General features: G+C 62.9%; 53 protein-coding genes (2 of these 53 cut by a window edge). 30 read left to right on the top strand and 23 right to left on the bottom strand.

All coding sequences use genetic code 11. The features are described from left to right. Both ACYHH6_RS00295 and ACYHH6_RS00290 read right to left on the bottom strand, forming a co-directional pair. Positions 1-465: the 5' portion of a DUF6680 family protein gene (locus ACYHH6_RS00295; RefSeq protein ID WP_352585456.1), read on the bottom strand. The gene continues 120 nt to the left of window position 1, outside the view; 465 of the gene's 585 nt are visible here — the first part of the coding sequence; the start codon lies at positions 463-465; its stop codon lies beyond the left edge, outside the window. Then, positions 465-827, bottom strand: a complete 363-nt coding sequence (locus ACYHH6_RS00290; protein WP_352585457.1) for a hypothetical protein — start codon at positions 825-827, stop codon at positions 465-467. The genes ACYHH6_RS00295 and ACYHH6_RS00290 overlap by 1 nt, the downstream gene beginning before the upstream one ends. Before the next feature lie 216 nt (positions 828-1,043). Here ACYHH6_RS00290 and ACYHH6_RS00285 point away from each other — a divergent pair, with 216 nt between their 5' ends. The 7 genes from ACYHH6_RS00285 to ACYHH6_RS00255 all read left to right on the top strand — a co-directional run bounded on the left by ACYHH6_RS00285 (position 1,044) and on the right by ACYHH6_RS00255 (position 8,313). Beyond that, a complete protein-coding gene (locus tag ACYHH6_RS00285) occupies positions 1,044-1,835 on the top strand; it encodes a hypothetical protein (protein WP_352585459.1) in 792 nt (263 codons plus the stop codon). 515 nt (positions 1,836-2,350) lie between these two features. Further along, the gene (locus ACYHH6_RS00280; RefSeq protein ID WP_352585461.1) at positions 2,351-2,908 is read left to right on the top strand and encodes a recombinase family protein; all 558 of its coding nucleotides are present in this window, start codon (positions 2,351-2,353) and stop codon (positions 2,906-2,908) included. A 330-nt stretch (positions 2,909-3,238) separates the two neighbouring features. Continuing rightward, on the top strand, positions 3,239-3,505 hold the full coding sequence (locus ACYHH6_RS00275; RefSeq protein WP_352585463.1) for a hypothetical protein: 267 nt from the start codon (positions 3,239-3,241) through the stop codon (positions 3,503-3,505). A 1,286-nt stretch (positions 3,506-4,791) separates the two neighbouring features. Beyond that, positions 4,792-5,133: a hypothetical protein gene (locus ACYHH6_RS00270; RefSeq protein ID WP_352585464.1), complete on the top strand. Its 342-nt coding sequence runs from the start codon at positions 4,792-4,794 to the stop codon at positions 5,131-5,133. After that, entirely contained in the window at positions 5,130-5,462 is a 333-nt protein-coding gene (locus tag ACYHH6_RS00265; protein ID WP_352585466.1) for a hypothetical protein, read from the top strand. The genes ACYHH6_RS00270 and ACYHH6_RS00265 overlap by 4 nt, the downstream gene beginning before the upstream one ends. Before the next feature lie 518 nt (positions 5,463-5,980). Beyond that, positions 5,981-6,883: a hypothetical protein gene (locus ACYHH6_RS00260; protein ID WP_352585467.1), complete on the top strand. Its 903-nt coding sequence runs from the start codon at positions 5,981-5,983 to the stop codon at positions 6,881-6,883. 554 nt (positions 6,884-7,437) lie between these two features. After that, complete coding sequence (locus ACYHH6_RS00255) at positions 7,438-8,313, top strand: ATP-dependent DNA ligase (RefSeq protein WP_352585468.1); 876 nt, start codon at positions 7,438-7,440, stop codon at positions 8,311-8,313. Between the two features lie 97 nt (positions 8,314-8,410). Here ACYHH6_RS00255 and ACYHH6_RS00250 read toward each other — a convergent pair whose 3' ends face one another. The 3 genes from ACYHH6_RS00250 to ACYHH6_RS00240 form a co-directional block, all read right to left on the bottom strand. Continuing rightward, the gene (locus ACYHH6_RS00250; RefSeq protein WP_352585470.1) at positions 8,411-9,781 is read right to left on the bottom strand and encodes a recombinase family protein; all 1,371 of its coding nucleotides are present in this window, start codon (positions 9,779-9,781) and stop codon (positions 8,411-8,413) included. A 148-nt stretch (positions 9,782-9,929) separates the two neighbouring features. Beyond that, positions 9,930-10,106, bottom strand: coding sequence for a hypothetical protein (locus tag ACYHH6_RS00245; RefSeq protein ID WP_352585472.1), 177 nt, complete (start codon positions 10,104-10,106; stop codon positions 9,930-9,932). A 445-nt stretch (positions 10,107-10,551) separates the two neighbouring features. Further along, on the bottom strand, positions 10,552-11,115 hold the full coding sequence (locus ACYHH6_RS00240; RefSeq protein ID WP_352585473.1) for a T4SS efffector SepA family protein: 564 nt from the start codon (positions 11,113-11,115) through the stop codon (positions 10,552-10,554). A gap of 840 nt (positions 11,116-11,955) precedes the next feature. On the opposite strand from ACYHH6_RS00240, the gene ACYHH6_RS00235 reads away from it, so the two are divergent. Continuing rightward, positions 11,956-13,701, top strand: coding sequence for an adenylate/guanylate cyclase domain-containing protein (locus tag ACYHH6_RS00235; protein ID WP_488500390.1), 1,746 nt, complete (start codon positions 11,956-11,958; stop codon positions 13,699-13,701). A gap of 165 nt (positions 13,702-13,866) precedes the next feature. Here the strand turns inward: ACYHH6_RS00235 and ACYHH6_RS00230 are convergent, their stop codons facing one another. The 6 genes from ACYHH6_RS00230 to ACYHH6_RS00205 all read right to left on the bottom strand — a co-directional run bounded on the left by ACYHH6_RS00230 (position 13,867) and on the right by ACYHH6_RS00205 (position 19,320). Further along, positions 13,867-15,024 (bottom strand): YncE family protein, encoded by a 1,158-nt coding sequence (locus ACYHH6_RS00230; RefSeq protein WP_352585477.1) that lies wholly within the window; start codon positions 15,022-15,024, stop codon positions 13,867-13,869. A gap of 107 nt (positions 15,025-15,131) precedes the next feature. Continuing rightward, positions 15,132-16,412, bottom strand: coding sequence for a GNAT family N-acetyltransferase (locus tag ACYHH6_RS00225; protein ID WP_352585478.1), 1,281 nt, complete (start codon positions 16,410-16,412; stop codon positions 15,132-15,134). Continuing rightward, a complete protein-coding gene (locus ACYHH6_RS00220) occupies positions 16,412-17,815 on the bottom strand; it encodes a lipopolysaccharide biosynthesis protein (protein ID WP_352585480.1) in 1,404 nt (467 codons plus the stop codon). The genes ACYHH6_RS00225 and ACYHH6_RS00220 overlap by 1 nt, the downstream gene beginning before the upstream one ends. A gap of 272 nt (positions 17,816-18,087) precedes the next feature. Next, positions 18,088-18,591 carry a hypothetical protein gene (locus tag ACYHH6_RS00215; protein WP_352585481.1) on the bottom strand — a complete coding sequence of 168 codons (504 nt, stop codon included), beginning with the start codon at positions 18,589-18,591 and terminating at the stop codon, positions 18,088-18,090. Positions 18,592-18,764: 173 nt separating this feature from the next. Further along, positions 18,765-19,070 (bottom strand): hypothetical protein, encoded by a 306-nt coding sequence (locus ACYHH6_RS00210; protein WP_352585483.1) that lies wholly within the window; start codon positions 19,068-19,070, stop codon positions 18,765-18,767. Beyond that, complete coding sequence (locus ACYHH6_RS00205) at positions 19,048-19,320, bottom strand: DUF4242 domain-containing protein (protein WP_192258254.1); 273 nt, start codon at positions 19,318-19,320, stop codon at positions 19,048-19,050. The genes ACYHH6_RS00210 and ACYHH6_RS00205 overlap by 23 nt, the downstream gene beginning before the upstream one ends. Before the next feature lie 240 nt (positions 19,321-19,560). Between ACYHH6_RS00205 and ACYHH6_RS00200 the strand changes: the two genes are divergently transcribed. Then, on the top strand, positions 19,561-22,149 hold the full coding sequence (locus ACYHH6_RS00200) for an ATP-binding protein (protein WP_352585484.1): 2,589 nt from the start codon (positions 19,561-19,563) through the stop codon (positions 22,147-22,149). A gap of 235 nt (positions 22,150-22,384) precedes the next feature. Here the strand turns inward: ACYHH6_RS00200 and secA are convergent, their stop codons facing one another. Then, a complete protein-coding gene (gene secA / locus ACYHH6_RS00195) occupies positions 22,385-25,117 on the bottom strand; it encodes a preprotein translocase subunit SecA (RefSeq protein WP_352585486.1) in 2,733 nt (910 codons plus the stop codon). Between the two features lie 243 nt (positions 25,118-25,360). Between secA and ACYHH6_RS00190 the strand changes: the two genes are divergently transcribed. Then, positions 25,361-26,278: a peptidylprolyl isomerase gene (locus ACYHH6_RS00190; RefSeq protein ID WP_112562277.1), complete on the top strand. Its 918-nt coding sequence runs from the start codon at positions 25,361-25,363 to the stop codon at positions 26,276-26,278. 73 nt (positions 26,279-26,351) lie between these two features. Here the strand turns inward: ACYHH6_RS00190 and ACYHH6_RS00185 are convergent, their stop codons facing one another. The 3 genes from ACYHH6_RS00185 to ACYHH6_RS00175 form a co-directional block, all read right to left on the bottom strand. Beyond that, complete coding sequence (locus ACYHH6_RS00185; RefSeq protein ID WP_352585488.1) at positions 26,352-27,296, bottom strand: glycosyltransferase; 945 nt, start codon at positions 27,294-27,296, stop codon at positions 26,352-26,354. An 18-nt stretch (positions 27,297-27,314) separates the two neighbouring features. After that, the gene (locus tag ACYHH6_RS00180; protein ID WP_352585831.1) at positions 27,315-27,905 is read right to left on the bottom strand and encodes a TetR/AcrR family transcriptional regulator; all 591 of its coding nucleotides are present in this window, start codon (positions 27,903-27,905) and stop codon (positions 27,315-27,317) included. 157 nt (positions 27,906-28,062) lie between these two features. Beyond that, positions 28,063-29,292 (bottom strand): caspase family protein, encoded by a 1,230-nt coding sequence (locus ACYHH6_RS00175; RefSeq protein WP_352585489.1) that lies wholly within the window; start codon positions 29,290-29,292, stop codon positions 28,063-28,065. A gap of 168 nt (positions 29,293-29,460) precedes the next feature. On the opposite strand from ACYHH6_RS00175, the gene argJ reads away from it, so the two are divergent. The 5 genes from argJ to ACYHH6_RS00150 all read left to right on the top strand — a co-directional run bounded on the left by argJ (position 29,461) and on the right by ACYHH6_RS00150 (position 32,620). Then, a complete protein-coding gene (argJ, locus tag ACYHH6_RS00170) occupies positions 29,461-30,702 on the top strand; it encodes a bifunctional glutamate N-acetyltransferase/amino-acid acetyltransferase ArgJ (RefSeq protein ID WP_112562280.1) in 1,242 nt (413 codons plus the stop codon). Positions 30,703-30,731: 29 nt separating this feature from the next. Further along, positions 30,732-31,481 (top strand): GNAT family N-acetyltransferase, encoded by a 750-nt coding sequence (locus ACYHH6_RS00165; RefSeq protein WP_488500507.1) that lies wholly within the window; start codon positions 30,732-30,734, stop codon positions 31,479-31,481. Continuing rightward, entirely contained in the window at positions 31,478-31,897 is a 420-nt protein-coding gene (gene mutT / locus ACYHH6_RS00160; protein ID WP_352585491.1) for an 8-oxo-dGTP diphosphatase MutT, read from the top strand. Before ACYHH6_RS00165 ends, mutT begins: the two co-directional genes overlap by 4 nt. Positions 31,898-31,995: 98 nt before the next feature. After that, a complete protein-coding gene (locus ACYHH6_RS00155; protein ID WP_352585493.1) occupies positions 31,996-32,310 on the top strand; it encodes a hypothetical protein in 315 nt (104 codons plus the stop codon). 127 nt (positions 32,311-32,437) lie between these two features. Then, positions 32,438-32,620, top strand: coding sequence for a Flp family type IVb pilin (locus ACYHH6_RS00150; RefSeq protein WP_352585495.1), 183 nt, complete (start codon positions 32,438-32,440; stop codon positions 32,618-32,620). 12 nt (positions 32,621-32,632) lie between these two features. Here the strand turns inward: ACYHH6_RS00150 and ACYHH6_RS00145 are convergent, their stop codons facing one another. Then, a complete protein-coding gene (locus tag ACYHH6_RS00145) occupies positions 32,633-33,505 on the bottom strand; it encodes a class I SAM-dependent methyltransferase (protein ID WP_352585497.1) in 873 nt (290 codons plus the stop codon). Positions 33,506-33,561: 56 nt separating this feature from the next. On the opposite strand from ACYHH6_RS00145, the gene ACYHH6_RS00140 reads away from it, so the two are divergent. The 4 genes from ACYHH6_RS00140 to ACYHH6_RS00125 are packed head-to-tail and all read left to right on the top strand — an operon-like array spanning position 33,562 to position 35,945. After that, entirely contained in the window at positions 33,562-34,347 is a 786-nt protein-coding gene (locus tag ACYHH6_RS00140) for a ComF family protein (protein WP_352585498.1), read from the top strand. Positions 34,348-34,375: 28 nt separating this feature from the next. Then, positions 34,376-34,654 carry a glutaredoxin 3 gene (gene grxC / locus ACYHH6_RS00135; protein WP_352585499.1) on the top strand — a complete coding sequence of 93 codons (279 nt, stop codon included), beginning with the start codon at positions 34,376-34,378 and terminating at the stop codon, positions 34,652-34,654. Between the two features lie 2 nt (positions 34,655-34,656). Then, positions 34,657-35,523, top strand: coding sequence for a carbon-nitrogen hydrolase family protein (locus ACYHH6_RS00130; protein WP_352585833.1), 867 nt, complete (start codon positions 34,657-34,659; stop codon positions 35,521-35,523). Further along, positions 35,520-35,945, top strand: a complete 426-nt coding sequence (locus ACYHH6_RS00125; RefSeq protein ID WP_352585501.1) for a DUF1178 family protein — start codon at positions 35,520-35,522, stop codon at positions 35,943-35,945. The genes ACYHH6_RS00130 and ACYHH6_RS00125 overlap by 4 nt, the downstream gene beginning before the upstream one ends. Before the next feature lie 126 nt (positions 35,946-36,071). Here ACYHH6_RS00125 and ACYHH6_RS00120 read toward each other — a convergent pair whose 3' ends face one another. Continuing rightward, positions 36,072-36,575 carry a MarR family winged helix-turn-helix transcriptional regulator gene (locus tag ACYHH6_RS00120; RefSeq protein ID WP_352585502.1) on the bottom strand — a complete coding sequence of 168 codons (504 nt, stop codon included), beginning with the start codon at positions 36,573-36,575 and terminating at the stop codon, positions 36,072-36,074. Positions 36,576-36,692: 117 nt separating this feature from the next. Here ACYHH6_RS00120 and ACYHH6_RS00115 point away from each other — a divergent pair, with 117 nt between their 5' ends. Continuing rightward, positions 36,693-37,583: a DMT family transporter gene (locus ACYHH6_RS00115; protein ID WP_352585503.1), complete on the top strand. Its 891-nt coding sequence runs from the start codon at positions 36,693-36,695 to the stop codon at positions 37,581-37,583. A 5-nt stretch (positions 37,584-37,588) separates the two neighbouring features. Here the strand turns inward: ACYHH6_RS00115 and ACYHH6_RS00110 are convergent, their stop codons facing one another. Beyond that, positions 37,589-37,930 (bottom strand): MmcQ/YjbR family DNA-binding protein, encoded by a 342-nt coding sequence (locus ACYHH6_RS00110; RefSeq protein WP_352585505.1) that lies wholly within the window; start codon positions 37,928-37,930, stop codon positions 37,589-37,591. 23 nt (positions 37,931-37,953) lie between these two features. Beyond that, the gene (gene ubiG / locus ACYHH6_RS00105; RefSeq protein WP_352585506.1) at positions 37,954-38,703 is read right to left on the bottom strand and encodes a bifunctional 2-polyprenyl-6-hydroxyphenol methylase/3-demethylubiquinol 3-O-methyltransferase UbiG; all 750 of its coding nucleotides are present in this window, start codon (positions 38,701-38,703) and stop codon (positions 37,954-37,956) included. 187 nt (positions 38,704-38,890) lie between these two features. Here ubiG and ACYHH6_RS00100 point away from each other — a divergent pair, with 187 nt between their 5' ends. Next, positions 38,891-39,523 carry a putative glycolipid-binding domain-containing protein gene (locus tag ACYHH6_RS00100; RefSeq protein ID WP_352585508.1) on the top strand — a complete coding sequence of 211 codons (633 nt, stop codon included), beginning with the start codon at positions 38,891-38,893 and terminating at the stop codon, positions 39,521-39,523. Positions 39,524-39,554: 31 nt separating this feature from the next. Here the strand turns inward: ACYHH6_RS00100 and ACYHH6_RS00095 are convergent, their stop codons facing one another. Both ACYHH6_RS00095 and ACYHH6_RS00090 read right to left on the bottom strand, forming a co-directional pair. Beyond that, the gene (locus ACYHH6_RS00095) at positions 39,555-39,851 is read right to left on the bottom strand and encodes an antibiotic biosynthesis monooxygenase family protein (protein ID WP_352585510.1); all 297 of its coding nucleotides are present in this window, start codon (positions 39,849-39,851) and stop codon (positions 39,555-39,557) included. After that, a complete protein-coding gene (locus ACYHH6_RS00090; protein ID WP_435053287.1) occupies positions 39,848-41,686 on the bottom strand; it encodes a CHASE3 domain-containing protein in 1,839 nt (612 codons plus the stop codon). Before ACYHH6_RS00090 ends, ACYHH6_RS00095 begins: the two co-directional genes overlap by 4 nt. Before the next feature lie 246 nt (positions 41,687-41,932). On the opposite strand from ACYHH6_RS00090, the gene ACYHH6_RS00085 reads away from it, so the two are divergent. From ACYHH6_RS00085 to ACYHH6_RS00050, 8 genes are all read left to right on the top strand, one after another. Continuing rightward, positions 41,933-43,186, top strand: coding sequence for an aspartate kinase (locus tag ACYHH6_RS00085; RefSeq protein ID WP_352585514.1), 1,254 nt, complete (start codon positions 41,933-41,935; stop codon positions 43,184-43,186). Between the two features lie 83 nt (positions 43,187-43,269). Further along, positions 43,270-45,540 (top strand): phosphoenolpyruvate--protein phosphotransferase, encoded by a 2,271-nt coding sequence (gene ptsP, locus ACYHH6_RS00080; protein ID WP_112562292.1) that lies wholly within the window; start codon positions 43,270-43,272, stop codon positions 45,538-45,540. Between the two features lie 8 nt (positions 45,541-45,548). Further along, entirely contained in the window at positions 45,549-46,628 is a 1,080-nt protein-coding gene (gene prfA / locus ACYHH6_RS00075) for a peptide chain release factor 1 (RefSeq protein ID WP_352585516.1), read from the top strand. Further along, positions 46,621-47,499: a peptide chain release factor N(5)-glutamine methyltransferase gene (prmC, locus tag ACYHH6_RS00070; RefSeq protein WP_352585518.1), complete on the top strand. Its 879-nt coding sequence runs from the start codon at positions 46,621-46,623 to the stop codon at positions 47,497-47,499. The genes prfA and prmC overlap by 8 nt, the downstream gene beginning before the upstream one ends. Before the next feature lie 303 nt (positions 47,500-47,802). Then, positions 47,803-48,768: a DUF4167 domain-containing protein gene (locus ACYHH6_RS00065; RefSeq protein WP_352585520.1), complete on the top strand. Its 966-nt coding sequence runs from the start codon at positions 47,803-47,805 to the stop codon at positions 48,766-48,768. A gap of 209 nt (positions 48,769-48,977) precedes the next feature. Further along, on the top strand, positions 48,978-51,584 hold the full coding sequence (gene clpB, locus ACYHH6_RS00060) for an ATP-dependent chaperone ClpB (protein WP_352585522.1): 2,607 nt from the start codon (positions 48,978-48,980) through the stop codon (positions 51,582-51,584). 63 nt (positions 51,585-51,647) lie between these two features. Further along, positions 51,648-52,004, top strand: coding sequence for an MmcQ/YjbR family DNA-binding protein (locus tag ACYHH6_RS00055; RefSeq protein ID WP_112562297.1), 357 nt, complete (start codon positions 51,648-51,650; stop codon positions 52,002-52,004). 190 nt (positions 52,005-52,194) lie between these two features. Further along, the gene (locus tag ACYHH6_RS00050; protein ID WP_352585524.1) at positions 52,195-53,730 is read left to right on the top strand and encodes a L,D-transpeptidase family protein; all 1,536 of its coding nucleotides are present in this window, start codon (positions 52,195-52,197) and stop codon (positions 53,728-53,730) included. On the opposite strand, the gene ACYHH6_RS00045 is transcribed toward ACYHH6_RS00050, so the two are convergent. After that, positions 53,704-54,336, bottom strand: a complete 633-nt coding sequence (locus ACYHH6_RS00045) for a TMEM175 family protein (protein WP_352585526.1) — start codon at positions 54,334-54,336, stop codon at positions 53,704-53,706. The genes ACYHH6_RS00050 and ACYHH6_RS00045 overlap by 27 nt on opposite strands. A 166-nt stretch (positions 54,337-54,502) precedes the next feature. On the opposite strand from ACYHH6_RS00045, the gene ACYHH6_RS00040 reads away from it, so the two are divergent. After that, a complete protein-coding gene (locus ACYHH6_RS00040; protein ID WP_352585528.1) occupies positions 54,503-56,062 on the top strand; it encodes an MFS transporter in 1,560 nt (519 codons plus the stop codon). 47 nt (positions 56,063-56,109) lie between these two features. On the opposite strand, the gene ACYHH6_RS00035 is transcribed toward ACYHH6_RS00040, so the two are convergent. After that, on the bottom strand, positions 56,110-57,015 hold the final stretch of the coding sequence (locus ACYHH6_RS00035) for a M23 family metallopeptidase (RefSeq protein WP_488500389.1). The gene runs 1,065 nt beyond the window's last position; 906 of the gene's 1,971 nt are visible here — the last part of the coding sequence; its start codon lies beyond the right edge, outside the window — the gene reads right to left on this strand; its stop codon occupies positions 56,110-56,112.

Below are 57,015 nucleotides of genomic sequence, written 5' to 3'. Positions count from 1 at the left end.
GAGTGTCATGTTCTGACGTTGCATGTTCTGGTCGTTGTTCCAGCCACTGGGCCCGTATGCCCATTTTTCGAGGTCGTGTTTGTCGAATTTGTAGCCAAGCTCCCGGCCGATCGCGTGGAGGAGGACGACAAAAAGATCGTTCCGTTGATCGAAAAACCTGTCTTGAGCTTCCGGCATCGGCATGGGCAGGTAGAGGTTATCCATGTACACCCGAAAGGGCGCCATAACCCTTTCCACCCCATAGAACTCTAGGTCAATTAGGTTGAGTGCGCCGACGTGAATGGGATCAAGCCTAGCCTTGCGTGTCCCCATTAGATCGCGAAAAATCTTCAGTCGACGCTGTTTTCGGTCGGTCCACCGCTGCTGAAAGCGGTCGACTGCTACCGCCAGAATTGGCCCCAGGACGATTGCTGAAATTGTCGCAATGTCGATCCACCGCAATCCGAGGAAGATAACCGCGTCCACTATGCGCCCCTCATCTTGTCAAATTTTGCGTTGATGGGTCCAAGCGGGGTCTCGATGCGGTGAACGTCGTTTCTGTTGAACTCAATGGGAAGCCGAAGCGGGACCTCGATGCTTATGGGTTCGGCTTCAGCCGACATGCCCGTTATAGATTGATTGCCTACCGGGAGTGTGAAGCGGATTTTGGCCTCGACGTGAGTTCCGTCCGCCGTCAAGGCGAATTCGCCATCGTAGCGTCCGCCGCCTACATCAGCGCCCACAACCACGCCTTCCTTAAATACGAACATGCCAAATGACGTTCCGGCCACCCCCGAAAAGTAGGCAGTATAGAACCCGTCAACGGGGGTGTGTTTCGAGCTGTCCATTTTTAACCCTCAAGTCTACGCAGGAACGAAGTAGGAACACTCTTAGCAAACTTTCAATAGGGTGCGGTCGATTTACCCAAGAAAGTTTTAGGTGCGTACGGGGAGGAAGTCGTCCAGTGGAACGGGCGGGCCTGTAAACCCAAGGGCGGAACTGCTATTTCAATACCGTAAGAGGTCCCTTCTGGTATAAAATCGCGGAAAGGAGATAGCCGTACCATGTCGCTTTTTTCTTTCCTGTTTCGATCCAAGGCACAGAAGGCAGTAGACGAACTTCAGGACGGATTGAACCGTCGTCTGTCGGCGATCCAAGCTGGCCTAGAGCTGTTCGAAAGGACGACTAAGGTATTCGCAGTGTCTGGCATCGAGGAGGGTTCATCGGAGGCCGCGTCGTTCAAACTTGCTCAAGGAAAGCACGGCTACTTCACAAGTGCGCTTATTGATGACCTCACAGATGCAGAGAAACTCATTAAGACGATGCACCGCGCACTTGACTTCAGCAATGGGCGGCCAAGTCCCGGCTTCGAGAAAGAGGTGATCGAGGCCGAGCAGGCCCTTGAACGCAGTGATGCCAATTTTGACCGGCTAGCGGGCGTATGCCAGCAATTGCTCGATGTCGTAGGCGATATTTCCCCAGGAACGGAGAAAGACCGCGCTAGTCTCAAAATGCTCCTCGACCACGCCAAGGCCCGCAAAGATGAACTCGATGTCACGCTATCCGAAATGTACAAATCTTCGGAGGACATGATTGCTCAATTAGACGCGGGCACGTTCTCCGACATCGAGCTGGCGAAGAAGGCGTCATCCTTTATGAAAGCGGGGACGGCACTTTCATTGGCAGAGGGCGAGTGGATCGACTTCCTCCAGAGGGCCATGAAAGCCCCTTCGCTTGATCCGTACCGAGCAGAGTTGCCACGTAAAAAGGAGTGGTTGGAAGAACGTTTCAAAGTATATGAAGACGCCAGGGCAGCGTTGGGGGCTATCACCGTAGAGGGGGGCGGCGCGGCATAGCGACAATTCAGCGACCGTGTGTGATCGAGACCTCCCTCCCGCGTGGGATCTCGTGCAGGCTCACATCCGAGGCTCACCCTCGGCCACCAATAGGCCACCGTTCGTGCAGCGGGAGTGGCTGGAGCGGCTTCGAAGGGTCGGCTGGTGTAGGACACCGGGCAAGCCCAAGCGCCTCTACCACCACGGTACAAGAGGCCTCCTTGTTTTAGCAAAGTGTGCCCCCGAAAGCGATCTCGATTTGGCGGAAAAATCCGAGGGGTCCACCTTCGACGTGTTTGGAACGGAAGACCCCCCGGTACTGGCTGATTTGCGGGCGGGCATAGGGGCAGGCGCTTTTCTCTGTGGAAGGAAAGGGGGTGGGGGTACGCCACGAAACCAAGGCCCGCCGGGAAGCCCGCGAGCGCGGCACTGCCCTGTGTGAACAAAGGTAATCTTTTTCTCACATGCCCGTTGACATGTGAACTTAGTGTGAGGTAAGTGGTGTGAACATTGGCTCTTAGGAGATAGTTCACGCCATGGCAATCGTTGGATATGCACGGGTCAGCACGACAGACCAGAACACGGCAGTTCAGATCGACCAGTTGAAGGCGGCAGGGGTGACCGAAGACCACCTCTTCCAAGACCGCCTTTCGGGGCTCGACGATAAGAGGCCCAAGCTGGCGGAGGCGCTACGGCATGTTCGCAAAGGCGATACGCTGACTGTGACCAAGGTAGACCGGCTGGCCAGATCAGCGGCGCACCTTCACCAGATCGTGGAGGACCTTGATAAGAGAGGGGTCGGCTTCCGAGTGCTGAACGACCCGTCACTGGACACGACCAAGCCGCATGGCAAGCTCATGTTTGGCATCCTCGCCAGCATTGCCGAGTTTGAGACGGCATTGCGCCGGGAGCGTCAAATGGAAGGCATTGCCAAAGCGAGGGCTCGTGGTGACCACCTTGGGCGGCCCAGGACAGTAACCCAAGACATTGAGCAGAGAGTGCGCGACATGCGGGCCGAAGGGGCATCCTTGAGGGCCATTGCCGCTGCCGTGGGATACTCCACAGCGACCGTCCAAAAGATACTCGCGAACTAAGGGAAGGACCCAACCGTGGCATACACACTCGCAATGACGTTCATGGCACTCTACGGCGCTCTCGGCATAGGAATGGCACTAAAGGCGCTGTTCGGAGGGGTAAACCTTCATGGCCGCATTGGGCCAGCGAAAGACTAATCGTTGGCGGTTATGGCCCGCGTCCGGGACAAATACCGGATAGGGCAGGGTATTGACCCGTGAAGTCATGGTAGATGTTTGTCCCGTTGCCGGGATCGGGTGCAATCCACCCACCAATATTCCGCTATTGCTTGCTTCGATTGAGCGCCGTAGCACGGTCGCTGTCAACATCAAGCCCATGGGGGACCGCGCATGACCACCACTACCACCGCCGAGAATGACGACGCTTGGCAACTCGCCTTGCGGGAGAGGCCGCAGACAGCCGCCCGCGTGGCCGCCGATTGGCTCCACGAGATTGCCGACCGCCTGTCGTCCGGGAGGCCGCTTGACGCCCTTCACGAGGTATGGCCGCTCCTACTGGTGGAGGCCAAGGTTGCCGAACTGGTCCGGAGCGTGAGCACCGCCGCGCTATGGGAGGCCGAGACGCATATCTTCGGGGCTCCCCTGAAGCGCCTATAGGCCCTCTTTCAGTCACCGAGCGTGGCTGGAGTGGCTTGGCGGGTTTGGCTGGTGTTGGACACCGGGCAGGCACGAACGGCGCTCCAGCCACGGAAATCAATTAGGGCGTATCTTAGGAATGCCGCCTCGCCCGAACGTGGTTCTATACGTGTATATCGGCGGTGCCGTCGATTACCCCTCCACTTAGAAACAGCCGCCCTCCGAACGTGGTTCTGAACGTGTATGCGGGCAGTGCCGTCGATTACCCCTTCACTTAGGAACAGCCCGCCCTCCGAACTTGGTTCTGAACGTGTATGTAGCGGTGCCGTCGATTACCCCCAACCTCAGGAATGGCCGCCCCAGTCACACACATAACGGGTGATTACGACCTACCTTAGGAACCAGCCTCCGAACGGGGTCCTAAGGTGATTGCGACTTTCTTCAGGAAAGGCCCCTCCGGTTGCCGATACATGTTGGAGTTGGGGATTACCCCTCCCTCTAGGAAGCAGCCTCCGAACGTGTTCCTAACGTGATTACCCCCACCCCCAGGAAAGGGGCCTCCGGTTACCTACAGTGTTGATGGGTGATTACCCACCACTTCAGGAAAGGCTCCCCGGTTGCAGCTAACGCTATAGGCGTTGCATGTGACAGGGTTCAGGGCGTTTCCGAGCGTCGCTATCTCGAACCCCCTTCTCTCTCCCTCTTGAGCAAGGCTCCCCTCCAGGGTTGAAGCCACCGCGTATTGATCCAATCGACCAATTCCGACACACCTTAGGAACCCGCCCCGAACGTGGTCCTAACGTGACAGGTCGGGCCAATTCCCACCCCCTTCAGGAGAGGCGCCCTCCGGTTGCAGCTAACGCTTATAGGCGTTGCATGTGACAGGGTTCGATAGCGCGTCCCTGCCATCTATCGTTTTCCTTTCTCGTGGCGAGGTGGCGACAAAAGCCATCTCCCTCCTTCCAACGAGTTCCCTTTCTCCACGGACACCCTGTCTTGCCGCCAGATCGAACACCCCGGCTTTCATCCAACAGGCGTTCTCTCGGCTCATTGTTCCACCCTTCGCCACTACACGAGCCCGGCGCTCTGTGTCTCCAGCTCCGATGTCGGCGCGTGAGGGCGAGGTCAATGGGCAGGCAGGCGTCCGTGGAGCTTTCTCACCCCGTCTGTCTGTCCGACTATCTATTTTATGGAGCCTCGTATCCCACATGCAGCCCACTTCAGGTCCAGTTCCGGGCCGCCCATCGACTTACCAGACGGCGCCTAACGACCATCGCCGTTGGGGCGTTTCCACCGAAATCGTACTGGTGCCGATCAACGACCGCATACGCAACCGCACATTGTTCGCCAAGGTCGAGCGCCGGTCATTCGACAGCCTGCCCGAAGGCGTACGCAACGCCGCGTGGTTCGTCGTCCGGGACGGCACCGCTTCCGACGACACCCAATTCACCGTCCGGGTTCGGCAGGGGGACACGCAGGTCTCCCTAGCCCGCCTAATCATGGCGGCAAAGGCGGGAGAGTTCGTACGGAACGTCACCGGCAACCGCCTCGATCTGCGCACTACCAATCTCACAATCAAATACGGACCGCAGGGCCGGCGCAGCAAGCGCAATGACCTCGCCATAGCAAAGGAGCACACCGCCATATGACATACCCAAACGACAGCCGGTACGGCGCAGTCGTCGCCTATATCGGCCCTCGCTGTCGCGTGATCGTTGACGAGCGTGGCTGGGGCTGGAACCTCCAGACACGGGCCAAGCGCGGGACGCGTGTTGTTTGGAACAACAAGACTGGACTACTCCGTTCCCGGAGCAACCTCGCCCGCATAATCCCCGGCTACCTCCACTCCAGCTACATGGCCGAGGAAGGGATCACCCAAGAGTTCATCGACAGGACCCTTCAAGGCACGATGCCGGACACCTTCACAGAAGCCTACGGGCACAAGGTTCTGGCCGAAGGCGGTGTCATCCGCCGCTGACCGTTTCACCCGACCGACATACGCAACAGAGCGTGGCTGGAGAAGCGTCCAGCCTTGTCCAGTGTCCTACACCGACCTGACCTTCCAAGCCACTCCAGCCACACCCGGTGACTGAAAGGTGGCCTGTCGGGACGCGTTCCCTACCTCCACAAAACAACGAGTAGAAATTGTCATCACCATCAACGGGCCAGCGCATGGCCCCATCGACCCGCCGTGAAACCGACGAAGGTTATCAGGGCGTCTTAGCCATCACCGCCGACCGCCGCTACCGAGTGATCGACTGTAAGGACAGCATCCAGTGGATTGTCCAACGGCGAGACATCGTGGGCGGGCGCTGGCGCTCCCAAGCCTACTACAGGCGAAAGACCTCACTCCTCCGCGACTTGGGCAATCTACCCGACAGGGGCTTCGTGGGGACCCTCCAAAGGTTCCCTGAAATTCATCTTGGCTAGATCCCGCTCACGTCGCAACCACCACCACCACCATCATCCATCATCTAAAAGAGAGACACACCGCCAATGGCAAATTACGCCGACTTTCAGATCACCGCAGACACCGCCCGAGACGCGCAAGCCGCCGCTGCGCAGGCCCGCAACACCCCGACCGCCGCACCCACTGTGCAGACCAGCCGCAAGGTACAGGTGGACACCCATGGCGATGGCCGACAGGTCTCGAAAGACCTAAGCGCCCGCACCGTGACGACAGAGCGCCAAGTCCGCCCCGGCAACGTCATCATCCCCGGTGTAGGCGAGACCACGATTGAAGCCGCCCGCGCCGCAGGATTGCTGCCGCCGGGTTTTGATGTGCCTGTCGGGGGTAAGACCGCCTCCCCGGCAGGCAATCAGCAGGGCGAACAGCAGCAGTCGAAGGGCGACCAGATCGAGACGCCTGAAGGCACCACAAGCGATGCAGCAACGGACCTTGCAGCAGCCGTGATGGACACCCTAGCGGGTGCCTTGGGTGCCGATGCTGTTGAAGGTGGCATTTGGCAGGCCGCAGAGACCGGCGACATTGAGGGCAGCACCCCGCAGGGTGTGACCGATGACGCCGTGTCCGCGATTGTCGAAGGCTTCACCGCACAGGCCAACGCTGTCCTGGGGGCGCTGTCCTCCGGCGTGGCATCGGTTGACATGTTGCTGGAAACGCTGACTGACGGCGAGCTTCGTGAGGCCCGTATGGCAACCATTCACAACGACCGGGAGAAGCTCGCCCACCTTGGCAGGACCGCTCTAGGCCGAATGGAAACACTGCCCTACCAGCATCCCGGCGCGTTTGAAGCTCTCATTGCCGACATGCCCACGGCGGAACGAAAGGCCCTTACCTTCAATGAGGAGCGGGGCGAGTGGATGGTCAAGGTTCCGGGCAGGCAGGCGATGTCCTTCGGAACGGCTCTCCGCGCTGGCATTGTGCGCGTCGGGTGATGATCGTCTACCGCGTCGAGCATGAGGACGGGCAGTCATCCCCACAGGGCATCCACGGGGCTGCGGCGCAATGACCGACACCATCCACCACCCCCGCGCCTTGCTGGATTGGCAGGCACGTGTCTTGCGGTCCCGCACGGCGCACCTTTACCGCGTCTACAATGACGGGCGGGGCAACTGGACAGTCACCCGTCCGGGCTATGGGGAGAGCCTCTACTTCCCGGCAGACGGAAGCACTCCTCCTCAAGGCGTGACCAGCGAGAGCAGGGAAACGCCCAAGCCCCAGCCGCCTACTCAACCATCCCGCGCCGAGCCCCTGACCGAAGCCGAGAAATACGCTGCCGAAGTCCGCAGCAGCTATCCTGACTTAGGTGCCTAACAGCAGGCGAGAAGACGCCTCCGGTGCAGCTCCGACACAATCTGCCCCGGGGCGTCTTTCCTTCTGTCTTCGCTTGCCTGCCATTCGCACGCACCGGTCTCTTAATTTAGCGAGGGCTAACGGAACGCTTTCGGCTATGCGATATTGAATAAAACTGGAGTTGCGTGGGGTTCCAATGCGTAAGCCTACCGGCCGCGTCCGGCTGTCATTCATCCGCCCGATGGAGCCCGAGCTGGTCGAACAGCCACCGAAGGGTGGCGAATGGGGCCATGAGGCCAAATTCGACGGCTACCGGACACAGGTCATCAAAGACGCTGACGGCATCCGCTTTTTTACCAAGAACGGCTTCGACTGGACGGACAAGTACCGGCCGCTCGCCAGCGAGGCGAAGTCGATAGAGGCCGAGAGCTTCATTATGGAAGGTGAGACAATCGTTACGAATGAGGCCGGTCTTTCGGACTTCCATGCGCTGCGCTCCGCCATCACGAGACGCCCCCAAGACCTTTACCTCGTCGCCTTCGACCTTCTGCACTTCAACGGCCATGATCTGCGCGACATGCCGCTGAAGGACAGGCGCGAAATCCTGCAAGCGGCGATCCCGGCCGGCGGCCATATCCAGTTCAGCGAAGCTCTGCCTGGCACCGGCGATGCCGTCTACCATCTTGCCTGCGAGGCTGGCCTTGAAGGCATCGTCTCGAAACGCCTCGACAGCCCTTATCGCAGCGGCTCGACCATGAACTGGCGCAAGATCAAGTGCTACGTGGAGAAGGAAATGGACATCATTGGCGTGAAGCGTGAGACCGGGAAGCCGGCAATGGTGCTCATGGCTGACAAGGGGCACTACATGGGCGGCGCTTTCGTCACCTTCAAAGCTGACAAGCGGCAGGCTCTTTGGGATCGCGTTCAGGGCAAGGCAGGCGCACCGCCGCCCAAAGGGCTCGCCAAAGAGAAGGCAGAGTGGCTCAAGCCGGGTCTGATGGGGCGGGTCAAGTTCCTCAAGAGTGAGGAGAAGCTTCGCCATGCGTCGCTGAAGGATTTTTGGGAGCTCTAAGAGGTCGCTGAGAAGGGCTCAGTCCGCGTTGTTGCGAGCCATTCGAAGGAGCAAGCTGCGATCCCGTCCATGTCCCGCAGGACATCACAACGGAAGCCTACTGCGCGTTGCGGCGTCTAACGATATCCCGTCGTCGAGCAGCGGAGTTACTTTCGCTCTTTGTCATAGGGAAGCCAGCCAAGCCATAGGCTTTCAGCATAGAGCCGAAGCGTTTGGTGAAACCTTTGTACGTGGGAAGGTCGGGGTCTTTGTCGATCAAAGCGATTGTGATGTAGCCGAACGTTGCGTGCAGTCGGCGAATGCCATCTAGCAACTCGTCATCCGAGAAGGTCCTACCTCGTGTGCCAGTCGGAGGGCATGTAAAACCAACCCTCCTATACAGCGCCGGTAGGCTGCCGAAGTGCGCCCAATATGCACGCGCCGAGGGTGTATAGGGACACTCGTTGATTAATGCCTGCGACAGCGTCTTTTTCTCGCGAAAGAGGCGTTTCAAACTTCGGATCATGTCCCGTTTACGGAGACCATAGGCCCGTTTTGACCTGAAAACGCCCTGAGCCCGTGCAAACGTTTTGGGATCGACAATCGGCTCCATCACCTTGGTGCGCACCCAAAGATCGGGAGGGTTCGGACGTCGGGGCTTGTTCATTTTGTGATTTTTTCGGTTGAAGACGTAGTTTCCGATCATAAGCTCACTCCGCAGGATACCTTTAACCCTGCCCCAGCCCCACGACCCGCCGTCTACGCTAGGTATTTTTTCGTCGTTCAATATCTGGGTGATGTTTGTGACGCTTCTCCCCTGCACAACAAACATTCGGAAAATTCGCCGCAGGGTTTTGAGCTCATCAGGAGGCCCGGGCACATAAATGACCCGGTCGGACTTCAGCCCCTTGCGGTCGCCCGAACCCAACCAACATTTTGGCGTTCCGTCCTGGCTCACCAATAGCCGCCTTGTGCCGTACACGGCAGGGGCGCCCTGCTTGAACCCAATACGAGCTTGCTGGATTTGCGCCCTATAGATCTTGCTGGAAAGTTCGCGGCTGTACTCGGCTGCCATTACCCGCTTAAGGCTCTTTACGATGCTGGCGACCATGCTGCCGTCATTCTCGAAAGGTTCGCCGCAATAATGGACGTTTACACCAGCATCGCGGCAGATAAACTCGTAGTGGGCGGCTTGGTCCGTATCCTGAAACCGTCCCCACCTGCTGACGTCCAATACAAGAATGGCAGAATAACTGCGCTCGCCGGTCACGACATCAGCAAGTAGCTTCTGGAGACCATCTCGGCCTTTCAGACTAAGACCACTTTTGCCGGCATCGACATAAGTCTGGACGATGGCGAAGCCTCTAGCCTCGGCATACTCCGAAATGGCCGCTCCCTGGTTTTCCAGCGAATAACGCTGGTGTTCGGTCGACATGCGAAGATACTGGGCCGCCGGCACGCGCAGGGCAGTCGAAAGCTCGTTGTTCACCGCCTCCTCCTTAACATCCGATACCGAGGATGTGCGAGGAGTGTAGTACAGCTGGCAATTCCAAATTAGAGTGAATACCGTTACGTTAACTTATGCGCACTCTAGTGCACATCGATTTGGCGCGGAGAACGTCCCACGCAATTGCCAGCTATAGGCAGTGCTCGCCCTCGGCCCGGTGCTCGAAGCAGAACCAGTGCGGCGCTTGCTTCGGCTTGGCAAAGCCCCAGCCGGCATCCTTTTCGCAGCCTTCGTGCTCGCAGACGTGGTGCTGGACACCGGGCGGGGTGCCATCTTCAGGTTTGGGCAGGCGGATTTCGTCGCTCATCTACAACAGTGAACGAAATGAGAACAAAACTGTCAAGCGGCCTCTTGACCGAAGTCGCCGCCGATCCTCATTTCAGGTCATGCCCGAGCAACCCGAGAAGTGGCCGAGAGGTGCCGCATGGACCCTGACGCATGCCCACGACGCGGGGCAGGTGGCGGGCATCCGGTGCGGTTACTGTCGCATCACGCGCTACTACAAGCCGGCAGAGCTTAGGGAGGTGATCGGAAACGTCACAATCGACAGAGTGCGGGACAAGGTGCGTTGCCAGAAGTGCAGAAGCCGTGAGTGGATGAGCGCACACCTGTTTCATCCCACTGGAGAGCAGGCGCACGCAATCCGTTACAGGCGCCTTGTCGAAATCCGCTGGGAGAGACGGGTGATCTGGCGGGACGAGTAGCAGCGATTGCGAGAGCGTCCGCCACCCTCGCAATCAACGCCGTGAGGCTTAGTCACCGGAGCGCAGCATGCCTGTCTTACCCGGATACTGCGCCTTGCTGTTCTGGCGCCACCAGAACTCTACGCTCACAGGGATACGCCACTTCTTCGCAAGCCGATCAACCTCCTTCCAAGCATCCGATGCCGATTGGCCCTGAATGGAGATGCCGAGATCAGCGTGGTACTTGAACCCTTCGTCCTCGAAACGCTCCGCCTTCGCAGGGACGCCCAAGTCTCGGGCGAGCTTGTCTCCGTCGAGGCCGCCTTTGGCCTTCACCTGCCTGATCATCGTCAGGAGGATCGAGGCCCAGCGCGGGTTGGGCACATTCTTGCCGTTGATGGTCACCTTAAGCGGCTTCGTGAACGAAAGGCCCGGCGCAACGTCGAACTGCATAGCAGGACCATTCGTTACCATCGCTTCTTGGGGCTCGTCATCGCGCTCCAGCCCTAGCTGCTCCATCGCCTCGCGTACGATGCGGTCGATGGTCTCGGTAGGGGTCTTCGTGCCGAACCATGTCGAGATCGACTTAAGGCCCGAAAATGTGGCGTCGTTAATTCTGATTACAGGCATCATGGGTTTCTCCTTGCTTGTCCAATGCAGGGGATATGTTACATATTCCATCATCCCTGACAAGGCATTTATGTAACATATTCCCTGATCCGCCTTTTCAGTCATGCGGGTCAGATAGCCTAGCGAACATGAAACTCGGACTTGACGAGAGGTACACCAAGGGATTAGCAAAAGGTACACCGAGCCTTCGGCGCCTCGGGAGCAAGCCTCTCTCAAGCTATTGGTTTTCAATCGAAAAGTTCGGGTAGGAAGTCTGGTTAGAAATCCCCCGCCATCCCGGCTAGGGGCACCAAATCTCTCCTGGAAATGCTTTATTTCCAGTAGGCTAAAGGAACACGGTGGATTTTGATCCACCCAAAATCCACCTTGGAATGCCTCGTTTGGCGCCCTCTATGAGGGGTCGCGTCCAGCCTGTGCCTTGGCCGACAAGGCGAAGGCATCAGTCATCAGATTGACCAGTCCCGCTTGCCCCACTCGCCGACCTCATCGCCTCTAAGCGCGAACGTCTGGTGCGATGTCCGATACAAAAGCACCGCCACGGTGGCGTCAACCGGTTACACAGGGCAGGAAATATCTCCGGCCTTCTGGGAGTGGCGTGTCAGCGTCCCCTGAGGCTGCGTGGGCGTGTCGTCGGTTGGCTGTTAGCGCGGCGACTGGAGCGCTCCACGCCTCGCAAGCGGGATAGCGAAGTATTGTGAGGGCAAGGTCAGGCTGCGTTCTCCGTTCTGTATCGGCGACCGGCGGAGACTGGGAGAGATGGATACCATGCAGGTGAGGCGTCTGGAAGTTGGCCGGACATGGACGCGGGGCGGCCCGGGTGCAGGCGCTTTGCCGAGCGGCGCGATGACCACGCAGCGCCACCTCGCAGCGATCATGGCTTGCGACGTGGTCGGCTATTCGCGCCTGACAGAGCGCGACGAGCGCGGCACGCTCGAGCGATTGAAAATCTACCGCAAGGACCTCCTCGAACCGCTGGTCTCCGGGCACCATGGTCGGATCGTCAAGCTCACCGGCGATGGCATGCTGTGCGAGTTCGCGAGCGTCGTTAACGCGGTGACCTCGGCGATGGCGATCCAGCAGGCTCTGGCAGAACATGAGGCGGAGACGCCCGAGGAAGAGCGGATTCGCTTCCGCATCGGCGTCAATCTCGGCGACGTGGTCTGCGAGGAGGACGGCGACCTTTACGGCGACGGGGTCAACATCGCCGCCCGACTCGAAAGCATCGCCGATCCCGGCACCGTGATCGTCTCGGGCACCGCCTACGACCACCTTCAGGGCAAGCTCGACTTCGGCTTCACACCGCTCGGCGAATTGCGCCTCAAGAACATCGAGCGGCCTGTGCGCGCCTATCGCGTCGAGACCGACGCCAGCGCCTCGGTGGCTGCGCCGCCTCCCCTGCCCGAGAAACCCTCGATCGCGGTTCTGCCTTTCACCAACATGAGCGGCGACCCCGACCAGGAATACTTCGCCGACGGGCTGGTGGAAGACATCATCACGGGATTGAGCCGTGTGAACTCCTTCTTCGTGATCGCCCGAAACTCGTCCTTCACCTACAAGGGCCGGGCGGTGGACCTGCGCCAGGTTGGGCGCGAGCTGGGCGTCCGCTACGTGCTCGAAGGCAGCATCCGCAGAGCAGGATCGCGGGTGCGCATCAGCGGGCAGCTGGTGGATGCGATCAGCGGACACCATGTCTGGGCCGACCGCTTCGAGGGCGACGTGAGCGACATCTTCGACCTGCAGGACAAGGTGACCGAGAGCGTCGTCGGCGCTGTCGAGCCGAGCATCCGGCTGGAGCAGATCAAGCAGGCCCGCATGAAGCCGACCGACTACATGAGCGCCTACGACCTCTATCTTCGCGCGCTGCCGCGCTTCTACAGCATGACGCGCGAGGGCTTTGCCGACGTGCGCCGGCTCACCAACGAGGCGCTTAGCATCGACCCTGGCTTCAACCTGGCAAAGGGGCTCGGCGCCTATATCCGCAGCGTATCCGTGAGCCAGTGCTGGCATGAGCCCGACGATGGCCGGGTCGCCGTGCGCATGGCGCGCGAGGTACTGGCCGAAGCGCGCGACGACCCCACGAGCCTACGCTTCGCCGCGCAGGTGCTCGCCTACAGCGCGAAGGACTACGAGATGGCGCTGGGCACGATAGAACGATCCCTGCTGCTCAACCCCAATTCGGCGCAGGGCCATACGAGCAGCGGCTGGGTGAACGCACATTCCAGCCGCCCGCTCGTCGCGATCGAGCACTTTCACAGGGCAATGCGGCTGAGCCCGGTCGACCCAGAGAAGGGCATCGCGCTCTCCGGCATCGGGATGAGCTACCTGATGCTCGAGCGCTATGAGGAAGCGCTGGCATGGGGAGCACGCGCGCTGCAGGAGATGCCGAACTACGGCACCTCGCACCGGGTGGTGATCATGGCGCTGGTCAAACTCAACCGGCTGGACGAGGCGCAGGCGGCGGCGCGGCGTCTGATGGAGGCGTTCCCGACCTACACGCTCGCCCTGCAGAGGCAGATCAACCCGTGGCGGGACAAGGTGTTCGCCGAGCGTTACGTCGAGGCGCTGGGCATCTCCGGGGTGCCGGAGTGATCGTCGCGGTTGCAACGATGCCCCCTCCCGCGCGTCGCGCCAGGCCAGGCGACGTTCCGAAGAAGATCGCGGGACGATGACATTCATCCATAGCCGGTCCAGCATCAGGGCCACGATAAAGCCCATGGCAGCAGCCGCCGATAGAAAAGGCAGAGCAGACGCACCCTACCGCATATTCCCCGTATGGCCTTGCGAATATCGTCCTGGCTGTGGCCAGACCGTCAGGCCGTGCGGCTCGGCGCCGACGCGGAATTTGGTGACCGCGCCTGATATCGTGTCGATCATGTAGGCGGCGCTGTCGAAGCGGCCGGAGAGCCATAGCTGTCTGCCGTCGGCGCTGATATTGCCCATGTCGGGGCTACCGCCGCCGGGGATCGGCCATTGCGCGACAACCGCGCGGGTGGCGAAGTCGATCACGGTCACGCTGCCCGGTCCCTTTGCCTTGCCCTGCTCCATTTTGTGCGAGCCGCGATTCGAGACATAGAGCCGCTTGCCGTTGCGGCTGACGACGAAGCCGTGAGCCCCGATGCCCGTCGGGATGAAGCCGATTTCCTTGAAACTGTCGCCGTCGACCAGGAAGACGCCGTCATTCATCATGTCGGCGACGTAAAACACCTTGCCGTCGGGCGAGAGGCGGATGTCCTGTGGCATGCCCATTTTCGAGAAGTCGAGATGGCCAAGCACCTTCTGGTTCTTGAGGTCGATCTTGGCCAGGCCGCCATTGCCGTATTCGCAGGTGAAGATCGCGTAGGAACCGTCGACCGAGAAATCGGCGTGGTTGATGCCGGCGCAGGTCGGCGTCGGCAGGCTCGATTTCAGCGCCATGGTGTGTGGGTCGCGGAAATCGAGCCGCTCCAGGGCTTCGTCGACGACGATGGCAGCACTGCCATCCGGCATGAAATACAAATTGTAGGGATCGTCTACGGCGATCTGCGGGCCGGGCTTGCCGGTCATCGGGTCGATCGGCGTCAGGCTGCCATTCTTGCCGGTGCCATTGTTGGCGACCCAGAGCGTCTTCAGGTCCCACGAGGGCACGACGTGCTGCGGTTTGCTGCCGACGGAGAAGCTGTCGACTTCCTTGAGGGTCATGGTGTCGATCACCGTGACGCTGTTGGAAGAGCGGTTCGGCACATAGACGCGCGGCAGTGCACCCAGCGTGGCTGGGCTGAGATGGCCGGCGCCGGTGTGGCTGTAGATGTTGACCGGCGGCGCGGGCTCGCTGCAATCCTCAGGACAGCTATCGGCCCAGGCGCGAACGGGCAGCAGTGCAAGCAGCAGGAAGGCCGCACGGGCACTGGCGTGACGCAAAAAGGTTCTGATCATCAGGATGGCTTGTCGTGAAGGCCGGCCGAAATTGCCGCCGCGACCCATAGCTTGGGTTTTGTCGTTGATCCAGTGGCTTTTCTCAAGGCTCCCGAGGGGTACACGGCTCAGCGCCGCCCCAGCAAACTCCTCACGCGGTTGCGCAGCAGGCGGGCCATGTTGCGGGTCTCGCGGTAGAGGTGCAACTGCGAGGCGGCCTGGCGGGCGAGGCGGTCGGCATCCGGCGTCAGCCCGATCACCAGCGAGCCCATCGGCTTGCGCTCGCTCCACAGCCGGCTCATCACCGGATGGTCGGGCACGGCGCAGGAATCGGTCATCATGACGTTGGGGTCGTCGAGATGCTGCTTGGTCACCTCGATCATCAACAGCGTGCCCGGCGAGTAGGTCGCCAGCGTCTCGTCATAGGCGGTCTTCCAGGTGTAGGCGACGCCGGCCTCGACGAAGACGACCAGGCAGGCGATGGTGCGGCCGTCCAGCGTCAGCGAATGGATGCGGCACATATCGTGCTCGGCCAGCCGGTGCACCGCCTCGCGGGCGAAGGCGGCGCGGTAGCGGTCGATGGCCATCGCGGTGCGATCGCGACCCTTCCAGCCGGCGGCTTCCAGCGTCAGAAAGCTTTCGATGGCGTGGCGGATCTCGTCGGGACCGCGCGCCACGGTGTGTTCCAGTTTGCCGAGATCGCCCAGGCGCCGCTTCAGGCGGCGGAATTCGCGGTAATGATGCGAACGCAGCGATGCCTTCAGATAGGCCTCGCCGTCGAGCGTACTTTCGAGCACCGGCCGGTCCGCCTTGCCGGTGGTAACCATTGTCAGGCCGCGCGTCTCGGCAACGGTGGCAAGCACGCTCGCCAAAGGGCCGTCGAGCCGCATGTCGGGCAGCACGAAGATCTTCGGCAGCTTCAGGTGCGGCCTCGACAGCATGGCGAAAAAATCCTCGACGACGCCGATCGGGTCGTCGTGGTCGACCAGCGGCGTGCCGATCGGGCCGAACGGGCTCGACCAGGTGCGCATCACCGGAACGCCGAGCGGCACGGCCGGCCGTTCGACCGAGAACGGCACCAGCAGGCGCAGCCGGTTGCGGTATTCGTCGCCGTCGCGGATCACCGCCAGCTTGACCTCGCGATCCTCCAGCCGGGGCATGGCCGGCGCCAGGAAGCGCGGGTTGAAGAAGACGTTCGGTTCGATCGTGCGGGTGCACAGATAATCGAGTTCCTCGACCAGTTCGAAGCCGGCCGAGGCCGGATAGATCGCCAGCTTGCGCTGCGGCCGGTTGTTGGCGAGTATCTCGAGATGGGCCGGGTCGGCGTCGCGCGCCAGGCCGGCGAGGCCCGACACCATGGCGCCGGCCGGACCGCCACTGGTTTCCTCGATCAACGGGGTGGCGGCCATCAGGCGGCTCCCCTGGCTGCGGGCATGAAGATCAGCATGACGATACCAAGCTTGCGCCAGACGGTGAAGGACAGCGCGCTCGCCTCGAAGACCATGGCAAGGCTGGTGGCGATTGCGGCCCCCCACAGGCCGAAGAGCGGGATCAGCACTATGTTGAGGCCGATGTTGAAGGCCAGCGTCATGGCGTAGACGGCGGCGCAGATGTTCTGGTTGCCGCTCATCGTCAAAAGGCTTTCGCAGGGGCCGACAGCGGCGCGCGCCACGACGCCGAACACCAGCAGGAACAGCAGCGGATAGCCGGCGGTGAATTCAGGACCGAACAGAACCAGCATGGGTTCGCCGAGCAGCAGCACCAGCAGCGCCATCAACAGCGACGGCCAGAAGGTCCACGACACCGTCTCGCGGGCAAAGGCGGCGAGCTTTTCCGGTTCGCCATGGGTGAACTGCGCATAGCGCTGGGCAACGCCGGCCTTGACGGAGAAATAGACGAAATGCACCAGCGCCAGCGTCTTGACGGTGGCGAAATAGACGGCGACGTCGTTGGGTTGGAGATAGGCGCCGACCATCAGCACATCGGCGTTGGTGAGCAGGAAGAAGAAGCTTTCGACCAGGAAGATCGGCAGCGAGACGATGAACCACTCGGAAAAATGCACCTTCATCGGCCCGGCCGGGATATTCTTGCCCATGCGCGAGGTAACGCCGATGAGCTGGGCGAGCGTGGTGGCGTAGGTGGCGGCGATCGAGGCGAAGATCGCGGTCCTGGCGTCGGGTGCATAGCCCAGCGCCAGCATCAGCGCCATTAGCGCCAGGATCAGCACCGGCCGCACCAGATAGGTCGGCGACAGCGCAAACAGCGCCCAGGAATTGGCGCGCGACTGGCCTTGCAGCAGGTCGCCCATGGCAATCATCGGCAGGCAGAACAGGCCGAGGATGAAGGGGATGACATAGTAGCTTTCGATCCAGTCCGCGCACAGCCAGACGCCCAGTGCGCCAAGTCCGGCGATTGCGGTTGAGGCAATCAGCACGAACAGGCGGCTGGCGACGACAATGCCGCGCAGCTCGGCCAGCATGTTGCGTTCGCGGTATTCGGGGATGAAGCGGATGACCGAGGTGTGGAAGCCGAGGCAGGCAAGGTTGCCGACGATGACCATCGTCACCCAGACGAGGACGAAGATGCCGTATTCGAACGAGCCCATCCAGCGCGCCATCAGCACCTGGCTGATGAAGGCGATGACGGCGCTGACGATGCGGATGGCAAAGGCGATGAGCGACATGCGCCCGGCTTCGCCGCGCTCGTCGGCGGTGAACAGCACCGCATCGATGCGGCCAAGCAGCGGCCCCATGCGCAGCGCCAAGCGCTGCGGCAAGAACCGCCCGGCCGTCGTCGCCGCGGAAAAGCGCACCCCGATGTTTCTCCGTTTTCCGCCTCTTTTCAAGGCTTCGGGTGTATCCGAAACACCTTAAGAAAGGGTGGGCAGGTGCGGGTGCACCGACGGGCCGAGGACAGCCGCGTGTGCAAGGTACGTCAATCGTATGCCGGTGGCAAAACGAAAGGCGAGCGAACGCCGGGGAAGCTTGGGGAGCCGGGTCGGCGTTGCGCTCGCCCCTCCCCCCGCCAAGGGGGAAGGCCAGGCACCGGGGTGTGTCCGGTGCCCGAGGTGTCACATGGGGAGGGTTACATTCCCTTCATTGCGTCGCACGACACGTTCGGATTCATGTCGGCGAAGGCGCCCGTCGGGTTCTGCTTCCAGGCCCAGACATGCAGTTCGTAGAACGGGCCGAGGCCGTAGCGGTTGGGGGCGCTGTTGAAGTTGAACAGCTGGCCTTCGAGCGAGGCGGGGCCCTTCGAGGTGATGTATTCGACCGCTATCAGCTTCAGGCTGCCGTCGGCCATCGGCTCGTACATCACCGCCTCGGGCTTGGCGACATCGACGGCATCGTCCTTGAGATAGGCGCCGTTGACATAGTGGATGCCCATGGCGCCGCCGGTGATGCCGCTGGCGCAAGGGATCGGGGCGTAACCTTCGGCTGTGGCGGCTGCCACATTCTCGAAGCGGCTGTTGGCGGCGCGCACCTTTTCGGCCAGCGGATTGGCGTCATGTGCCTGGGCGGCAGCACCGGCCGCGATCGAGATGGCGGCCAGGGCCGCAAAGCGTGTCGTCCAAAGAGTTGTGGTCATGGTCTTCCGTCCGTTTGTTGACGCTCGAGGCGATGGCGGCCGATCGGGCCTGCCGAAACGCCAGGGGCGTTGGTTCAAGGATTTGGGGGAACGAACTGGTCCGTCCCGGTTCATGTGATGGTTATGCAACTCCGGTAGCCGAGCTTCCGGCCGCCGCTAAAACCCGTGCAAAATCAACGATCCCAAAAGTAATATTGCCAATACTCCTGCGGAACTTCCCGTTCCGAGAGCCCGATGTCGCTCCTCAGATAGTCGCCTTCCGGGGGCAGGCGCCGCCTTTCAGGCAGATACGCAGGCAGCTTCGTCGCGAACCGCCATAGGCGGCCGAGCAGGGAGGTTGGCCGGCTGGTCTTTCCCAGGACAGGCTCGGTTCCACCGACCGGCAGGCCATCAGGCAATTCGCCAACGCCGCGAAGGGCAGTTTGATGCTTATCATTGTGGCGACCGAGCGCGCGATCAGAGGTAAAAGTAAGGGTCAAGAACCCGCACCTCCGTGATCTTGTCGACCGGCAGCGAGTTTTTCTGGGCGGTGCTGCGGATCGCTTCGGGTGAGGGCGCGTCGTAAATGCAGAAGCTGCGCTTCTTGTCGGGCGTGACGAAGGACTGGATCCAGGTGACGCCCTTTTCGGCATTGCGCATGACGACGCCGCCCACCGCCGTGGCGCCGATGTCGGTCATCGGTATGTTGAGGCCGTCCGGAAATGTGCGTTCAATCAGATAGCGAGGCATGGAAGGCTTCCTTTTCCATTGATTCACGCTCGATCGGAGCGTGGCTGGACGTTGACCACGCCGGCCCGGCCCGCGCATCGGAACGATTCCCCATATTGGGCGGGACGATTCCCTATGTTGGCGTCGTTCTTTGTGGAAAGAGACACGGCAATGTGTGCAAAGTCACATTGCGGCGCTCTCTTCACGGGCTATCGTGAGCGGCCCGCCATGGTGGGAAAACTCCGATCATACGAGACGACAATGATGCTTCTGGAACGGCAGGTGCAGCTGCAGCAGCTGGAGACCTTGCTTGGCGATGCAATAGGCGGCCATGGCCGCGTCGCGGTGCTGGCGGGGGAGGCAGGCGCCGGCAAGACGGCGCTTGTCGAGGCGTTCGTGGCCCGTGTCGGGCAGATCGCGGCGACGTTGCGCAGTGCTTGCGAGGACCTGTCGATCCCCGATCCGCTCGGGCCGCTCTACGATCTGGCCCGTGAGGCGCAATGGGCGCTGCCGCGCGCGATCGACGCCCGGCATGGGCAGAGATTGCCGCTGTTTTCCGATGCGCTCGACGCATTTGCGGCGAAAGGGCCGAGCCTGCTTGTGATCGAAGACCTGCACTGGGCCGACGATGCGACGCTCGACTTCGTGCGCTTCCTCGGCCGGCGTATCGCCAACACCCACATCCTGCTGTTGCTCACGGCGAGCACCGACCGCAGCGAAGGACAGATACGCGTGCGCCGCGCGCTGGGCGAAATCCCGGCCAGCAGCGTGGCCCGCATCGACGTGCCGCTGCTCAGTGAGGCAGCGGTGCTGTCGCTTGCCGATGCGGCCGGCCGCGATGGCGATGCCATCTACCGGGCGACCGCGGGCAATGCCTTCTTCGTCACCGAATTGCTGTCAGCCGAAAACGAAACGGCGTTGCCGGCAAGCGTGCGCGATGCCGTGCTGGCGCGGGCCGAGCGGCTCTCGGTTGGCGCCCGGGCGATGCTCGATGCGGTGTCGGTGTTTCCGCGGCGGGCCGACGCCTGGGCTTTGCAGGGCCTGTGTGGCGTCGCCAGCGCCGGCCAGCTGGCCGAGTGTGTCGCCAATGGTCTGCTCGATGATCTGGGCGATGGCTACGCCTTTCGCCACGACATTGCGCGGCGCGCCATCGAAATGATGCTGACGACATCACACAGGCGGCAATTCAACCAGCGTGCCCTTGCTGCGCTGCTCGAGAATGGCGACGTCTCCACCGGCCGCCTGGTGCATCATGCGGTCGAGGCCCACAATCTGGCGGCGGTGCGCGAACTTGCGCCGATCGCCGCGCGCGAGGCGTCGCGCGTCGGCGCCCATCGCGATGCCGCCGGCTACTACGAGATCGCCTTGCAGCAGGCCGACAGCCTGCCGGCCACGGAACGTGCGGAACTCTTCGAAAGACATGCCTTCGAATGCCACCTCATCGGCAAGATCGCCGACGCGCTCGCGTCGCAGGGACAGGCACGACGACTGCATCAGGCCAACGGCAACAGGCTGAAGGAAGGCGATAGCCTGAGATGGCTTTCCCGACTGAGCGAAATGGGCGACGACCGCGAGGCGGCGGCCGCTTTCGGGGCCGAGGCAGTGGCGATGCTGGAAGCTGCTCCCGCCGGTCCGGAACTCGCCATGGCCTACTCGAACCTTTCCCATCTGGCGATGCTGTCGGAAAGGGTGGAGGACACGCTGTTCTATGGCGAGAAGGCGGCGGCGCTGGCCGGGCGCATGAACCGGCCCGACATCGCCTCGCATGCCCTCAACAATGTCGGCTGCGTCGAGCAGTGGCTGGATCCGGCTGCCGGGCGCCAGCGCCTCGACCAAAGCCTCGAAATCGCACTTCAGGGCAATTTCCAGGAACACGCCGCGCGCGCCTTCACCAATCGCGCCTGCTTCGAGATCACCCAGATGAGCTACGACGCGGCGCGGCCGGTGCTTGAGAGCGGCATCCACTATTGCACCGAAAACGACCTCGGCACATGGCGCGACTATCTCAGGGGCATGCTGGCCGATGTACAGCTGCGCCAGGGCCAATGGGACGAGGCCGCCACAACGGCGACCGACGTCATCGACAATGAGCGGACAACGACCGTGGGTCGGTTTCCGGCGCTGCTGGCGTTGGCGAAATTGCGCCTGAGGCGCGGCGATCCGTCGGCCGAGCCCTTGTTTGCCGAAATGGCGCGGTTCGTCGGAAGTGGTGCGGACCTGCAGATGCTGAGTTCATACGCAGCGCTGATGGCGGAGCAGGCATGGCTGGGGCTGACCGACAAAGAGGAGGCGCTGGCGCTGATCGCGCGCGCCGAAACGCCGATGCGCTCGCGCGCCCATGTCGGCGAGCTGGCGCTGTGGCGAACATTGCTCGCTCCGGACATGCCGGCCGGCGATACTGCCGATATGGCCACCCCATACCGACTGCTTTTGACCGGCGACTGGCGTTCGGCTTCGGCATTGTGGGCCGAATTGAATGCGCCATACGAACGCGCTCTGGCGCTCATCCTTGGCGATGAAGAGGGGCAGCGGCTGGCACTGGATATCTTTGACGGCCTGGGGGCAAGGCCGGCTGCCCAGCGCCTGCGCGATATCATGCGCAAGAACGGCATTGGCGGCATCGCCCGCGGCCCGCGCCGGTCGACACGCGCCAACGTGGCCGGCCTCACCTTGCGCCAGATGCAGGTGCTGCAGCTGATCGAACGCGGCTTGTCCAACAAGCGGATCGCCGAGCAGTTGACGATTTCGCCGAAGACGGTCGATCACCACGTCTCGGCGGTGCTGGGCAAGCTGGATGCGGTGTCGCGCGGCGAAGCGACCGCCGCGGCGCGCGATTCAGGGTTGTTGTGAGGGTTGCTCGGAAGGGTGAACTGAGAGGTCGCGATCCTTCGCGCCCCCCTCTGTCCTGCCGGACATCTCCCCCACGAGGGGGGAGATTGGACGTGATTTCGGCTTTCGCCAATCACCAAGGTTGAAGAAAAGGCGCTGTCAGTGAAGCTGCCGATCTCCCCCCATGTGGGGGAGATGTCCGGCAGGACAGAGGGGGGCGCTGTCCCTCCGACCTATCGATCGAAATTCACGCCCTTCAAGCAAACGCGCCGTGGCAGTGCTTGTATTTCTTGCCGGAGCCGCAGGGGCAGGCTTCGTTGCGGCCGACCTTGCCCCAGGTCGCCTGGTTGTTCGGATCGCGGTCTTCGGGAGCGACGATGGCGTTGCTCTCCTGGCGGACCAGAAGTGCGGTCTCGCCGCCTTGGAAGTCGTCCTCGCCGGTGGTGCCGTCAATGTGGCTGCCGAACATGTCGGGCGCTTCGGGCGGCGGCGCTTCGGCGGCCTGGCGAACCAGTTCGACGCGCATCAATTGCGCGGTGACGGCCTGGCGCAGATTGCCGAGCAGCGCCTGGAACAGCTCAAACGCCTCGCCCTTGTATTCCTGCAGCGGATCGCGCTGGGCGTAGCCGCGGAAGCCGACGACCGAACGCAGATGGTCGAGATTGACGATGTGCTCGCGCCACAGATGGTCGAGCGTCTGCAGCACCACCGAGCGTTCGACATAGCTCATCACGTCGGGGCCGAACCGCTCGGCGCGCTCCTTGGCGGCGGCGTCGGCGGCCTCGGTCAGGCGCTCGCGGATGTCGTCCTCGGCAATGCCTTCTTCCTTGACCCAGTCCTCGACCGGCAGATCGAGATTGAGGAATTCGGCGACTTCGGCCTTGAGGCCGGCGACGTTCCACTGCTCGGCATAGGCATTTTCGGGGATGTTCTTGGTGACGATCTCCTCGATGACGCCTTCGCGCATCTCGGCGATCGTCTCGGACAGGCCTTCGCCGTCCATCAATTCGATGCGCTGCTCGAACACCACCTTGCGCTGGTCGTTCGACACGTCGTCGTATTTCAACAGGTTCTTGCGGATGTCGAAGTTGCGCGCCTCGACCTTCTTCTGCGCCTTTTCGAGCGCCTTGTTGATCCACGGATGGATGATCGCCTCATCTTCCTTGAGGCCGAGCTTCTGCAGCATGCCATCCATGCGCTCGGAACCGAAGATGCGCATCAAATCGTCCTGCAGCGACAGGAAGAATTTCGAGCGTCCGGGGTCGCCCTGGCGGCCGGAACGGCCACGGAGCTGGTTGTCGATGCGGCGCGATTCATGGCGCTCGGTGGCGAGCACGTAGAGGCCGCCGGCGGACAGCGCCTTGTCCTTCAGGCGCTCGACATCGGCAATGATTTCCTTTTCGCGCGCCTCGCGCTCGGGGCCCGCAGGCATGTCGCCCAGTTCGTCCTCGATGCGCATCTCGGCGTTGCCGCCGAGCTTGATGTCGGTGCCGCGTCCCGCCATGTTGGTGGCGATGGTGATGGCACCGGGCTTGCCGGCCTGGGCGACGATGGCCGCCTCGCGCTCGTGATGGCGGGCGTTCAGCACCTCGAAATCCTTGAACCCTTCCTTGCGCAGGCGCTCGGCCAGCTGCTCGGATTTTTCAATGGAGGTGGTGCCGACCAGCGTCGGCTGGCCCTTGGCGCGCGCTTCCTTGATCTCCTTGACGATCGCCTTGTACTTCTCCTCGACCGTCCGGTAGACCTCGTCGTCCTCATCCTTGCGGATAACCGGCAGATTGGTCGGGATCTCGGTGACTTCGAGGCCGTAGATGTTGCCGAACTCCTCGGCCTCGGTCAGCGCCGTGCCGGTCATGCCGGACAGCTTCTTGTACAGGCGGAAATAGTTCTGGAAGGTGACGGAGGCCAGCGTCTGGTTTTCCGGCTGGATCGCCACATGCTCCTTGGCTTCGAGCGCCTGGTGCAGGCCTTCGGAATAGCGGCGGCCCGGCATCATGCGGCCGGTGAATTCGTCGATGATGACGATCTCGTCGTTGCGGACGATGTAGTCCTTGTCCTTCTGGAACAGCCGGTGCGCCTTCAGCGCGTTGTTGACGTGGTGAACGATGGCGACGTTCTCGACGTCATAGAGCGACTCGCCCTTCAGCAGGCCGGCCGCGCGCAGCAGGTTTTCCAGCTTCTCGGTGCCTTCCTCGGTGAAGATCGAGGTCTTCTGCTTCTCGTCGATCTCGTAGTCTGCCGGGCCGAGCTGCAGCATGAAGGCGTCGATGGTGTTGTACATTTCCGAACGGTCCTCGAGCGGACCGGAAATGATCAGCGGCGTGCGCGCCTCATCGACCAGGATGGAATCGACTTCGTCGACGATCGCGTAATTGTGGCCGCGCTGCACCATCTGGGCGCGCTCGTACTTCATGTTGTCGCGCAGATAGTCGAAGCCGAGTTCGTTGTTGGTGGCGTAGGTAACATCGGCGGCGTAGGCGACGCGGCGCTCCTCATCGGAGAGACCATGGACGATGACGCCGACCGAAAGGCCGAGGAATTTATAGACGCGGCCCATCCATTCGGAGTCGCGCGTGGCGAGGTAGTCGTTGACGGTGACGACGTGGACGCCCTTGCCGGCCAGCGCGTTGAGATAGACGGGCAGGGTGGCGACCAGCGTCTTGCCCTCGCCGGTGCGCATTTCGGCGATGCCGCCATTGTGCAGCACCATTCCGCCGATCAACTGCACATCGAAGGGGCGCATGCCGAGCACGCGGCGCGCCGCCTCGCGGGCGGTGGCGAAGGCCGGTATCAGCAGGTCATCTAGGGTGGCGCCGTTGGCGATATCCTGGCGGAATTTTTCCGTGCGCGCCTGAAGTTCGGCGTCAGACAACGCCCGCATCTCGTTTTCCATGGCGTTGATCGCCTCGACACGCGGCCGGGTCGCCTTGACGCGGCGATCATTTGAGGAGCCGAAAACCTTACGGGCGAGACCGCCGAGACTGACCATCCAATGGTCCTTTCGATAGAATTCTCAATCTTGAGATGAGCGCCGGTCGGCCCCATCAATTCCGCGTGAAACGCAGACAAACGCAAAAAGCGCCCGGAAAACGGTTCTGGACGCAAAGTCGTTGGACAGATAAGAGGGGGCTCAACTGATGTCAACGCCGCGTTAGCCCTATGGGCAGCGCCAAATTCCGCCACAATCCGGCTGATCTGCAAGCCCGACCAATCCCCCTTGGAGTTAATCTTGATGTCCTTACTGTTTCGCCGTGCGTCGCTCGCCAGCCTTGGCCTGGTCTTCGGCCTGTCGGCTCTTTCGCTGTCGCCTGTCATGGCCCAGGAAGCCGCTCCCGCACCGGCCGATGCTGCAGCGCCCGCCGCCGCACCCGTCGATCCCAACGCGGTCGTCGCCACCGTCAATGGCGAGAAGCTGACCGAGGCGGACCTTGGGCTTGCCGAGGGTGAGCTGTCGCAGCAGTTCGCGCAGTTGCCGCCCGAGCAGCGCCGCGCCGCCGCCCTTTCCGCGGCCATCGAGATCCGCGTCATGGCCGCCCAGGCAGTCACCACCGGGCTCGACAAGGATCCCGAATTCCAGCGCCGCATGGCGTTCCTGCAGCAGCGCGCGCTGCATGGCGAGATGGTCGAAAAGGGCGTCGTCGACAAGGTTACCGACGCCGAGGTGCGTGCCCGCTACGACCAGGAAATCGCCAGCACGCCGCCGGTCAATGAGGTTCATGCCCGTCACATCCTCGTGAAGACGAAGGAAGAAGCCGAGGCGATCATCAAGCAGCTCGACGGGGGCGCCGATTTCCAGAAGCTCGCCAACGAGCACACCAGCGATCCCTCGGGCAAGACCAATGGCGGCGATCTCGGCTGGTTCGGCCCGGGCCAGATGGTGCCTGAGTTCGACAAGGCGGCATTCGCGCTCGACGTCGGCAAATACACCAAGGAGCCGGTGCAGTCGCAGTTCGGCTGGCACGTCATTAAGCTCGAGGACAAGCGCACCAAACAGCCGCCGGCGTTCGACGACGTCAAGGACCAGGCCAAGCAGGCGGTCATCCGCGACAAGTATTTTGCGCTGGTCAAGCAGCTGCGCGGCGCCGCCAAGGTCGAAATCCCGGACGCCAATTTGAAGAAGGCCGTCGACACGATGGAAGCCGGCAAGTAAGGCGCGCCTCGAAAAGCACGCAAAAGGGCGCCGTTTGGCGCCCTTTTCGTTTTGAGCCTTGGCTGGCGGAAAGTCAGCGATAATGGGTGGACGCCTTGAACGCCGCCGGATCGCCTGCCGCGAGGGCACCGGTGAATTCGGGGATGCGCACCAGAAGCATCATCGCCCAGAACAGCGGCCAGTCCGTCCAGCGGCAAAACGCCGTGCCGACGGCCTGCGCCGTCTGGCGGTTTTCCTTGAAGGACGTTTTTATCGCCCGCCAGGCGAGGCCCAGCCTCGAACGTCGGCCCTTCGTCAGCAGATCCATGCGCGCGTATTGGTAGCCCTTGTTGCGCCTGACATCCCAGATGAAGCCCAGGCCCTCATAGGCGTGGATCGAGACCGCCTCGGTGGCCACCTCCATGGCCACGCCATCCCTCAGCATTGCGTGCTGCCGCAGATGCGAGGAGACGAAAGGTCCGTGGTCGGCTTCGAAGCGATAGCGTTCGAGAACCGGCCGCCGGTACAGAGCGCCATTGTTGCTGACATGGATGATCTGGCCGTTGCGGTTGCGGCGCTCAATGAAGCCGCGGTCGAGCAGCGACATCACCCGCATCATCATGGTGTCCTTGCCGTAAGTGGTGCGGCCGGAAATCGCATCGATCTTCGGGTTTTTCACGACAGCTTCGTAAAGGATCGCCAGCCATCCGGGCCGCGTCAGGCAATCGGCCTCGACCACGGCGACGAGGTCATGGCGGCAATAGGCGAGTGCTGCGTCCTTCAGTTGCGAGGACTCGTCGCTGTCATGCGTCGCGACGATCACCGAAGAGGAGGAGAAGGCCGGTTTTCCGTCAAACTCGGCTGCAATCTCGGCGGTATGGCCCTCGGGCAGCATGAGAATGATTTCAGCCGGAACGCCGCGTGCATCCTGCGCATAGGCGCGCACTGCCCGGCGCAGTTCCTCGTCGCCATCCGGCGTCAGATAGTCGGAAACGATGATCAGGCTGACGGGCAGCACAGGCGATGTAATTTCGGTCAAGTCGCCCCCCGGCGATTGTCAGCGATTGCGAGAGATCCCTCTCAGGACATAACCGACCGTGGTGTGTATTGCCATCTCATCTTCGTCGAGCCGGTTGGTCAGCAAATGTTTCCAAGCATAGGAGGCGACGAGATCGGCGACCAGTACCGCATCGATGTCGGCGGCGACTTCGCCTCTCGCCCTGGCGCGCTCGATAATCCGGGCGGTGTGGGACCGGCGCCCATCGGCATAGCCAGTCAGGGCCGCCGCCGCCGCTTCATCCGACTGGGCCTCGGCGATCAGTGAGCGGAATACGCTGCCCGAGGATGAGTCGCGCCAATGCGCGAAGAGATTCCTCAGGAACCCGACGAGGTCGTCCTCGAGATTGCCGGTATCGGGGACGGCGACGCGCTTTTGCCGCTTGTAGACTTCCAGCAGCAAGGCCGCCTTGCTCGGCCACCAGCGATAGATCGTGGGCTTGCCGGCGCGTGCACGCCGCGCGACGGCTTCGATGGAGAAGCCGGCATAGCCGGCCTCGACCAGCACCGCTTCCGCGGCCTCGAGGATGGCCTCGGCGCTGTCGGGATTTCGCCGCGCCCCGATCGATCTGCGCGCCGGATCCTCGCCCATGTCTGTCCTCGCCAACAATTTCGCCGGCAATATAGGTGAGCCGGCAGTCAAACGAAACGGCCCGTTTCAAGCGATACTATCGAAGTCGGGAATCGCAGTGCAGCAGATACGCTTGGGGGTAGGGCGGCGCATGCCTGAAGCTCGCCCGCGGCGGCGATCAGTTCATCGCTTGCGAGGTTTCCGAGGCAATCCGCCATTGGCCGTCGCTCTTCACCAGCCCAAGGGTGACTCGTGTTTTGCCGGTCATACGCGCCACCGATTTGTCCTTCGGCTGATAGTCATAGCTCATCGCGAACACGGCTTCGGCGCGGTTCTCGTCCTGCGGCGTCACGTCGAGGCTGCCGGGCTCGAGACTGAACGACCAGGATGCAAATTGCGCGAACCAGTCGGTCTTGAGCTTGACGACGGCGTCGCTGTCGTAGCGCGTGCCGAAGATGGTGGCGGAAGGGGCATAGAGCCGCTTGACGGTCTCGCGGATCGCCGCCGCATCGGGCGCCAGATAGTCATCGCGCAGGAATTTCTCGATGGCGGTCTTGTCGTCGCCGACGGAGCGTTCGAGTGCCGCGACCTTTGTCTCGGGCGCCGGAGCGGCGGCGGGCTTCGGCTGCGCGACCGCTTCACCGCCAGGCACGAACTCAAACCGCTCGAGCAGCGAACCCTGTTCCCAGGGGCGCTGTCCCTCGCGGGTTTCGGAAACCACGTCGCGGCGCACCGCGATCATCATGTCGTTAATGCTCTGGCCGGGTTCGGCCATGTGCCGCAGCAATGCGGCGGCAAACGGCGAATTGCGCCCCGTTCCGTCCATGGCGACAGCACCCGGCGCCGTCGAAAAGGCTATGAAGGAGCCGCGCGTCGAATCGAACTGCGCCAGGCCGGCAAGCGCGGTCGCCGAGCGGGTGGTGGCAGTGCGGCTCAGACTGCGGGCGAAGGGATTGTTGCGGCAGGCATCGAGGAACACCAGGCTGACCTTGGTCTGCTGTTCCATGATGTCGAGGACTTCGTCGATCGGCACGGCTTCGAGCTGCAGCTTGACCGGCATGTCGAGCCGGGCGTCGACCGGCACGATATAGTTGCGCCCTTCGACCTGCAGGCCATGGCCGGCATAATAGAACAGCCCGACGCCCGCACCTTGCAGCGCATCGGAAAATTCGCCGATCTTGCGCTCGAGCTCACGCTTGCCGAGATCGTTGCCCTCAATGACGTCGAAGCCGATCGAGCGCAGCTTGCCGGCAATGTCGAGCGCATCGTTGACCGGATTGGTGAGTGTGCCGGCTTCGGCATAGGTGCCGTTGCCGATGACCAGAGCCACGCGCCGTTCCGGCTGCGCATCGGCGCTCAGGAGCAAAAGGCCCATAAACGCCACCGCCAAGATAACCAGCCTGCCCATGGCCGATATCATAACGCCAGAGGCCCCGGTGGCGCCAACGGATTTGAAATGCAAGCTTAATCCAAGGTGGCTTACCGGCGCCGACGGCCAAGAAAACGCCCTTGCGCCGGGCCGTGGTATCGGGCAAACCGGCCTTCCCCAGCGTTTTTCCGTCGCCCGAGGTCTCCAATGTCCGCAACGATTTCGCCGCTCGCGCCGAAGAAATATCCCAAAATGCCTGCCATTGAGGGCGTACGCATCGCCACCGCCGAGGCCGGGATCAAATACAAGAACCGCACCGACCTCTTGGCCATGGTTTTCGATGCCGGCACCGCTGTCGCCGGCGTGTTCACGAAATCGAAATGCCCCTCGGCACCGGTCGATTTCTGCCGGCAGAACCTTGGCGCCGGCAAGGCGCGGGTGCTGGTCGTCAACTCCGGCAACGCCAACGCCTTCACCGGCAAGAAGGGCCGCGCCTCGACGCAACTGACCGGCGAGGCGGCGGCCAAGGCTGCAGGCTGTACGCCAGGCGAAGTGTTCCTCGCTTCCACCGGCGTCATCGGCGAGCCGCTCGACACCAGCAAATTCAGCCATCTGCTGGCCGGGCTGGTCAAGGACGGCAAGCCGGACCTGTGGACCGAAGCGGCCAAGGCCATCATGACCACTGACACATATCCGAAAGTGGCGACCGCGACGGTCAAGCTTGGCGACGCCGACGTCATCATCAACGGCATTTCCAAGGGCGCCGGCATGATCGCGCCCGACATGGCGACGATGCTGTCCTTCATCGCCACCGACGCACCGATCGCCGCCCCGGTGCTGCAGGATTTATTGTCGCGCGGTACGGCCAAGACCTTCAATGCGGTCACCGTCGACAGCGACACCTCGACCAGCGACACGCTGCTGTTGTTCGCCACCGGTGCCGCCGCCAAGCGCGGCGCGCCCGCCATCAGCGATCCCAAGGATGCGCGCCTCGGCGCCTTCCGCCGCGCACTTGGCAAGGTGCTGAAATCTCTGGCGCTGCAAGTGGTGCGCGACGGCGAGGGCGCCCGCAAGCAGGTTGAAGTCACCGTCACTGGCGCGAAATCGGCGCGCTCGGCCAAGCGCATCGCGCTGTCGATCGCCAATTCGCCACTGGTCAAGACGGCGGTTGCCGGCGAGGACGCCAATTGGGGCCGCGTCGTCATGGCCGTCGGCAAGGCCGGCGAACCGGCCGACCGCGACCTTCTGTCGATCTGGTTCGGCGACAACCGGCTGGCGCATGAAGGCGAACGCGATCCAGGCTACTCCGAGGAAGCGACCTCGGCCTATATGAAGCGCGACGACATCCGCATCCGCGCCGATATCGGCATCGGCCGCGGCAAGGCGACGGTGTGGACCTGCGACCTCACCAAGGAATATGTCGCCATCAATGGCGATTACCGGAGCTGATGGAATTGGCTTCCAGGCATCCGGCAAGCATGCTCGCCATCGTGCGCCGCTACGAGGCGGCCGGCTTTCGCGCCTGGCCGGCGGCGGCCGTCCATTATGACGGCACCTGGGTGGTGCGGCTGACGGCTGGTCATCCGGCCAAGCGGCTGAACTCGGTCAACCCGCTCGATCCCGGCGACACCCAGCACATTGCCGAGCGCATCGGCCGCGCCAGCCGGCGCTTCGATGCCTATGGCAGGCCGCTGACCTTCCGCATCTCGCCGCTGTCAGGGCCGGACCTGGCCAGGCATCTCGACAATGAGGGCTGGAGCACATTCGACGAATTGCTGGTGATGCGGCTGCCGCTGGCGGATGCGCAGCTGGCGCTGGCCATGGACCAGATACCGCTGAAGGATATCAGCCGCTTTCTTGGTGCGTCGCTCAAGGTCAGCGGCTCGGATCCATCGCTGCGGCCGGGGCTTTCGGAAATCATCGGCGCGATTCAACCCGAGGTCGGGCTGTTTGCGCTTGAGGAAGGGGCCGATCCGCTGGCGGTGCTGATCTGCGTCCATGACGGCGATCTCGCCGGCTTGTTCGAGATCGCCACCGACAAATCGGCGCGCAACAGGGGCCATGGCCGCAATCTCATCCTGTCGGCGCTGAAATGGGCCAGGCTGCGCGGGGCGCGGGAAGCCTGGCTGCAGGTCGAGGCCGGCAATGCGCCGGCGCTGGCGCTCTATCGGTCGCTCGGCTTCGAGGAAGTTTATCGCTACCACTATCGCCGGCCGCCCGGCGCATGAGCCAGATTCTCACCGGCAAACGCCTGCTCCTGGTCGCCGCCTGCGCGCTGGTCGATGCCGATGGCCGCGTGCTTCTGGCGCAGCGGCCAGAAGGCAAGCAGCTTGCCGGCCTGTGGGAGTTCCCGGGCGGCAAGGTCGAGCCCGGCGAGACGCCGGAACAATGCCTGATCCGCGAACTGCAGGAAGAGATCGGCATCGAGACCGACATACCGTGCCTGGCGCCGCTGACCTTCGCCAGCCATTCCTACGATGATTTCCATCTCTTGATGCCGCTCTTCGTCTGCCGTCGCTTTCGCGGCATCGCGCAGCCGAAAGAGGGGCAGGTGCTGAAATGGGTGCGGCCGAAGCAAATGCGGGACTATCCGATGCCGCCTGCCGACGCACCGCTGATCCAGTTCCTCATCGACCTGTTGTGAGCAGAAGCCATTTCGCCGGCCTGATTTAACCAGCGTTAATGGAAGATTTATCTCGTCGTGAAAAATTGCGGCAAAGCGGATTCGCCGGGAGCGATTGCATGAGCGTCGACAGGGAATGGGACTCGATCCGACCGGATCGCAGCTTTCGCGCCGCCAATGCAGGTATGAGCATATTGCGCATCACGCTGCTGTTCGGCTCGGCTGCGGTGGCGCTGGCCCTGATTGCGGTCCCCGTCCTCGACAAACAGACGCGATCGTCCAGCCGCGATCCCCTTACAAGCGGCCTGGACACGATGAACACCGGCTCGGTCGGCGCGCGCGCCACCTATACACTGCGCAGAAGCGTGCTGCAGCCCTCACCCAGTTCGGTCTGCATCATCCGCGCTGACGGCCAGAGCAGCGGCGACTGCTGACGAAGAAGGTCAACAAAAGCTTATTGATTTCCTTAACGCAGGCCCCGTTTCATCGCCCGTTAAGCTTGTGCCGTTAACCTTTCTTAACAGGTCGGCGGTATGGTCGTGACAAGAGGGATCGACGATCATGAAGACATTGTTGCAACGATTTTTGGAAGACGAAACAGGCGCTACGGCCATTGAATATGGCCTGATTGTCGCCGTGCTGTCCCTTGCCATCGTCGGCGGCATCGGCAAGGTCAGCAATGCGATCCAGTTTCTGTTCAGCGACACGAATAGCAAGCTAGCCAACGCCTTCGCCGATCACTGATCCGGAGCAGCGTCAACGCCCGCCGGGATTTTCTAGTATGGTCTTCAGCGAGACCTTCGCCGATCCCGGTTTCAAGGGCTTTTGCTGCGAGGCATCGGGTGCCCAGCCCGACATCCAGACAACAGAGAAACTTGCCCTGATCCGGCCATCGGCGTCTGAAAAGCGTTCGGCATAGATTTCGGCAGCACGGGCAAACAGCTTTCGCGCACCCGGCCGCCGGCTGCGATCGGTCAGCGCGCTGGTTTCGCCCATCGCCCTGAGATCGGCGGTGAGGTCGAACAGCGTGTCGTAGCGCACGGTCACCGTTTCGACGTCGGCCACCGGCAGCGCAAGGCCGGCGCGCTGCAGCAGTGCGCCGGCGTCGCGGACATCGGTGAAGGGGATGACACGCGGGCTGGCGCCGCCATAAAGCTCGGTCTCGGCAGCGAGCAGGCTTTCGCGAAGTTCGGAAAGTGTGCCGGCGCCGGCGAAGGCGCCGAGGAAAAGCCCGTCGGGCCGCAAAGCACGGCGGATCTGCACCAGCATGCCGGGAATGTCGTTCATCGCCTGCAAAGACAGAAGCGAGACGGCGAGGTCGAGGCTTTCGGGCTGGAACGGCACGGTCTCCAGCGGTGCCACCAGCCCCGGCCGGCCGTCCAGAAACGCTGCGTCCGCTTCGACGCGCACAATTTCTGCTGCCTTGCCGCTTGCAGCAACCACATCCGCCGCGGCCGGCGTCTGGCAAAACAGCACGGCGGCCTTGCCGAACCGGCGTTCGACCGCGCCGAGCCGGTCAGCGAGATCTTCCGCTGCCCGCCGCATCAGAAAATCGGCGCCGGCCACAGGATGGCCCAATGCCCGGCGCTTGTGTGCCAGCCAGAGCTCTGTATCGATGATGGGCTGCAAGGCAAACAATCCCTGTCTGTCCGCCTTGTGATTTCGTGGCGCGGACGACAAACCACGTGGCCGATCCGGTGATGGAGATCAAGAGCCTCGCTCAAACGATGTTGGACTGGCCGGCACGGGTGCTGTTCCCGCCGGTCTGCGCCGGCTGCCGCAGGCATGTCTCTCAGCCCGGCGTTTTATGCGGCGCCTGCTGGCCCAAGCTCAGGCTCTTGGAGCGGCCATGGTGCGCGGTGATGGGCACGCCATTCACCCACGACATGGGCGAGGGGTTCCTGTCGGCCGAAGCGATCGCCTATCCGCCGCCTTTCGAGCGGGCGCGGGCGGCCGTGGCCTATTCGGGGGTTGCCCGCCAGATGGTGCAAGGGCTGAAATACCAGGACCGCACTGATCTTGCGCCATGGATGGCGCGCTGGATGCTGCGCGCCGGCGCCGAACTGATCGCGGATGCCGATGTCGTCGTGCCAGTGCCGCTGCACTGGCGGCGCTTTTTCAGGCGACAGTTCAACCAGTCGGCGGAACTGGCAAGGGCTGTTTCGCAGCTCAGCGGGGTGTCTTTCTCGCCCTCGGCGATCCGGCGCGTCAAGCTCACGCGCCAGCAGGTCGGGCTGGAGCGGCAGGAGCGCGAGGACAATGTGCGCGCCGCCTTCCGTGTGCCCACGGAAGCAGAAATCGAGATCGCCGGCCGCCGCGTGCTTCTGGTCGACGATGTCTACACCACGGGCGCCACCGTGCGCTCGGTCGCCAAGGCATTGAAAAAGGGCGGCGCCGGAGCGGTCGACGTGCTGACCTTCGCGCGTGTCCTGCCGGGGGACTTTCGGGCAGACGAGTCCGCGACTATATAAGATCAAGGAAAGACAGGATTGCAGACTGATGCTCGATGTGACGATCTATACCCGCATGATGTGCGGCTATTGCGCGGCGGCCAAGCGGCTGCTCGACCGCAAGGGTGTCGCCTACACCGAGCATGACGCATCCTTCTCGCCGGAACTGCGCCAGGAAATGATTTCGCGGGCGCACGGGCGAACCACTTTTCCGCAGATTTTCATTGGCGACACGCATGTCGGCGGCTCCGACGAACTCCACGAACTGGAGGCGCGGGGACAGCTGGACAGGTTGCTTGCCGACGGCTCGACGACACAGAGGGCATGACGATGGGTGTTTTCAAGGCGGCGGCGATCCAGATGCGTTCGGGCGAAAGCCCCGAGCGCAACGCGGTCGATCTGGAGCGGCTGGTGCGTGAGGCGGCAAGCCTGGGTGCTACCTACATCCAGACCCCGGAAATGACCGGCGCGCTGATCCGCGACAAGGAAGCCAGGGCTGCCTCCTTCACTTCGGAAGACAAGGACATCATCGTGGCGACGGCGCGCAAGCTCGCCAGCGAACTCGGCGTCTTCCTGCATATCGGCTCGACCGCCATCCTGCGTGCCGACGGCAAGCTCGCCAACCGCGCGCTGCTGTTTGGACCGGACGGCGCCGCGCTTGCCACCTACGACAAGATCCACATGTTCGATGTCGACCTCGACAATGGCGAGAGCTGGCGCGAATCCGCTGCCTATGAGCCGGGCACCGAGGCCGTCGTCACCGAGATCGATGGCGCGAGGCTCGGCTTTGCCGTCTGCTACGATCTGCGCTTTCCGCAGTTGTTCCGCGCCGAGGCGCTGGCCGGCGCCGATCTTTTGTCTGTTCCCGCCGCCTTCACCCGCCAGACCGGCGAGGCCCACTGGCACTTGCTGCTGCGGGCCCGCGCCATCGAGAACGGCGCTTATGTCGTTGCCGCGGCCCAGGGCGGATTGCATGAGGACGGCCGTGAGACGTTCGGCCATTCGCTGATCGTCGATCCGTGGGGCCGCATCATTGCCGAGGCGGCGCATGCCGAGCCTGGCGTGATCGTCGCCGAGATCGACACCGCGCAGTCGTCGGCCGCGCGCAAAAAAATCCCCAACCTCAAGAACGCGCGCGACTTTGCCGTCAATGCCGGCACGGCCGAGGCGCCCCGGCTCAGGGGCGCGGCTTCGTGATCCGCTTTGCCCTGATCTGCGAGCATGAGCACGAGTTCGAAGGCTGGTTTCGCAGCAATGACGATTTCGACACGCAGAAGAAGCGTGGCTTCGTCGATTGCCCGAGCTGCGGTTCGCACAAGGTTCAAAAGGCTCTGATGGCGCCGGCCGTATCCACCGCACGCAAGCAGGAAACAATCGCACTGGCCATGGGCGAAGCCCAGAAGCAGGCGTTGGCGCAGTTGAAGGCGATGGCCGAGAAGGTGCGCGAGAATGCCGATTATGTCGGCGACAAATTCGCCGAGGAGGCGCGCAAGATCCATTTCGGCGAGCGCGATGCGCGCGGCATTTATGGCGAAGCGACGCTGGACGAAGCCAAGAGCCTGGCCGAGGACGGCATCGAGTTTATGCCGATCCCGAGTTTTCCGGAGGAGCGGAACTGATTTCCATGACGATGTCGCGCCGGCTCAGGAAAGCTGAACGGCGACCTTTTTCAAGTGTATTCCAGGACATTTTCAATTGGCTCGCCATCAAAGCGAGCGCCTTTGGCGGGCGCAATCCGAAACGGCCTAGGTGTCGCCTCTGACGTCAACCAGGCTTCCGATCAATTTGCCAAGCAACAGAGCCAGCGTTTCTCGCTCGGTTTGCGTCAGGCCTGCCAGGATTTCGTGTTCGTTGGCGACGTGAGCGGTGAGGGCCTCGTCGATCAAGGCGAGACCCTTTTCAGTCAGTTGCACGACAATGCCGCGCCGGTCGTTGGGGTGGGGGCCGCGCAGGATCAATCCTGCCTTTTCCAGCCGGTCGAGCCGGTTGGTCATGGCCCCCGATGTCACCATCGTCGCCTCGTAGAGCGCGGTCGGCGTCAGCGCGTAGGGCTGGCCGGACCGGCGCAACGTCGCCAGCACGTCGAATTCGCCGGCTTGCAGACCGAAGCGGGCAAACAGCGGCACGAGGCGTTCGCGGGCAATCAGCGACGAGGCTTCGTTCAATCGGCCGAGCACCAGCATCGGCGTAACATCCAGGTCCGGCCGTTCCCGCGCCCACTGCTCGATCGCCTTTGCCGCGCGATCCATTTGTCTCACCGTTAAATATCTTGACGTTAAGAATCTTTGCGCTATGTTACCTCAAGATACAGGATCGGCGGAGTGCCGCAAGTGCCAATTTCGCAAGTGAGTGGACGGGACCATTCGATGAAATTTCTCTGGGGATCGGCACCCGGCTTGCTGGTGGTCACCGGCGGCCTGCTCGGCCTGACCCTGCCGTTCGGCAAGCTGGCGACGGCTGCCGACGTTCCGGCCATGGTCTGGGCCTTCGTCATCTCGTTCGGCGCAGGCGGTGTCCTGTTGTGCGCGCTGCTCGCCAGCGGCCAGCGCATGCGGCTCACCCCGCACAGGCTCCGCTATTTCTTCATCACTGCGGCCGTGTCCTATGCCGGGCCAAATCTCTTGATGTTCTCGGCCATGCCGCATCTCGGCGCCGGCTACACCGGCATCATGTTCACGCTGTCGCCGGTCATCACGCTAGTGTTTTCGATCCTGCTCGGCGTCAGGCGGCCCAACATGCTCGGCGTCGCAGGCATTGCCGTCGGCTTCACCGGCGCAGTTATGGTGGCAGTGACGCGCGGCGAGGCCGGCCAGCCGGCCGACTTCTTCTGGGTGCTGGTCGGGCTCATAATCCCGGTCAGCCTTGCCGCCGGCAACATCTATCGCACCGTCGACTGGCCCGAAGGCACCGGTCCGATCGAGCTTGCCGTCGGCAGCCATCTGGCCTCGGCAACGCTGCTGTTGGTCGGGATTCTCGCGCTGTTCGGCGTCGGCGCATTCGCCCCGCTCGGCGCTGTGCCGCTGGTCGTTGTGGCGCAGGTTGCGTCAGCTTCGGCGATGTTTGCCTTCTTCTTCCGGCTGCAGGCGGTGGGCGGCCCGGTCTATCTCAGCCAGATCGGCTATGTGGCGGCGGCCGTCGGCCTGTTTGCCGGCACGATCTTTCTCGGCGAGCACTATCACCTGCTGACCTGGGCCGGTGCGGTCATCATCACCATCGGTGTGATCATCACCACCAAGGCGCAAAGCCAGAAAGCGTAAGCGGGCTACATCTGGCTTGCGTCGAAGCGTTTGCGCAGGGCGGGCGGGGCGACATTTCGCCAGGCCGCTCGAATTGCGCTGCGGAACGTCTGTTCGTCGCAGGCTTCAAGCATGATCGACGTCCAGCCCTTTTGGCCCCAACCGCCGGGCACCGGCCTGAAAACCGATGGCTCAGCCGCGGCCATCATCTCCTGCTGGTCGCGGTCGAGCTTGACGACGGCACGGCCGGCTTCGGGCAGCGACACGAAGATACGGTTGCGAACCCGGAAGTCAGCCTTGCCGAAATGCGATTTCTCGACCGTTTCGGGAAGATCGAGCGCCAGCTCTCGGGCCCTCGCAGTGTCCACGGCCGCCAAGCCCTCCTTCGCGCTCAGACCGATCCTTTTTCCGCCAGCACCATATAGTTGACGTCCATGTCCTTGGAGCGCTGCCAGCGGTCGGCGAGCGGATGGTAGATGACGCCCGTGCGGTCGATGACAGTCATGGCGGCGCTGCCGAGCGCCTTTTCCAGCTCTTCGGGCCGCACCAGCTTGCCGAACTGGTGGGTGCCGCGCGGCAGCCAGCGCAGCACGTATTCGGCGCCGATGATGGCGAGGCCGAGCGCCTTCAGCGTGCGGTTGATGGTGGCCACGAACATGATGCCGCCGGGCTTCACCATCTCGGCGCATTTGCCGACGAACAGGTCGATGTCGGCGACATGCTCGACCACTTCCATGTTGAGGATGACGTCGAATTTCTCGCCGGAATCGGCAAGGTCTTCCGCCGTCGTTGCGCGGTAATCCACCGTCACCCCGCCTTCGGCCGCGTGCAGCTTCGCCACCTCGATGTTGGTTGCCGATGCGTCGGCGCCGACCACTTCGGCGCCAAGCCTGGCCATCGGCTCGCACAACAGCCCGCCGCCGCAGCCTATGTCGAGGAAGCGCAGGCCTTCGAACGGCCGCGCCGCCCGCGGGTCACGACCGAAACGCGCCGCCACCTGGTCGCGGATATAGGCAAGCCGAACCGGGTTGAACTTGTGCAGCGGGCGGAATTTGCCGTTCGGGTTCCACCATTCGGCGGCAAGGGCTGAGAAGCGTTCGACTTCTCCGGCATCGATCGTCGATCGACGGGGCTCTGGCATGGGGCGGGTCTCCTAGAGCTCTTTTATTCGGGCGCAATTTCGGACGGAAAACCGGTTCCCACTTTTCCTGGAATTGCTTGGGAGCGATAGGAAGTCGGGTGTGAGGCCGGGAATGTCAAGGCAACAATTTTCCGTGCTGACACGGCGGCACGCTCTGTCAGGGGCATGTCAGCTGCCGAACGCCGCGATGAAACACGGTTGGCATGCCACGCGAAAGAGGGGCATCGTTTTTGAATTCGAATTCGACGGAGTGGATTCCATGACATTAACGCCAGCGTCGATTCTCTGGCGTCGGCTGGATGTGGAGGGCCACGATTCCTGCCTGCTTTCACAGGTCAAGGGCGGCTACTGCCTTAGCGGGCAGGCCATTTTCGTCCAGGACGACAAGCCATGCTGCCTGGCCTATGAGGTGGTCTGCGATGCTGGCTGGCAGACAAAGTCGGCGCGGGTCGATGGCTTTCTTGGCCTGCGCGCGCTGCGCTATGCGATCGAGCGCGCGGCCGACGGCCGATGGACCTTGAATGGTGAAATCCAGCGAGACGTCGCCGGCCTTGTCGATGTCGATCTTGGTTTCACGCCGGCCTCGAATCTGCTGGCGATTCGCCGCTTTGATCTCGACGTCGGGCAGGCGACGCCGGCTCCGGCGGCCTATCTGACCTTTCCCGAACTCAGGCTGACGCGCCTCGAACAGCGCTATAGGCGTCTTGATAAGGTTCGCTATGCCTATGCGGCCCCCCTTTTCGGCTACGACGACACCCTCGAGGTTTCGCCGACTGGTTTCGTGCTCGACTATCCTGGCCTGTGGACAAGAGTCGCCTGAGCTTGGCGGCCGTCGTGCACAATGAAGGGCGTCAGGTCGAGACCACGACCTCGGCATGCCCCATGTCGACGCTGGCGGGATCGATGGCTTGCATCGCCTCGCAATCGCCGATCTCGGCCATGATCCGCCCGGCGGCGGCGAGAGCCTGCTCGCGGCTCCGCCAGCGCACCACGTCGACCCAACCGCCATCATCCCGCCGGGCCAGGCAGCGGCTTACGAAACCCGGTTGGCGCGCCAGCCAGTCGCTGACCAGGCTGTTGCTGGCGGCAAAGCCCGCTTCGGTCCCGGGTTTGAGCCGAAAATTGACGATTTCCAGGGTCTCGGTCATTTCGTGTCCAGCACGTCGCGCAGTTTCGTTGCCAGTTGCTCGATGGTGAAGGGCTTGGCCAGGAAATGCACGTCGTGGTCGAGCACGCCGTTGTGGACCACGGCGTTCTTGGTGAAGCCGGTGGTGAAGATCACCTTCAGCTGCGGCAGGCGCGCCAGCGCTTCCTCCGCGAGCTTGCGGCCGTTCATCACCGGCATCACGATGTCGGTGAACATAAGTGCCACGCCCGGATTGTCCGCCAGTTTCTGCAAGGCTTCCTCGCCGCTGCCGGCATGGATGACGGTATAGCCGAGTTCGCGCAAGGCGTCCGTGGTTGAAGCGCGCACGCGGGCGTCGTCCTCGACAACGAGGACCGTCTCAGTGACTTCAGCGGGATTGTCGCCTCGGCCAGTGGGCAGAACAGCCTCTTCCGCACCGAAGAAACGCGGCAGATAGAGCTTGATCGTCGTGCCTTCGCCCGGTTCGGAATAGATCTTGACGTGGCCGCCCGACTGTTTAACGAAGCCGAACACCTGGCTCAGCCCCAAGCCGGTCCCCTTGTTGACCGGCTTGGTGGTGAAGAACGGCTCGAAGGCCCTCTCCATGACGTCTGCCGGCATGCCGGCGCCGGTGTCGCTGACCGCGATCATCACATACTGGCCGGCTTTGACCTCGGCATGGGTGGCGGCATAACTGTCGTCGAGATGGCTGTTGGCGGTCTCTATGGTCAGCTTGCCATTGTCGTCCATGGCATCGCGGGCGTTGACCGCCAGATTGAGGATGGCGTTCTCGATCTGGCTCGGATCGGCATGGGTTTTCCACAGGCCGCCGGCAAGCACGGTTTCGACGCGGATGGTTTCGCCGAGCGCCCGCCGCAATAGGTCCGACATCCCGGTAACCAGACGATTGGTGTCGACCACTTGAGGCGCCAGCGGCTGCTGGCGCGAGAAGGCGAGCAGCCTGGCAGTCAGATTGGCGGCCCGAGTCGCCGCGTCGACCGCGGCCTCGATGAATTTCGCGATGTCGTGCTCGCCGCGCGCGAGTTTGCGCTGGGCGAGGTTCATGGCACTGATGATCACCGCCAGCATGTTGTTGAAATCGTGGGCGATGCCGCCGGTCAGCTGGCCGACCGCTTCCATCTTCTGCATCTGGCGGATCTGCGATTCGGCCGTTTCGCGCGTCCGGATCTCGTTGCCGAGCTCGATGTTCTTGCGCATCAGCTCTTCCTGGGCGACAGCGACCTCGCGAAAACGGCGGCGCGACAGGCGGATTGTGTAGGCGCCAAGCAGGAAAATCGCCAGCAGAGCTGCGAACGAGCCGATACGCAGCCAGCTTTCGACCCGGTCGGTATGTTCGTCGCGGGCGGCGATGGCCGCGCCGCTGATGCGCCGGATCGTGTCCATGCTGGCCCGAATCTGCTCCATTGCGGTCTTGCCCTGGCCGCTGCGGACCAGTTCCAGCGCTTTTGCCGCGTTGCCGCTATCGTAGAGCGCAATCGTCTCAGCCAATTCAGCCTGCTTTTGTGAAAGCGCCTCCTTGATGCGATTGATCTGCTGGATGAGTTGGTCGTCCGGAGCGGTCATGCCGTCGATGCGGGCCAGTTGGCCCGGAATGGCCTCGATCGCGTGCCGATAGGGCTGGAGATAGGATTTCTCCCCGGTCAGGAGATAGCCGCGTTGGCTGGTCTCCGCCTCCTGCGCCAGCGACAGCAGGCCGGACAGCGATTCCTGGTACTCGATTGCCTCGCGCGCCGCCTCGCGATTGGCCCTCTGGCCCTCGACCAGCACCGCGCGCGTGCCGACGATCAACGCCAGCACGCCGAAGCCGACGAAAAGCGGCAGCGATTGCCATCGCATGGCACGTCGAAGACGAGCAATCATTTGATATGCTGGACCAAAAGGAGTTCCCCGCGGGCAGCATTTGGTAAGCGGCGGCGGGGCGGAACGCAATATGCCGTCGTCCTGAAGCCGGCAATCCGTGGCCAGCCTTGCGAAACGGTGATCATTTGGCTAAGGAGGCCGCGCATTCAGCGGTCGGCTTCTGTCGGGCGCTTTCTTCCCCTTTCGGCCCGGGCCGGCTTCAGTCAAAGGCATTTCGCTTCCATGGCGCGCATCGTGATGAAATTCGGCGGAACCTCCGTCGCCGACATCGCCCGCATCCGCAATGTGGCGCTTCACGTCAAACGCGAGGTTGATGCCGGCCATGAGGTGGCTGTCGTGGTTTCCGCTATGGCCGGCAAGACCAATGAACTGGTCGGCTGGACCCGCGAAGCCTCGCCGATGCACGATGCGCGCGAATATGACGCCGTCGTCGCCTCGGGCGAACAGGTCACCGCCGGCCTTCTGGCCATCACGCTGCAGAATATGGGCGTGCACGCCCGCTCCTGGCAGGGCTGGCAGATCCCGATCAAGACCGACAACGCACATGGCGCGGCGCGCATCCTAGACATTGACGGTGCGTTTTTGATCAAGCGTTTCGGCGAGGGTCAGGTGGCAGTCGTCGCCGGTTTCCAGGGCATCGGTCCGGACAACCGCATCGCCACGCTCGGCCGTGGCGGCTCCGATACGAGTGCGGTGGCCATTGCCGCCGCGGTCAAGGCCGATCGCTGCGACATCTACACCGATGTCGACGGCGTCTACACCACCGATCCGCGTATCGAACCCAAGGCGCGGCGGCTTAACAAGATTTCGTTCGAAGAAATGCTCGAAATGGCCTCGCTCGGCGCCAAGGTGCTGCAGGTGCGGTCGGTCGAGCTTGCCATGGTGCACAGGGTGCGTACCTTCGTGCGGTCGTCCTTCGACGATCCCGATGCGCCCGGAATGGGGGATTTGCTCAATCCTCCGGGAACGCTCATTTGCGACGAGGAAGAGATCGTGGAACAGCAGGTCGTCACCGGAATTGCCTACGCCAAGGACGAAGCGCAGATTTCGCTGCGCCGGGTCGGCGACCGCCCGGGCGTTGCCGCCGGCATTTTCGGCCCGCTGGCCGAGGCCAACATCAATGTCGACATGATCGTCCAGAACATCTCCGAGGACGGCAAGTTCACCGACATGACCTTTACCGTGCCATCCGGCGACGTCGACAAGGCGCTGGCCGTGCTCGAGCGCCTCAAGGCTCCGATCGGCTATGACGTCGTGCAGTCCGAGGCCGGCATGTCGAAGGTCTCGGTCATCGGCATCGGCATGCGCAGCCATGCCGGCGTCGCCGCCACTGCCTTCAAAGCGCTGGCCGACAAGGCCATCAACATCCGGGCCATCACCACCTCCGAGATCAAGATTTCGATACTGATCGACGGTCCCTACACGGAACTCGCGGTTCGCACTTTGCATTCCGTCTACGGTCTGGATAAGCAGTAGCGAGAACGATTTGAGTTGTTGCGTGTGCGCCGGTCGCAGTGGAAACTGCGGCGGGCAAAATGCCCATTGGAGAAGAAGCCGCGATGCGTGATACGGCCAGTGGCCCGCGCGTTCTGCTCAAACGGCTCCGCGAGCTCATGCAGGAGCCGCTGGAGCCGCAGGAGCGGCTTGACCGGATCGTGCGCGACATCGCCTCCAACATGGTCGCCGAAGTCTGCTCGCTCTATGTGCTGCGCGCCGATTCGGTGCTCGAACTCTATGCCACCGAGGGTCTGAACCCGAACGCCGTCCATCTGGCGCAGCTCCGCCTGGGTCAAGGCCTGGTCGGCACGATTGCCGCCAGTGCGCGGCCGCTCAACCTTTCCAATGCGCAGGAACACCCGGCCTTCGCCTACCTGCCGGAGACGGGCGAAGAGATCTACAATTCCTTCCTCGGCGTGCCGGTGCTCAGGGCAGGGCGCACGCTGGGCGTGCTCGTGGTGCAGAACAAGACCATGCGCCACTACCGCGACGACGAGGTCGAGGCGTTGGAAACCACCGCCATGGTGATCGCCGAGATGATCGCCACCGGCGATCTTGCCCGGCTGACGCGGCCCGGCCTCGAACTCGACCTGCGCCGTCCCGTCAGCTTCACCGGCCTGTCGTTCAACGAAGGCGTCGGGCTTGGCCATGTCGTGCTGCACGAGCCGCGCATCGTCGTCACCAATCTGTTCAACGAGGACAGCGAGGAGGAGGTCCGCCGGCTGCAGTCCTCGCTCGGCTCGCTCAGGCTGTCCATCGACGACATGCTGGAGCGGCGCGAGGTCGCCTTCGAGGGCGAGCACCGTGAGGTGCTCGAGGCCTACCGCATGTTCGCCAATGACAGCGGTTGGGTGCGCCGGCTGGAAGAGGCGATCCGCAACGGCCTGACGGCAGAAGCTGCTGTCGAGAAGGTGCAGAGCGACATGCGCGCCCGCATGCTGCACATGACCGATCCCTATCTGCGCGAGCGGATGAGCGATTTCGACGATCTCGCCAACCGGCTGCTGCGCCAGCTGATGGGGCGCGGGCCGGACGATGTCGCGGCTTCGCTGCCGAAGGACGCCATCCTGGTCGCGCGTTCGATGGGCGCGGCAGAGCTGCTCGACTATCCCAGGGACAAGTTGCGCGGCGTGGTGCTTGAGGACGGCGCCGCCACCAGCCACGTCGTCATCGTCGCGCGCGCCATGGGCATCCCGGTCGCCGGCCAGATGAAGGGCGCCGTTTCCATGGCGGAAAACGGCGATGCCATCATCGTCGACGGCGAGGAAGGCACCATCCATCTGCGGCCGCAGCCGGACCTCGAAGCCGCCTATGCCGAAAAGGTCCGCTTCCGGGCGCGCCGGCAGGAGGTCTACCGCGAACTGCGCAAGAAGCCGTCTGTGACCAAGGATGGCGTGCAAGTCGATCTGTTGATGAATGCAGGTCTCGCCGTCGACCTGCCGCAGCTGGCCGAAGCGGGTGCGGCCGGCATCGGCCTGTTCCGCACCGAATTGCAGTTCATGGTCGCCTCGACCTTCCCCCGCGCCGAAGCGCAGGAGAAACTCTACCGCGACGTGCTCGACGCGGCGCGCGGCAAACCAGTCACCTTCCGCACCATCGACATTGGCGGCGACAAGGTGCTGCCCTACTTCAAGGGCGCCATCCAGGAAGAAAACCCAGCGCTGGGCTGGCGGGCGATCCGCCTGACGCTCGACCGGCCAGGCCTGCTCAGAACCCAGATCCGCGCTCTGCTGAAAGCCTGCGGAGGGCGCGAACTGAAGCTGATGCTGCCGATGGTGACGGAACTCGGCGAAATCGCACAGGCGCGCGAAATCATCGACCGCGAGGTCAGGCATCTCTCGCGCTTTGCCCATCATCTGCCGACCAGCCTCAAGCTCGGCGCGATGTTGGAAGTGCCGTCGCTGCTGTTCCAGCTCGACGAATTGATGAAGGCGGTCGACTTCGTCTCGGTCGGCTCCAACGATCTGTTCCAGTTCGTCATGGCGGTCGATCGCGGCAACACGCAGCTGTCCAACCGCTTCGACACGCTGTCGGCGCCGTTCCTCAGGGTGCTGAAGCAGATTGCCGATGCCGGCGAACGCAACCACACGCCGGTGACGCTGTGCGGCGAACTGGCGGGAAAACCCATCTCGGCCATGGCGCTGATCGGCCTTGGCTACCGCTCGATCTCGATGTCGCCGGCCTCGATCGGCCCGGTCAAGGCGATGCTGACCGAACTGCCGCTGGAGGAATTGCAGGCCTTCTTTGCCGACAATCTGATGGCGCCGGCGCATGGGCTGCCGATGCGGGCGCTGCTGCAGGCCTTTGCCGACGACCGCTCCATCCCGCTATAGCATCAACCATGGTCAATCTTCCCCGCGAGCGTATGGATCAGGTCGTCAAGCGTTTCGAGATGCTCGAAGCGCAGATGTCGGCCGGCCCGGCGGCCGATGTCTATGTGAAGATGGCCTCGGAATATTCCGAGCTGCAGGACATGGTGGCCAAGGTCAGGGAATTGCGCTCAGCCGAACATGAGCAGGCCGACCTCGAAGCGATGCTTGCCGATAAAAGCACCGATGCCGAGATGCGGGCGCTGGCCGAGGCCGATCTGCCCGGGGTCGAGGAGCGCATCGAGGAACTGCAGAAGGACATCCAGATTCTGCTGCTGCCCAGGGATGCCGCCGACGACAAGAACGCCATCCTCGAAATCCGCGCCGGCACCGGCGGCGATGAGGCAGCGCTTTTCGCCGGCGACCTGTTTCGCATGTATGAGCGCTATGCTGCCGAGCGCGGCTGGCGCTTCGAGACGGTTTCGGCCAGCGACGGCGACGCCGGCGGCTTCAAGGAAATCATCGCCACCATTTCCGGCAAGGGGGTCTTTGCCCATCTGAAATTCGAATCCGGCGTGCACCGTGTGCAGCGCGTGCCGGCGACCGAGGCCAGCGGGCGCATTCATACCTCGGCGGCGACGGTGGCCGTACTGCCGGAAGCCGAAGAGGTCGATATCGACATTCGCGCCGAAGACATCCGCATCGACACGATGCGCGCCTCGGGTTCGGGCGGCCAGCACGTCAACACCACCGATTCGGCGGTGCGCATCACCCATCTGCCGACCGGCATCATGGTGGTGCAGGCTGAGAAGTCGCAGCACCAGAACCGGGCCAAAGCCATGCAGATCCTGCGCGCGCGGCTCTATGACATGGAGCGCAGCAAGGCGGACGAGGAGCGTTCCGAGGCGCGCAAATCACAGGTCGGGTCCGGCGACCGGTCGGAGCGCATCCGCACCTACAATTTCCCGCAGGGGCGCCTTACCGATCACCGCATCAACCTGACGCTCTACAAGCTCGATCGGGTGATGATGGGCGAGCTGGACGAGGTCATCAACGCGCTGATCGCCGACCACCAGTCGAAGCTGCTCGCCGATATCGGCCTCGATGGCTGATCATCTGCCCGGCACGCTCGGGCGGCTGCTGCGAGCAGCGCGGGAGCGGCTTGCCGCGGCCGGCGTCGCCGATTCGGCACTGGACGCCAGGCTGATCGTCGAACATTTTTCCGGTACTGACCGCACGCAGGCGATAGCCGAGCCGCAAAGGGCGGTCGACGTCGGTGCGCTCGCTGCAATCGATGCCGCCTTGCGGCGGCGCCTTGCCGGCGAACCGGTGCACCGCGTCCTCGGCTATCGCGAATTCTACGGCCTGCGTCTTGCGCTGTCCCCGGAAACGCTGGAGCCGCGGCCGGACACCGAAACACTGGTCGAGGCGATCCTGCCCTTTGCCAGCGAAACGGCCGAAAGGCTGGGGGAATGCCGTATCCTCGATCTTGGCACCGGCACCGGCGCCATTGCGCTGGCCCTGCTCAGCGCCGTTCCCGCCGCGACCGCCACCGGCGTGGATATTTCACAAGATGCGCTCACGACCGCGACCCGCAATGCCGAGCAACTCGGGCTGACTGGCCGGTTTGAGGCGCTCCACTCCGACTGGTTCGCAAAAGTTTGCGGCCGCTACCATGTAATTGCCGCAAACCCTCCCTATATACCTTCTGAAGACATTGGAAATCTGCAGGACGAGGTCCGCGATTTCGATCCGCGCAGAGCCCTTGATGGCGGTGTGGACGGTCTTGGCCCCTACAGGATCATCGCCGCCGAAGCGGCAGGGTTTTTGGAAGCACAAGGCAAGATTGCGGTCGAGATCGGCCACACGCAGCGCAATGAGGTCAAAGACATATTCGCGGCAGCCGGCTACAGGCTGGCCGAGGCATTTGTCGATCTTGGCGGAAACGACAGGGTTCTTATGTTTGAACAGGGAAAGCCTTGACGCAGTGCAAAAAAGCGCTTGGCAATGCCGGGGAATGCGGCTAGGGTCCGCCTTAACCGGATGAGACGAAGCAGGCAGTGCTCTTAGCGATTCGGTTTTCCTTGGAAATAGCTGCCTTCTTGCGCAAACGACGCCCAAGCTTCGAGCGGGAATCGTCCGGCAAGTGATGTAACCGGAACAGGATGACACGTGGCGCCAACGCAATTGATGCGGGCGAACGCCGGTGAAGAGACGAAACGGCTGGCTGCATGAGCGCCTCCGTTCGTGAAAGTTTTTCGAAAATTTCAAAATGAAGAGAGTCTAATGAGGCCACAACAGCAGAACAGGCGCATGCGCGGTCGCAACAACAATGGCGGCGGCGGCAACAACAATAACAACAATAACAACCGCAAGGGCCCAAACCCCCTGACGCGCAACTATGAGAGCAACGGCCCGGACGTGAAGATCCGTGGATCGGCTCAGCAGATCGCCGAAAAATACGCCACTCTGGCGCGTGACGCGCAAAGCTCCGGCGACCGGGTGATGGCGGAGAATTACCTCCAGCACGCCGAGCACTACAATCGCATTATTGCCGCCGCTCAGGCGCAGTTGCCGATCCAGAACCAGCAGCAGAATCGCGACGATTTCGACGACGACGAAGATCGGGACGATTTCGACAATGCCGGCAACGGCAATGGCGGCGAGACACAAGCTCCGCAGGCCAACCACGGCAACGGTCCGCAGCCGACGATCGAAGGCACGCCGGCCGAACTGGCATATGGCCAGGAAAACAGCCGCGAGAACAACAATGGCCGTGACAATAATGGCCGCAACAATAACGGGCGCGACAACAACGGCCGCAACCGTGACCGCCGCCCCAATGGCGGTTATGGCCAGAACGACCAGCGTGGCGACTATGCCCAACGCGGCGAGCACCAGCGCGGCGACCAGCAGCGCTTCACCGAAACCCCGGTGCAGGCGGAGGCCGTTTCCGCGGTTGGACCCGAAGCCGAGACCGGTTTCTCCGAGTCGGCGCCGCTGTACGAAAACCTGTCGCCGGCGGCCCTGGCCGCCCGTGCCGAACTCAATGAGGCCGCTGCCGAGAGCGGCGCAGCGCGTCGTCCTCGTCGCCCGCGCCGCCCGCGCACCAATGCCGATCCTGTCGGTGACGACCAGTCTGGTGGTGAACAGGTGGATGGCGCCAGCGAGACCGTTGCAGCCACCGAGGTGGATGCGGCGCCGGCTGAAAGCCCTACCGTCGACCCGTTCGTCGTCGACGCCAACAACTGACCGGACAAGACGGCAATCTTTGAAACGGCGGAGAGAAATCTCCGCCGTTTCCGTTTGCTTAGGTATGCAATATCCTGTGCCGCAAGTCTTGAGCGGCAATGGTTTGCGCCCCATATCTGGCGGGAACTGGACCCGGCTCCGATGAGCGGGTCCGTCACCGCAATCTGATCCGGTGCCGCAAAGCGGGCCGGTGATGGAAGGAGACAGATATGAACCTCGAGAAATACTCCGAGCGCGTCCGCGGATTCATCCAATCCGCCCAGACCATGGCGCTCTCGCGCAACCACCAGCAATTCACTCCCGAACACATGCTGAAAGTCCTCGTCGATGACGATGAGGGTCTGGCCGCCTCGCTGATCGAGCGCGCCGGCGGCAATGTCCGCGACGTCAAGCTCGGCGTCGAGACCGCACTCGAAGCCATGCCCAAGGTAGAAGGCGGCAATGGCCAGCTCTACCTGGCGCAGCCGTTGGCCAAGGTGTTTTCGACGGCCGAGGAATTGGCCAAGAAGGCCGGCGACAGCTTTGTCACCGTCGAGCGGCTGCTGCAGGCGCTGGCGATGGAGAAATCGGCCAAGACGGCCGATATCCTGGCCAAGGCCGGCGTCACCGCACAGGCGCTGAACCAGGTGATCAACGATGTCCGCAAGGGCCGCACCGCCGATTCGGCGAGCGCCGAACAGGCCTATGATGCGCTGAAGAAATACGCGCGCGACCTGACCGCCGATGCCCGCGCCGGCAAGCTGGACCCTGTGATTGGTCGCGACGACGAGATCCGCCGCACCATCCAGGTGCTGTCGCGGCGCACCAAGAACAACCCGGTGCTGATCGGTGAACCCGGCGTCGGCAAGACGGCGATCGCCGAAGGCCTGGCGCTGCGCATCGTCAATGGCGACGTGCCGGAATCGCTGAAGGACAAGCAATTGATGGCGCTCGACATGGGCGCGCTGATCGCCGGCGCCAAATATCGCGGCGAATTCGAAGAGCGGCTGAAGGCCGTGCTCAATGAAGTCACCGCTGCCGCTGGCGGCATCATCCTGTTCATCGACGAGATGCACACCCTGGTCGGCGCCGGCAAGGCCGATGGTGCCATGGACGCTTCGAACCTGTTGAAGCCGGCATTGGCGCGCGGCGAACTGCACTGCGTCGGCGCGACCACGCTCGACGAGTACCGCAAGCATGTCGAGAAGGACGCCGCCCTTGCCCGCCGTTTCCAGCCGGTTTTCGTCGACGAACCGACCGTGGAAGACACGGTTTCGATCCTGCGCGGCCTGAAGGAGAAATACGAGCAGCACCACAAGGTGCGCATCTCGGATTCGGCGCTGGTGGCGGCGGCAACCTTGTCCAACCGCTACATCGCCGACCGTTTCCTGCCGGACAAGGCGATCGACCTCGTCGACGAAGCCGCGTCGCGGCTGAGGATGCAGGTCGATTCCAAGCCGGAGGCGCTGGACGAGATCGACCGCCGCATCATGCAGCTCAAGATCGAGCGCGAGGCGCTGAAGGTCGAGAAGGACGAGGCGTCGAAGGATCGGCTCGCCCGGCTTGAAAAGGAGCTTGCCGGCCTCGAGGAGGAATCGACCGAGATCACCGCCAGATGGCAGTCGGAAAAGCAGAAGCTCGGGCTTGCCGCCGACCTGAAGAAACAGCTCGACGAAGCCCGCAACGAGCTTGCCATTGCCCAGCGCAAGGGTGAATTCCAGCGCGCCGGCGAGCTTGCCTATGGCAAGATCCCGGAGTTGGAAAAGAAGCTCCGGGAAGCCGAAGCCCAGGACGGCAAGGCCGGCATGGTCGAAGAGGTGGTCACACCCGATCACGTTGCCCATATCGTGTCGCGCTGGACCGGTATTCCGGTCGACAAGATGCTGCAGGGCGAACGCGACAAGCTGCTGCGCATGGAAGACGAGATCGGCAAGCGTGTCGTCGGCCAGGGCGAGGCGGTGCAGGCGGTGTCGAAAGCTGTGCGGCGCGCCCGTGCCGGCCTGCAAGATCCGAACCGGCCGATCGGCTCGTTCATGTTCCTCGGGCCGACCGGCGTCGGCAAGACGGAGCTGACCAAGGCGCTGGCGAGCTTCCTGTTTGACGATGAGAGCGCGATGGTGCGCATCGATATGTCGGAGTTCATGGAGAAGCACTCGGTCGCCCGGCTGATCGGCGCACCTCCTGGCTATGTCGGCTACGAGGAAGGCGGCGCGCTGACCGAAGCGGTGCGGCGCCGGCCCTATCAGGTCGTGCTGTTCGACGAGATCGAGAAGGCGCACCCCGATGTCTTCAACGTGCTGCTGCAAGTGCTCGACGACGGGCGGCTGACCGACGGCCAAGGCCGTACGGTCGACTTCCGCAACACGCTGATCATCATGACGTCGAACCTCGGCGCCGAATATCTGGTCAATCTCGGCGAAGACCAGGATGTCGATGCCGTGCGTGACGAGGTGATGAGCGTGGTGAGAGCCTCGTTCCGGCCGGAGTTCCTCAACCGCGTCGACGAGGTGATCCTGTTCCACCGGCTGCGCCGGCAGGATATGGGCCGCATTGTCGAGATCCAGCTCAAGCGGCTGGAAAGCCTGCTTGTCGACCGCAAGATCGCGCTGTCGCTCGATCAGGAATCGATCGACTGGCTGGCGGCCAAGGGCTACGACCCGGCCTATGGCGCGCGGCCGCTGAAGCGGGTGATGCAGAAGGACCTGCAGGATCCGCTGGCGGAGAAGATCCTGCTCGGCGAGATTCTCGACGGTTCGACCGTCAAAGTGACCGCTGGGTCCGACCGGTTGAATTTCCGCTCGAAGCCCACTGTGGTGGCGACTGAAGCCGCAGCCTGATCAATACGCCGCGCGTCCCGAACGGACGCGCGGCGTTTTCTTGTGAATTCGCGGGGGGCGCACATGACGCTGGACGACTACAACAGCCTATGCGCCTCGCTGCCGCAAACGACTCATGTCGTGCAGTGGGGTGGCGCGCATGTCTGGAAAGTCGGCGGCAAGGTCTTTGCCATCGGCGGCTGGAATGATGGCGGCCAGCTTTTCGTCACCTTCAAATGTTCCGAAATGGCCTATGACATTCTGAAGGACCAGCCCGGCTGCCGGCCGGCGCCGTACCTCGCTTCGCGCGGCATGAAATGGATCCAGCGTCAGACAAGCCAGAGCATGGATGATGATGCGCTGAAGGACTATCTCGGCGAAAGCCATCGCCTCGTTGTCCTCAAGCTGACGAAACAGACGCGCAAGGAATTGGGCCTGTAGCGACCTTGAAATCCGCCATCTTCATGCCCGGTTCATGTTGGAAAGCTTATGTTCTGGTTTGCTGGCGAAGGGGTTTGCCTGCAGGCTTTTGACGGTCAGGGCGTTGCTTGCGCATCCAAACGGTGGCGAGAGCGTTCTGAAGGGATACTGCCGGGGCGGCGGCAATTACGGACCGGAGAGTTTGACCACCATGTTCCGCACGATCTTTGCCTTTTCGGTGCTCGCCGCCGGGCTGCTTGCGTCGAGCGCCATGGCATCGCCGACGGTGGATAACGCACTACCGGTTGTTCGCGCTGCCGATAGCGGCGGCATCGTGCTTGCCCAGGACGGCAATCTCGACATCTATTACGACGCCAGGGGCAACCGCGTCATCGTCGATGCCGACACCGGCAAGGTCATCGCCATCCAGCCGCCGCAGACCAGGCTGGACCGCCGTGCGCTGCGCCGCCAGATGCGGGCGCGCGAACTCGGACGCGCACCGGTCGAGGATGACGACCGTTATTATCTCGATGATCCCGAGGACATGGCGCGTTTCCGCCGCAGGCAATTGGAAGAGCAAGGCAGGGTCATCATCCCACCGGCCGACGACTACGATCCTGACAGTGACAATTCGGTGGACGCCTATCCGGCGGCGCCACAGGATGACGCCAATGATAGCGACATTTATCCGGAAGCACCGATGTCTGCCGAGCCGCGCCCCGTCAAGCGCCAGCCACTGAACGAAGCCTCGATCGACCCCGCCGAACCGGCGGCACCCGGCGACGAGGCCGCTCTGCCGCCCAGGAGCGATGGCGGCAAGACTGTCGTCGATCCCTCGCTTTCACTCGGTGCGCGCCAGGATGTGGCTGCCTTGCAGGTGCTGCTCGACCGCGCCGGCGCCTCGCCCGGCGTCATCGACGGGCGGTTCGGCTCCAATGTCGACAAGGCGCTGGCCGCCTACAATCAGATCACCGGCAGCAATCTGCGCTCCACCGACGCCGTCGGCATCCAGGCAGCGCTGGCGCAAACCGGCGGCGATGCTTTCGCCAACTACACGATCACGCCGGAGGACGCGGCCGGTCCTTATGTCGCCTCGATACCGGAAGATTACAGCCAGAAGGCGCAGCTCGACCGTATGGCCTACACCTCCGTCACCGAAGCCTTGGCCGAGCGCTTCCATATGGACGAGAACTACCTGAAGGGGCTCAATCCCGAGGCCGACTTCAATCGCCCCGGCACCATCATCAAGGTCGCCAATTTCGGCAGGCTGGTGGCAACGCCGGTTGCCCGCATCGTCGCCGACAAGGACAAGAAGCAGGTGTTTGCCTATGATGCCGCCGGCAAGCTGGTCGCAGCCTATCCCGCCACCATCGGTTCAGCCGACACGCCGTCGCCAACCGGCACCCATACGGTGTCGCGGGTCGCGCTCGATCCGAACTACACCTACAACCCCAGCATCAATTTCAAGCAGGGCCAGAACGACAAGATCCTAACCATTCCGCCCGGCCCCAACGGTCCGGTCGGTTCGGTGTGGATCGCGCTGGACAAGCCGACCTACGGCATTCACGGCACGCCCGATCCCTCCAAGATCGGCAAGACCGAAAGCCATGGCTGCGTGCGCCTGACCAATTGGGATGCGCGCGAACTGGCCAAGCTCGTCTCGCCGGGCGTCACGGTGGAATTCGTCGGCGGACCAACAATCGCGGATGTCGGCGGGACCTCAACCGACGAGTTTACGCAGCAGTGAGGCGCGCGGCGCGGCGGCATAGATGAGCTGTACCAGCAGGATGAAACCGATGCTGAGCAGCGGCGTGATCAGGCACAGCGCCGCGCCGGCCGCCCACAGCGCCTGTGCCTTGACGATACGATTGTAGACCGTGCGCCGCGCTTCAGCGTCCACATCCTCGGCGATCATGCCGTTCCCGTCGGCATACCACCAGCTTGCGAACAACGTCACGCCCAGCATCAACAGGTTCAGCCAGTAGACGATCACCGCGGTTCGGAACTCGAGGAAGTCAGCCAGCAGGTCGGTCGAGAACGGCAGCAAGGCGATGAAGGCGAGAAAACACAGGTTCAGCGTCGCCAGCCGCCGATCTGACCTGGCGATCAGCCCGTGCTGCGCCTGCTGGCCGAACCAGAAGATGGTCAGCGTCAGGAAGCTCAGCGCATAGGTCAGGAAGCGCGGCGCCAGTGCTGCGATCGCCGAAAGCAGCTCGCCCTCGGAGTGGACCATTTCGTGTGCCGGCACGCGAATCTCAAGCACGATCAGGGTAAGCGCAATGGCAAAGACACCATCGGTGATGCCGACGACGCGCCCGCGCGCCTCTACCGATGGTTCCAGCGGTCGTTTCATGCGGCTTCCCCTTGCTTTGCACGTTGCAAGAACTTAACACGCGCCATGTGCCGGTTGCATCCATTGAGGCGCGGTTCCTGCCCATGCGGTCAGGTCGATCTGGTTTCAAGGACTGCGAAGCCCTGGCTGGTTGTTGCCAGGGCATCGGAAGTCTAAGCAGGCTCTCATGAAGTCTCCGAGCGAAGCTGCAGCAATCCCCCTGACCGGCTCTCTTGCCAATGGTTCGTTTTGTCCGCCGGCGCAGCGCAAATTCGTGCTGGTCGCGGCGATCCTGGCGTCTGCGCTCGGCTTCATCGACGGGTCGATCCTGGCCATCGCCATGCCGGCGATGCGCGTTGACCTCGGCGCCAGCCTGGCCGAGGCGCAATGGATTTCTAACGCCTACGCGTTGACGCTGTCGGCGCTGATCCTGGCCGGGGGCGCCGCCGGCGACCGATTTGGCCTCAGACGCGCCTTCGTCGCCGGCATTGCACTGTTCATCGTCGCATCGCTTGCCTGCGCGGTGGCGCCGAATGCACTGGTGCTCATTGCCTTTCGCGCCATTCAGGGCATCGGCGCTGCGATCATGGTGCCGGGCAGCCTCGCCATCATCGCCAAGGCCTATCCGAAGAAGGAGCGCGGCCGGGCGATCGGCATCTGGGCTGCCGCCTCGGCGCTGACGACGGCGCTCGGCCCGGTGCTGGGCGGCTTCGTCCTGTCGGCCTTTGGCGGCGGCATCTGGCGGGCGATCTTCGCCGTCAACCTGCCGTTCGGGCTGATCTCGATCTATCTTCTTCTGGCCAAAATTCCCGCTGATGCGCCAACAGAGAAGCGAAGCCTCGATCTTGGTGGCGCAGCGCTTGCCACCCTTGCCTTCGGGGCGCTGGCCTACGGACTGACCGCGATGAGCGCCGAAGGCGGCGGGCTGATGTCGGGGCCGAGCATCGCCGCCGGCGCGCTGCTGCTCGTCGTCTTCATCGTCTTCGAGCTTCGGCAGCGCGTGCCGATGATCGACCTTAAGCTGTTTCGGATCGGCGCCTTTGCCGGCGCCAACGTCGCCACCTTCTTCCTCTATTTCGCGCTTTCGGCCAATTTGTTCTACCTGCCGATGCTGTTGATTGCCGGGTGGGGGCTGAGCACCAAGGAGGTCGGCTTCATCTTCTTGCCGCTGTCGGCGTCGATTGCGTTGCTGTCGGGTCCTGTCGGCCAGTGGTCTGACCGGATAGGTCCGCGATTCCCGATCGCCAGCGGCTGCCTGGTCGTCGCCGTCGCTTTTGCCGGGCTCGCCTTGCTCACCCATGCCGGCATGCACAATTTCTGGACCGGCACCTTTCCGCTGATGGCGGTGATGGGGCTTGGCATGGCGCTGGTGGTGTCGCCGCTGTCGACGGCGATCATGACGGCGGTCGAGGACAAGGACACGGGGGCTGCGTCGGGCATCAACAATGCTGTCTCGCGCATTGGCGGACTGATTGCTGTGGCGGCGATGGGGTCGCTCGCGGCCTGGGTCTATTCGACGATGCTCGACACCAGCGTCAGGCCTGGTATTCCGGGGTTCGGCGAACCGGCATTGGCCGACCTGGCGCCCGAACTTGATGCAACACGGCTCGCCGCCAGCGATGCGGCGTTTGCGGCCGTGTCGACGGTGACGGCGCTGCTTTGCCTGCTTGCTGCCATTATCGCCTGGGCGACCGTTTCGGGGCAAAAGCTGCCCTGGTCACGAGCCGAAGAGAATCAGTCGACCTGATTCGGGGCAATCTGATTCGGCGACTAACTCATTCGCAGCACGAAGGCTCAGCCTTCGATCTTGGCGCTGGCGACCTTCAGCGAATTGCTGTCTTCCTGCTTGAGCAGGTCGTCGATGCGTTCGCGTTCGCGCTTGAAGGCGACCAGGTCGTCGCCTTTCAGAACCTTGCCGACCGGCAGGCGCACGCGCATCGGGTCGACCTTGGTGCCGTTGACGATCAGCTCGTAGTGAAGATGCGGACCGGTGGAGAGGCCGGTCTGGCCGAGGAAGCCGATGGTCTGGCCCTGGCGGACATGAACGCCCGGCTCGATGCCTTTGGCAAAGGCGCTCTGGTGATTGTAGGACGTTTCGTAGCCATTGGCATGGCGGATGATGATCTGCTTGCCGTAGCCGCCGGCCCAGCCGGCCTTCTCGACGACACCGTTGCCGGCAGCAATGATCGGGGTTCCGATGGGGGCTGACCAGTCGACGCCGGTGTGCATGCGGACATAACCGAGGATCGGATGCCGGCGGGCGCCGAAGCCGGAGCGGAATTTTCCGGCGGGCAGGGGATTGCGCAGCAGGAACTGCTCGGCGCTCGAACCATCCTCGTCGAAATAGTCAGTCGAGCCGTCCTGCATCTGGAAGCGGTAGAAATTTCGCGTCTGGCCGCCGAAGGTCGACGAGACATAGAGAAGTTCCAATTCGTCGGAGGCCTGGTCGTCGCCGTCCGGCTGCGAGAACAGCACGTCGATGCGGTCCGACGGATTGAGTCTCGATTGAAAGTCCACGCCGGAGGCCAGGAGCTTGACCAGTTGCTGGGTCAGCTTCTTAGACATGCCATAGGAATAGGCGGCGCGGTAAATGCCGTCATAGACGTTCGGCAGATTGCCGCGCACCACCACCGGCGTGGAGGAATCGTCAAACGCCGTCAGCAATTCGGGATTCGGTTCGGGTTCCTGCGCCGGCACATA

The organism is Mesorhizobium sp. P171375 (assembly GCF_057786075.1).
This window is presented reverse-complemented; position numbering and strand designations above follow the sequence as displayed.

Coding starts and splice junctions, on each gene's coding strand:
- ACYHH6_RS00290 (WP_352585457.1), bottom strand. CDS start 827: ATGGACAGCTCGAAACACACCCCCGTTGACGGGTTCTATACTGCCTAC.
- ACYHH6_RS00285 (WP_352585459.1), top strand. CDS start 1,044: ATGTCGCTTTTTTCTTTCCTGTTTCGATCCAAGGCACAGAAGGCAGTA.
- ACYHH6_RS00280 (WP_352585461.1), top strand. CDS start 2,351: ATGGCAATCGTTGGATATGCACGGGTCAGCACGACAGACCAGAACACG.
- ACYHH6_RS00275 (WP_352585463.1), top strand. CDS start 3,239: ATGACCACCACTACCACCGCCGAGAATGACGACGCTTGGCAACTCGCC.
- ACYHH6_RS00265 (WP_352585466.1), top strand. CDS start 5,130: ATGACATACCCAAACGACAGCCGGTACGGCGCAGTCGTCGCCTATATC.
- ACYHH6_RS00260 (WP_352585467.1), top strand. CDS start 5,981: ATGGCAAATTACGCCGACTTTCAGATCACCGCAGACACCGCCCGAGAC.
- ACYHH6_RS00255 (WP_352585468.1), top strand. CDS start 7,438: ATGCGTAAGCCTACCGGCCGCGTCCGGCTGTCATTCATCCGCCCGATG.
- ACYHH6_RS00245 (WP_352585472.1), bottom strand. CDS start 10,106: ATGAGCGACGAAATCCGCCTGCCCAAACCTGAAGATGGCACCCCGCCC.
- ACYHH6_RS00240 (WP_352585473.1), bottom strand. CDS start 11,115: ATGATGCCTGTAATCAGAATTAACGACGCCACATTTTCGGGCCTTAAG.
- ACYHH6_RS00235 (WP_488500390.1), top strand. CDS start 11,956: ATGACCACGCAGCGCCACCTCGCAGCGATCATGGCTTGCGACGTGGTC.
- ACYHH6_RS00230 (WP_352585477.1), bottom strand. CDS start 15,024: ATGATCAGAACCTTTTTGCGTCACGCCAGTGCCCGTGCGGCCTTCCTG.
- ACYHH6_RS00225 (WP_352585478.1), bottom strand. CDS start 16,412: ATGGCCGCCACCCCGTTGATCGAGGAAACCAGTGGCGGTCCGGCCGGC.
- ACYHH6_RS00215 (WP_352585481.1), bottom strand. CDS start 18,591: ATGACCACAACTCTTTGGACGACACGCTTTGCGGCCCTGGCCGCCATC.
- ACYHH6_RS00205 (WP_192258254.1), bottom strand. CDS start 19,320: ATGCCTCGCTATCTGATTGAACGCACATTTCCGGACGGCCTCAACATA.
- ACYHH6_RS00200 (WP_352585484.1), top strand. CDS start 19,561: ATGATGCTTCTGGAACGGCAGGTGCAGCTGCAGCAGCTGGAGACCTTG.
- secA (WP_352585486.1), bottom strand. CDS start 25,117: ATGGTCAGTCTCGGCGGTCTCGCCCGTAAGGTTTTCGGCTCCTCAAAT.
- ACYHH6_RS00190 (WP_112562277.1), top strand. CDS start 25,361: ATGTCCTTACTGTTTCGCCGTGCGTCGCTCGCCAGCCTTGGCCTGGTC.
- ACYHH6_RS00180 (WP_352585831.1), bottom strand. CDS start 27,905: ATGGGCGAGGATCCGGCGCGCAGATCGATCGGGGCGCGGCGAAATCCC.
- ACYHH6_RS00175 (WP_352585489.1), bottom strand. CDS start 29,292: ATGGGCAGGCTGGTTATCTTGGCGGTGGCGTTTATGGGCCTTTTGCTC.
- argJ (WP_112562280.1), top strand. CDS start 29,461: ATGTCCGCAACGATTTCGCCGCTCGCGCCGAAGAAATATCCCAAAATG.
- ACYHH6_RS00165 (WP_488500507.1), top strand. CDS start 30,732: ATGCTCGCCATCGTGCGCCGCTACGAGGCGGCCGGCTTTCGCGCCTGG.
- mutT (WP_352585491.1), top strand. CDS start 31,478: ATGAGCCAGATTCTCACCGGCAAACGCCTGCTCCTGGTCGCCGCCTGC.
- ACYHH6_RS00155 (WP_352585493.1), top strand. CDS start 31,996: ATGAGCGTCGACAGGGAATGGGACTCGATCCGACCGGATCGCAGCTTT.
- ACYHH6_RS00150 (WP_352585495.1), top strand. CDS start 32,438: ATGAAGACATTGTTGCAACGATTTTTGGAAGACGAAACAGGCGCTACG.
- grxC (WP_352585499.1), top strand. CDS start 34,376: ATGCTCGATGTGACGATCTATACCCGCATGATGTGCGGCTATTGCGCG.
- ACYHH6_RS00130 (WP_352585833.1), top strand. CDS start 34,657: ATGGGTGTTTTCAAGGCGGCGGCGATCCAGATGCGTTCGGGCGAAAGC.
- ACYHH6_RS00120 (WP_352585502.1), bottom strand. CDS start 36,575: ATGGATCGCGCGGCAAAGGCGATCGAGCAGTGGGCGCGGGAACGGCCG.
- ACYHH6_RS00115 (WP_352585503.1), top strand. CDS start 36,693: ATGAAATTTCTCTGGGGATCGGCACCCGGCTTGCTGGTGGTCACCGGC.
- ubiG (WP_352585506.1), bottom strand. CDS start 38,703: ATGCCAGAGCCCCGTCGATCGACGATCGATGCCGGAGAAGTCGAACGC.
- ACYHH6_RS00100 (WP_352585508.1), top strand. CDS start 38,891: ATGAAACACGGTTGGCATGCCACGCGAAAGAGGGGCATCGTTTTTGAA.
- ACYHH6_RS00095 (WP_352585510.1), bottom strand. CDS start 39,851: ATGACCGAGACCCTGGAAATCGTCAATTTTCGGCTCAAACCCGGGACC.
- ACYHH6_RS00090 (WP_435053287.1), bottom strand. CDS start 41,686: ATGCGATGGCAATCGCTGCCGCTTTTCGTCGGCTTCGGCGTGCTGGCG.
- ACYHH6_RS00085 (WP_352585514.1), top strand. CDS start 41,933: ATGGCGCGCATCGTGATGAAATTCGGCGGAACCTCCGTCGCCGACATC.
- ptsP (WP_112562292.1), top strand. CDS start 43,270: ATGCGTGATACGGCCAGTGGCCCGCGCGTTCTGCTCAAACGGCTCCGC.
- prfA (WP_352585516.1), top strand. CDS start 45,549: ATGGTCAATCTTCCCCGCGAGCGTATGGATCAGGTCGTCAAGCGTTTC.
- prmC (WP_352585518.1), top strand. CDS start 46,621: ATGGCTGATCATCTGCCCGGCACGCTCGGGCGGCTGCTGCGAGCAGCG.
- ACYHH6_RS00065 (WP_352585520.1), top strand. CDS start 47,803: ATGAGGCCACAACAGCAGAACAGGCGCATGCGCGGTCGCAACAACAAT.
- clpB (WP_352585522.1), top strand. CDS start 48,978: ATGAACCTCGAGAAATACTCCGAGCGCGTCCGCGGATTCATCCAATCC.
- ACYHH6_RS00055 (WP_112562297.1), top strand. CDS start 51,648: ATGACGCTGGACGACTACAACAGCCTATGCGCCTCGCTGCCGCAAACG.
- ACYHH6_RS00050 (WP_352585524.1), top strand. CDS start 52,195: ATGTTCCGCACGATCTTTGCCTTTTCGGTGCTCGCCGCCGGGCTGCTT.
- ACYHH6_RS00045 (WP_352585526.1), bottom strand. CDS start 54,336: ATGAAACGACCGCTGGAACCATCGGTAGAGGCGCGCGGGCGCGTCGTC.
- ACYHH6_RS00040 (WP_352585528.1), top strand. CDS start 54,503: ATGAAGTCTCCGAGCGAAGCTGCAGCAATCCCCCTGACCGGCTCTCTT.